At 62.3% G+C, this 57,671-nt stretch carries 49 protein-coding genes and 1 pseudogene (2 of these 50 cut by a window edge); 24 read left to right on the plus strand and 26 right to left on the minus strand.

The window, feature by feature from the left end; translation table 11 throughout:
- Positions 1-937 carry the 5' portion of a primosomal protein N' gene (locus tag ATN84_RS18150; protein ID WP_244491118.1) on the minus strand. 1,199 nt of this gene lie to the left of the window's left edge, so 937 of the gene's 2,136 nt are visible here — the first part of the coding sequence; it begins with the start codon at positions 935-937; its stop codon lies off the left edge, out of view.
- A 207-nt stretch (positions 938-1,144) separates the two neighbouring features.
- Between ATN84_RS18150 and fsa the strand changes: the two genes are divergently transcribed.
- Positions 1,145-1,798 carry a fructose-6-phosphate aldolase gene (gene fsa, locus ATN84_RS18155; RefSeq protein ID WP_068883242.1) on the plus strand — a complete coding sequence of 218 codons (654 nt, stop codon included), beginning with the start codon at positions 1,145-1,147 and terminating at the stop codon, positions 1,796-1,798.
- A gap of 494 nt (positions 1,799-2,292) precedes the next feature.
- Here fsa and ATN84_RS18160 read toward each other — a convergent pair.
- From ATN84_RS18160 to leuS, 3 genes and pseudogenes are all read right to left on the minus strand, one after another.
- Positions 2,293-3,418 (minus strand): annotated as a pseudogene (locus ATN84_RS18160) (AAA family ATPase).
- A gap of 83 nt (positions 3,419-3,501) precedes the next feature.
- Positions 3,502-4,086, minus strand: a complete 585-nt coding sequence (lptE, locus tag ATN84_RS18165) for an LPS assembly lipoprotein LptE (RefSeq protein ID WP_068883244.1) — start codon at positions 4,084-4,086, stop codon at positions 3,502-3,504.
- A complete protein-coding gene (leuS, locus tag ATN84_RS18170; protein ID WP_068883246.1) occupies positions 4,073-6,691 on the minus strand; it encodes a leucine--tRNA ligase in 2,619 nt (872 codons plus the stop codon). The genes lptE and leuS overlap by 14 nt, the downstream gene beginning before the upstream one ends.
- Before the next feature lie 127 nt (positions 6,692-6,818).
- On the opposite strand from leuS, the gene ATN84_RS18175 reads away from it, so the two are divergent.
- The gene (locus ATN84_RS18175) at positions 6,819-7,502 is read left to right on the plus strand and encodes a YggS family pyridoxal phosphate-dependent enzyme (RefSeq protein WP_068883248.1); all 684 of its coding nucleotides are present in this window, start codon (positions 6,819-6,821) and stop codon (positions 7,500-7,502) included.
- 1 nt (position 7,503) lies between these two features.
- On the opposite strand, the gene ATN84_RS18180 is transcribed toward ATN84_RS18175, so the two are convergent.
- Positions 7,504-8,019, minus strand: coding sequence for an FUSC family protein (locus ATN84_RS18180; RefSeq protein ID WP_068883250.1), 516 nt, complete (start codon positions 8,017-8,019; stop codon positions 7,504-7,506).
- 65 nt (positions 8,020-8,084) lie between these two features.
- Positions 8,085-8,354, minus strand: coding sequence for an usg protein (locus ATN84_RS18185; RefSeq protein ID WP_244491119.1), 270 nt, complete (start codon positions 8,352-8,354; stop codon positions 8,085-8,087).
- A 270-nt stretch (positions 8,355-8,624) separates the two neighbouring features.
- Between ATN84_RS18185 and acs the strand changes: the two genes are divergently transcribed.
- Positions 8,625-10,577 (plus strand): acetate--CoA ligase, encoded by a 1,953-nt coding sequence (acs, locus tag ATN84_RS18190; protein WP_068883252.1) that lies wholly within the window; start codon positions 8,625-8,627, stop codon positions 10,575-10,577.
- A 68-nt stretch (positions 10,578-10,645) separates the two neighbouring features.
- Here acs and ATN84_RS18195 read toward each other — a convergent pair whose 3' ends face one another.
- Positions 10,646-11,509 (minus strand): LysR family transcriptional regulator, encoded by an 864-nt coding sequence (locus tag ATN84_RS18195; RefSeq protein ID WP_068883254.1) that lies wholly within the window; start codon positions 11,507-11,509, stop codon positions 10,646-10,648.
- 94 nt (positions 11,510-11,603) lie between these two features.
- On the opposite strand from ATN84_RS18195, the gene ATN84_RS18200 reads away from it, so the two are divergent.
- Positions 11,604-12,173 carry a DUF4865 family protein gene (locus ATN84_RS18200; RefSeq protein ID WP_068883582.1) on the plus strand — a complete coding sequence of 190 codons (570 nt, stop codon included), beginning with the start codon at positions 11,604-11,606 and terminating at the stop codon, positions 12,171-12,173.
- A 291-nt stretch (positions 12,174-12,464) separates the two neighbouring features.
- Here ATN84_RS18200 and ATN84_RS18205 read toward each other — a convergent pair whose 3' ends face one another.
- Positions 12,465-12,686, minus strand: a complete 222-nt coding sequence (locus tag ATN84_RS18205; protein WP_153020298.1) for a DUF1674 domain-containing protein — start codon at positions 12,684-12,686, stop codon at positions 12,465-12,467.
- A gap of 149 nt (positions 12,687-12,835) precedes the next feature.
- Between ATN84_RS18205 and htpX the strand changes: the two genes are divergently transcribed.
- The 4 genes from htpX to purH all read left to right on the plus strand — a co-directional run bounded on the left by htpX (position 12,836) and on the right by purH (position 18,964).
- The gene (gene htpX, locus ATN84_RS18210) at positions 12,836-13,837 is read left to right on the plus strand and encodes a zinc metalloprotease HtpX (RefSeq protein ID WP_068883256.1); all 1,002 of its coding nucleotides are present in this window, start codon (positions 12,836-12,838) and stop codon (positions 13,835-13,837) included.
- The gene (locus ATN84_RS18215) at positions 13,834-15,210 is read left to right on the plus strand and encodes an RsmB/NOP family class I SAM-dependent RNA methyltransferase (protein WP_082766357.1); all 1,377 of its coding nucleotides are present in this window, start codon (positions 13,834-13,836) and stop codon (positions 15,208-15,210) included. The genes htpX and ATN84_RS18215 overlap by 4 nt, the downstream gene beginning before the upstream one ends.
- A 155-nt stretch (positions 15,211-15,365) precedes the next feature.
- Positions 15,366-17,081 carry a heparinase II/III family protein gene (locus ATN84_RS18220; protein ID WP_068883260.1) on the plus strand — a complete coding sequence of 572 codons (1,716 nt, stop codon included), beginning with the start codon at positions 15,366-15,368 and terminating at the stop codon, positions 17,079-17,081.
- A gap of 266 nt (positions 17,082-17,347) precedes the next feature.
- Positions 17,348-18,964 (plus strand): bifunctional phosphoribosylaminoimidazolecarboxamide formyltransferase/IMP cyclohydrolase, encoded by a 1,617-nt coding sequence (gene purH / locus ATN84_RS18225; RefSeq protein ID WP_068883262.1) that lies wholly within the window; start codon positions 17,348-17,350, stop codon positions 18,962-18,964.
- A gap of 98 nt (positions 18,965-19,062) precedes the next feature.
- Here purH and ATN84_RS18230 read toward each other — a convergent pair whose 3' ends face one another.
- From ATN84_RS18230 to ATN84_RS18250, 5 genes are all read right to left on the minus strand, one after another.
- Positions 19,063-20,427 (minus strand): MFS transporter, encoded by a 1,365-nt coding sequence (locus ATN84_RS18230; protein WP_068883265.1) that lies wholly within the window; start codon positions 20,425-20,427, stop codon positions 19,063-19,065.
- A gap of 98 nt (positions 20,428-20,525) precedes the next feature.
- The gene (locus ATN84_RS18235) at positions 20,526-25,331 is read right to left on the minus strand and encodes an NAD-glutamate dehydrogenase (RefSeq protein ID WP_068883586.1); all 4,806 of its coding nucleotides are present in this window, start codon (positions 25,329-25,331) and stop codon (positions 20,526-20,528) included.
- 204 nt (positions 25,332-25,535) lie between these two features.
- Entirely contained in the window at positions 25,536-26,171 is a 636-nt protein-coding gene (locus ATN84_RS18240) for a TPM domain-containing protein (protein ID WP_244491120.1), read from the minus strand.
- A gap of 15 nt (positions 26,172-26,186) precedes the next feature.
- On the minus strand, positions 26,187-26,987 hold the full coding sequence (locus ATN84_RS18245) for a TPM domain-containing protein (protein WP_068883588.1): 801 nt from the start codon (positions 26,985-26,987) through the stop codon (positions 26,187-26,189).
- An 89-nt stretch (positions 26,988-27,076) separates the two neighbouring features.
- The gene (locus ATN84_RS18250) at positions 27,077-27,700 is read right to left on the minus strand and encodes a LemA family protein (RefSeq protein ID WP_068883269.1); all 624 of its coding nucleotides are present in this window, start codon (positions 27,698-27,700) and stop codon (positions 27,077-27,079) included.
- 212 nt (positions 27,701-27,912) lie between these two features.
- Between ATN84_RS18250 and ATN84_RS18255 the strand changes: the two genes are divergently transcribed.
- From ATN84_RS18255 to ATN84_RS18265, 3 genes are read left to right on the plus strand one after another with little or no spacing between them, the layout of a single operon-like run.
- Positions 27,913-28,170, plus strand: coding sequence for a hypothetical protein (locus tag ATN84_RS18255; RefSeq protein WP_068883590.1), 258 nt, complete (start codon positions 27,913-27,915; stop codon positions 28,168-28,170).
- A 54-nt stretch (positions 28,171-28,224) separates the two neighbouring features.
- Positions 28,225-29,109: a pyridoxal kinase PdxY gene (gene pdxY, locus ATN84_RS18260; RefSeq protein ID WP_068883271.1), complete on the plus strand. Its 885-nt coding sequence runs from the start codon at positions 28,225-28,227 to the stop codon at positions 29,107-29,109.
- A gap of 52 nt (positions 29,110-29,161) precedes the next feature.
- Positions 29,162-29,821: a carbonic anhydrase gene (locus ATN84_RS18265; protein WP_068883273.1), complete on the plus strand. Its 660-nt coding sequence runs from the start codon at positions 29,162-29,164 to the stop codon at positions 29,819-29,821.
- 41 nt (positions 29,822-29,862) lie between these two features.
- On the opposite strand, the gene ATN84_RS18270 is transcribed toward ATN84_RS18265, so the two are convergent.
- Positions 29,863-30,693, minus strand: a complete 831-nt coding sequence (locus ATN84_RS18270) for a lytic murein transglycosylase (protein ID WP_068883275.1) — start codon at positions 30,691-30,693, stop codon at positions 29,863-29,865.
- A 225-nt stretch (positions 30,694-30,918) separates the two neighbouring features.
- On the opposite strand from ATN84_RS18270, the gene ATN84_RS18275 reads away from it, so the two are divergent.
- From ATN84_RS18275 to ATN84_RS27320, 5 genes are all read left to right on the plus strand, one after another.
- Complete coding sequence (locus ATN84_RS18275) at positions 30,919-32,622, plus strand: L-lactate permease (RefSeq protein WP_068883277.1); 1,704 nt, start codon at positions 30,919-30,921, stop codon at positions 32,620-32,622.
- Between the two features lie 289 nt (positions 32,623-32,911).
- Positions 32,912-34,486 (plus strand): signal recognition particle protein, encoded by a 1,575-nt coding sequence (gene ffh, locus ATN84_RS18280; RefSeq protein ID WP_068883279.1) that lies wholly within the window; start codon positions 32,912-32,914, stop codon positions 34,484-34,486.
- Between the two features lie 5 nt (positions 34,487-34,491).
- A complete protein-coding gene (locus ATN84_RS18285) occupies positions 34,492-34,797 on the plus strand; it encodes a chorismate mutase (protein ID WP_068883282.1) in 306 nt (101 codons plus the stop codon).
- An 84-nt stretch (positions 34,798-34,881) separates the two neighbouring features.
- Positions 34,882-35,295 (plus strand): 30S ribosomal protein S16, encoded by a 414-nt coding sequence (gene rpsP, locus ATN84_RS18290; RefSeq protein ID WP_068883284.1) that lies wholly within the window; start codon positions 34,882-34,884, stop codon positions 35,293-35,295.
- A gap of 25 nt (positions 35,296-35,320) precedes the next feature.
- Positions 35,321-35,479 (plus strand): hypothetical protein, encoded by a 159-nt coding sequence (locus ATN84_RS27320; protein ID WP_161939591.1) that lies wholly within the window; start codon positions 35,321-35,323, stop codon positions 35,477-35,479.
- Here the strand turns inward: ATN84_RS27320 and ATN84_RS18295 are convergent.
- Positions 35,476-36,972, minus strand: a complete 1,497-nt coding sequence (locus tag ATN84_RS18295) for a CoA-acylating methylmalonate-semialdehyde dehydrogenase (protein WP_068883286.1) — start codon at positions 36,970-36,972, stop codon at positions 35,476-35,478. The genes ATN84_RS27320 and ATN84_RS18295 overlap by 4 nt on opposite strands.
- A 115-nt stretch (positions 36,973-37,087) precedes the next feature.
- Between ATN84_RS18295 and ATN84_RS18300 the strand changes: the two genes are divergently transcribed.
- Entirely contained in the window at positions 37,088-37,969 is an 882-nt protein-coding gene (locus ATN84_RS18300; protein ID WP_068883289.1) for a LysR family transcriptional regulator, read from the plus strand.
- Here ATN84_RS18300 and rhaI read toward each other — a convergent pair.
- The gene (gene rhaI / locus ATN84_RS18305) at positions 37,966-39,258 is read right to left on the minus strand and encodes an L-rhamnose catabolism isomerase (RefSeq protein ID WP_068883291.1); all 1,293 of its coding nucleotides are present in this window, start codon (positions 39,256-39,258) and stop codon (positions 37,966-37,968) included. The genes ATN84_RS18300 and rhaI overlap by 4 nt on opposite strands.
- Before the next feature lie 197 nt (positions 39,259-39,455).
- Positions 39,456-41,552: a bifunctional rhamnulose-1-phosphate aldolase/short-chain dehydrogenase gene (locus ATN84_RS18310; RefSeq protein ID WP_068883293.1), complete on the minus strand. Its 2,097-nt coding sequence runs from the start codon at positions 41,550-41,552 to the stop codon at positions 39,456-39,458.
- 204 nt (positions 41,553-41,756) lie between these two features.
- On the opposite strand from ATN84_RS18310, the gene ATN84_RS18315 reads away from it, so the two are divergent.
- The 7 genes from ATN84_RS18315 (at position 41,757) to ATN84_RS18345 (ending at position 49,403) form a co-directional block, all read left to right on the plus strand.
- The gene (locus tag ATN84_RS18315; protein WP_068883295.1) at positions 41,757-42,572 is read left to right on the plus strand and encodes a DeoR/GlpR family DNA-binding transcription regulator; all 816 of its coding nucleotides are present in this window, start codon (positions 41,757-41,759) and stop codon (positions 42,570-42,572) included.
- An 80-nt stretch (positions 42,573-42,652) separates the two neighbouring features.
- Positions 42,653-43,648 (plus strand): rhamnose ABC transporter substrate-binding protein, encoded by a 996-nt coding sequence (rhaS, locus tag ATN84_RS18320; RefSeq protein WP_068883297.1) that lies wholly within the window; start codon positions 42,653-42,655, stop codon positions 43,646-43,648.
- A gap of 330 nt (positions 43,649-43,978) precedes the next feature.
- Positions 43,979-45,508, plus strand: coding sequence for a sugar ABC transporter ATP-binding protein (locus ATN84_RS18325; protein WP_068883300.1), 1,530 nt, complete (start codon positions 43,979-43,981; stop codon positions 45,506-45,508).
- Entirely contained in the window at positions 45,509-46,510 is a 1,002-nt protein-coding gene (locus tag ATN84_RS18330; RefSeq protein ID WP_068883302.1) for an ABC transporter permease, read from the plus strand.
- Positions 46,507-47,508 carry an ABC transporter permease gene (locus ATN84_RS18335; RefSeq protein ID WP_068883304.1) on the plus strand — a complete coding sequence of 334 codons (1,002 nt, stop codon included), beginning with the start codon at positions 46,507-46,509 and terminating at the stop codon, positions 47,506-47,508. The genes ATN84_RS18330 and ATN84_RS18335 overlap by 4 nt, the downstream gene beginning before the upstream one ends.
- Positions 47,505-47,825, plus strand: a complete 321-nt coding sequence (rhaM, locus tag ATN84_RS18340) for an L-rhamnose mutarotase (protein ID WP_068883306.1) — start codon at positions 47,505-47,507, stop codon at positions 47,823-47,825. The genes ATN84_RS18335 and rhaM overlap by 4 nt, the downstream gene beginning before the upstream one ends.
- A gap of 210 nt (positions 47,826-48,035) precedes the next feature.
- A complete protein-coding gene (locus ATN84_RS18345; protein ID WP_068883308.1) occupies positions 48,036-49,403 on the plus strand; it encodes an FGGY-family carbohydrate kinase in 1,368 nt (455 codons plus the stop codon).
- 10 nt (positions 49,404-49,413) lie between these two features.
- Here the strand turns inward: ATN84_RS18345 and ATN84_RS18350 are convergent, their stop codons facing one another.
- The 9 genes from ATN84_RS18350 to ATN84_RS18390 all read right to left on the minus strand — a co-directional run.
- A complete protein-coding gene (locus tag ATN84_RS18350) occupies positions 49,414-50,697 on the minus strand; it encodes an L-fuconate dehydratase (protein WP_068883310.1) in 1,284 nt (427 codons plus the stop codon).
- Positions 50,698-50,900: 203 nt separating this feature from the next.
- Positions 50,901-51,746, minus strand: a complete 846-nt coding sequence (locus tag ATN84_RS18355; RefSeq protein ID WP_068883312.1) for a fumarylacetoacetate hydrolase family protein — start codon at positions 51,744-51,746, stop codon at positions 50,901-50,903.
- A 78-nt stretch (positions 51,747-51,824) separates the two neighbouring features.
- Positions 51,825-52,559, minus strand: a complete 735-nt coding sequence (locus ATN84_RS18360) for an SDR family oxidoreductase (protein WP_068883314.1) — start codon at positions 52,557-52,559, stop codon at positions 51,825-51,827.
- 65 nt (positions 52,560-52,624) lie between these two features.
- A complete protein-coding gene (locus ATN84_RS18365) occupies positions 52,625-53,074 on the minus strand; it encodes a MaoC/PaaZ C-terminal domain-containing protein (RefSeq protein WP_068883317.1) in 450 nt (149 codons plus the stop codon).
- A 7-nt stretch (positions 53,075-53,081) separates the two neighbouring features.
- On the minus strand, positions 53,082-54,167 hold the full coding sequence (locus ATN84_RS18370; protein WP_068883319.1) for a Gfo/Idh/MocA family protein: 1,086 nt from the start codon (positions 54,165-54,167) through the stop codon (positions 53,082-53,084).
- Between the two features lie 107 nt (positions 54,168-54,274).
- A complete protein-coding gene (locus tag ATN84_RS18375) occupies positions 54,275-54,604 on the minus strand; it encodes an L-rhamnose mutarotase (RefSeq protein ID WP_068883321.1) in 330 nt (109 codons plus the stop codon).
- Positions 54,605-54,607: 3 nt separating this feature from the next.
- Positions 54,608-55,720: a mandelate racemase/muconate lactonizing enzyme family protein gene (locus ATN84_RS18380; RefSeq protein ID WP_068883323.1), complete on the minus strand. Its 1,113-nt coding sequence runs from the start codon at positions 55,718-55,720 to the stop codon at positions 54,608-54,610.
- A gap of 1 nt (position 55,721) precedes the next feature.
- Positions 55,722-56,819, minus strand: a complete 1,098-nt coding sequence (locus tag ATN84_RS18385; RefSeq protein ID WP_068883325.1) for an ABC transporter ATP-binding protein — start codon at positions 56,817-56,819, stop codon at positions 55,722-55,724.
- A gap of 7 nt (positions 56,820-56,826) precedes the next feature.
- On the minus strand, positions 56,827-57,671 hold the 3' portion of the coding sequence (locus ATN84_RS18390; RefSeq protein WP_068883327.1) for a carbohydrate ABC transporter permease. 25 nt of this gene lie beyond the right edge of the window; the window shows 845 of its 870 coding nt (coding positions 26-870); its start codon lies beyond the right edge, outside the window; the stop codon is at positions 56,827-56,829.

Below are 57,671 nucleotides of genomic sequence, written 5' to 3' on the forward strand. Positions count from 1 at the left end.
GGTCCTCCTGCTTGTAGGCCGGGTCATGCTCCTCATCGACCACGATCAGGCCAAGCTCGCGAAACGGCAGGAACAGGGCCGAGCGCGCGCCGGCCACCACCCGCACCTGGCCTTCCGCCACCTGACGCCAGACCCGCTCGCGCATCTTCGGCGCCAGATCGGAATGCCATTCGGCGGGTTTTGCGCCGAAGCGGTCATGGAAGCGATCGAGAAACTGCTGCGTCAGCGCGATTTCCGGCAGAAGGATCAGCACCTGCCGGCCATCCTCGATCGCTTTCGCCACCGCCTCGAAATAGACCTCCGTCTTGCCCGAGCCGGTGACGCCGTCGAGCAGCGAAACGGAGAATCCCTGTCTCCCGACATTCTCCACCAGCATGTCCGCCGCCGCCTGCTGGTCCGGCGATAGATCGGCGCGGGCATAATCGATATCAGGCGCGGCCACCACGGGACGCGGTGGGATCATCACCTCCTCGAAGACGCCTTGCGCCTTCAAGCCATCGACGACGGTGAGCGAGACACCGGCCGCATGCGCAAGGCCGGAACGCGTCCAGGCCATGCCGTCCTCGGCCAGTTCCATGATCCGGCTGCGCGCTTCGGTCAGCCGGTCCGGCTTGACGCCCGCATAGCGCAGGCCGGGAATAGGCGGCTCGGGATCAAAAGCCGTGGGGACCCGGAGCAACATCCTCGCGACCATGCCCGGCGGCGACAGCGTGTAATCCGCCGCCCATTGCACGAAACGCAGCATCTGCGGCTCGATCGGCGGGCAGTCGAAGACCTCCGAAATCGGCCGCAGCTTCTTCGCATCGACGGAATCGGTTTCTCCCGCCGTCACGATACCCGCCACCTCGCGCGGCCCCAGCGGCACGCGCACGATCGACCCTGGAACGACCATCATTCCGTCCGGTACAGCGTAGGAGTACGGGCGTTCCGCGGGCATGGGAACGAGCACCGGAACCGTCCTTAAAGCAAGTCCAGGAAAAGTGTGCCGCGGTTTTCCGTCCGGACTTGCGTGCTTTAGAGGAGCTTGCGAATCTTTCGACATGATGGCGTGACCTTGGCCCGGCTTTGGGCTAAAGAAAAGCCACCTTCCCGGGATTATCATCCCTCAAACGCCCAGCAAGCCCTGTTATGGAGGACAGCTGAAATGAAATTCTTTGTCGATACCGCCGATGTGAAGGAAATCCGTGAACTCAACGATCTCGGCCTCCTCGACGGTGTGACCACCAATCCCTCGCTGGTGGCGAAGTCCGGCCGCAGCATCCTCGAAGTGACCAAGGAAATCTGCGATATCGTATCAGGCCCCGTCTCTGCCGAAGTCACCGCCCTCGACTATGACGGCATGATGAAGGAAGCCGCGGTTCTCTCGAAGATCGCCGATAACATCTGCATCAAGGTGCCGCTGACGCTCGATGGCCTGAAGGCCTGCAAGGCGCTGACTTCGGATGGCCGCAAGGTCAATGTCACGCTCTGCTTCTCCGCTACCCAGGCGCTGCTCGCCGCCAAGGCCGGCGCGACCTTCATCTCGCCCTTCATTGGCCGTATCGACGATATGGGCGTCAACGGCATGGAGCTGATCGCCGAAATCCGCACGATCTATGACAATTACGATTTCAGGACCGAGATCCTGGCGGCCTCGATCCGCACCGTGAACCATGTCAAGGAAGCGGCCCTCATCGGCGCCGACGTCGCCACCGTCCCGCCGGCGACGCTGAAGGCACTCGTCAAGCATCCGCTGACCGACAAGGGCCTTGATGCATTCCTCGCCGATTGGGCGAAGACCGGACAGAAGATCGCCTGACGACGTATTTGATAAAGGGATCGGCATGCCGATCCCTGTGCGGCAAAAGCGGCCGCAACGGCCCTGCTCCCGGAAAACTTATCCCACAGTTCCCGCCCTGCCCTTATCCTTCCCCTCAGTTCTTCCCGCGGGAACGCGGCTCGCGACGGCGGGTCTCGCGGGGAAGAACCGGCGCTTCCGGTTGACCGCTGACGCAGTGGTGAACTGGGAGGCTTCGTCCAGGGTTTCCCTCACGGGAAGGGCCGAGACGGGACGTGGGTGAATGAAGCTCCCGCGACGATCCCTAGCTCTTCTCGAAGCGGAACGGACGGACATCGCCGACGGGCGGTCTTGCGGCCGCAATTGAATTTATAATGAGCGTTGGCAAGACCGCCCGTCTTCCCATTCCCGGTTCGGGGTGTTCTTCTCAATGACCAGACGCGGCAAGCGGGCGTGGTGACACCCCCCTCTGGCCCGCCGGTATTCTCTCTGCCGCCAGTGACGCAGCGGCCGAATTAAGACTGTGAGGAGCTTACGGACAACACCCTCACCGCCGTTTCGCCGCTCCTGCGCTCGACGGTCGCGGACCGTGCCCCGGTCTGATCCCGGATAGCCTCTGCCAGAACGCTGGAATGCGTGACGACCCAGACCTGGGCGCGCTCCGCCGCCTTGGCGATCATGCCGGCAAGCGCCGGCAGCATGGATGGATGGAGGCTCGCTTCCGGCTCGTTGAGTGCGATCAGCGGTGGCAGCCGATAGGAAAGCAGCGCGCCGGCGAGCGCCAGGAACCGGATCTGCCCGTCGGAAAGTTCCTCAGGTCCGAAGATGCGTTGCGGGAACTCTGGGACGACGAGGCCGAAGCTGGCGGTCCGGCCAGGCAACGGGATATCCAGCTTTGCTCCGCCCAGCGCATCCGCGACACAGCGGTCGAGATCGACCGTGTCTCCCCTGATATGGGCAAGCGTGGCGAAGACGGCGGCGAGATTGCCGCCATCCTCGTCGAGCATGGGTGACGTGATCGCGATCGACGGCTGGCGCGCGGGTGAGTCCCGGTCCGTCCGGAAACCGTGATAAAAGCGCCACCCTCTCAATGTCGTGCAGAGGTCGCCGATCTCGGGATAGCGTCCCGAGCCGGCGAGCAGGGAAAGTGCTGTTTCGGATTCCAGCATGCGCACGGGATGCTGCACACGCCTTCCGTCGCCATCGCGGGCAAAAACCGCCGGCCCCTTGCGGCTCATCAGTTCGACGGGCCGGCCGGCGCCCGGTATCGAGGCTCAGCTCCTCTTCCTTTATGTGCGGTTCGAACATGAAGCCCGCCGACACAGGCGGCGGAAGACTCGCCTCGATGCGATAGGAAAAGCGCGCCGCCGTCTCCTCATCCTCGAAATGGGTATCGAGGATAATCCGTACAGGTTTTCCGGCCTTCCGCACGCCGGTCCAAAGCGCCGACTGCATGCCGCCTTCCCCTGCGATCTCGGAAGCCAGCGTGCCTTCGGCCGACGCCTTCACCAGTTGCAGCGCACGATAGAGATTGGATTTGCCCGCCCCGTTTTCGCCGACGAAGAGCGAGACCTGTCCCGTTTCGAGATGGACGGAGCGGAGCGAGCGATAGCCGCTGGCGGAAAAGGAAGTCAGTCGCATGGCACAGGCAGAAGCGGTTCCCGGATTTCTCCCCCGCCTCTATCGTGCAAATCGGGCGCAACCATGGACGCTGGCTCCGAGACCTAGCGCTTCGACAAATCCTGCGCCACGGCCAGCATGATCTGCTCCGCCAGTTCCTGCGCCGCGCGATCCTGCGCATCGCGCTCGGCGCGCAGATTGGCGAACTCCTGGCGCGGGCGGTCGAAGGACGCGCTGACGACGCGCGTGCCCTTGGCGACCGGCTTCCCGGCCGCGTCACGCAGCACATACCGCGATGTCACGCGAACCGTGCCGGCCGAAGGGCGGCCGGTCCTGTCCGTGGTGTCGCCGACATTGATGCGAACCGCAGCGCTCGTTGCCGAGGCTACGCCGAGCGACAGGCGATAGGCGGGGGCCGCCGGTTCGCCGGCGCCACCGCTCAGGAGGAAGATCAGCTTGTTGCGCACTTCCTGCGCATAGCGCGTATCGGCCGGATCGATCGCGATGGAGGCGAGCTTCTCGCGCATGCCGGGGGTAACCGTTCCGCCGATGCTCGATGTCCCGTTCCCGCCGGAATAAAGCGGTTGCACGGTGCAGCCGGCAATAGCGATCAGAGCCCCGGTGAGGACAGCAAAAAGCGCACTGCGTTTCAGTTTCGGCATGGAAAAAGCGCGATCAGGCAACGACATTGACGATCCTCTGCGGCACCACGATGATCTTCTTCGGTGCGCTCCCGTTCAGGGCCGACTTGATGAAGTCAAGCTCGAGCACCGCCTTCTCGACGGCCAATTGATCCGCATCGCGGGCAATTGTCAAATCGCCTCTTTTCTTGCCGTTGACCTGGACAGGCAGCGTGATCTCGTTCTCCACGATCAGCGCCGGATCGAAGGTCGGCCAGGGCGCCATGGCGGCAAGGCCATCGGCTCCCAGCTCGGCACGGCAGGCTTCCGCCAGATGCGGCATCATCGGCGCGATCATGGCGATCAAGACATCGACCGCCTCGCGCGATGCGCCCTGCAAGACGGCATCCGCCTTGCCCGACGCCACGGCCTGCAGCGGCGCGGCGATCGTGTTAACCAGTTCGTAAAGGCGGGCAACAGCCTTGTTGAAGGACAGCTTCTCGATGTCCTCGCCTACGGCCTTCAGCGTCTTGTGGGTTGCCTTCGAGATTTGCCCCGCCTCGCCCTCGGACGCCGATTTCGGCGCAACCGATTTCAACACGGGCGCCGCTTCGGAAATCAGCCGCCAGACGCGCTGCACGAAGCGGTGCGCGCCCTCGACGCCGGCTTCGGTCCAGATCACGTCGCGATCGGGGGGCGAATCGGACAGCATGAACCAGCGCGCCGTGTCCGCGCCGTAGGAAGCGATAATGTCATCAGGGTCGACGACATTCTTCTTCGACTTCGACATTTTCTCGATGGAGCCGATCTCGACGGGCTCGCCAGTCGAAACAAGCACGGCCTTGCGTGTCCCCTCGCTCTCCTCGATGCGGACATCGGCGGGGGCGACCCAGCCGTCCGTGCCCCTGTAAGTCTCGTGCACCACCATGCCCTGGGTGAACAGCCCCTTGAACGGCTCGTCGACGCTCACATGGCCGGCCACCTTCATCGCGCGGGTGAAGAACCTGGAATAGAGCAGATGCAGGATCGCATGCTCGATGCCGCCGATATACTGATCGACCGGCAGCCATTCGTTCGCCGCCTTGAGATCGGTCGGCTCGTTCTCCCACGGCGCGGTGAAGCGGGTGTAGTACCAGGACGAATCGACGAACGTGTCCATCGTATCGGTCTCGCGCCGCGCCGCCTTGCCGCATTTCGGGCAGGGAACCTGCTTCCAGGCGGCATGCCGGTCGAGCGGATTGCCCGGCCGGTCGAAATCGACATCATCCGGCAGCTTCACCGGCAGATCCGCCTTCGGCACCGGCAGCACACCGCAATCGTCGCAATGGATCATCGGGATCGGGCAGCCCCAATAGCGCTGGCGCGAGATGCCCCAGTCGCGCAGGCGGAACTGCACCTTGCGCTCACCCTGCGGACGCCCGTTGATGGTGACCTTCTCCAGACGGTCGGCCACCTCTTTGAAGGCCACATCCGGCGTCATGCCGTCGAGGAAGCGGGAATTGATCATCGTCCCCTCCTCGACATGAGCCGTCTCGGTGATCTGAAACGTCGCCGCATCCTCGCCCTCCGGCAACACCACAGGCGTCACCGGCAGGCCGTATTTGTTGGCGAAATCGAGGTCGCGCTGGTCATGCGCCGGACAGCCGAAGATCGCGCCGGTGCCATACTCCATCAGCACGAAATTGGCGACATAGACCGGCAGGGTCCAATTATCGTCAAAGGGATGCTTGACCTTGAGACCGGTATCGAAGCCCTTCTTTTCAGCCGTTTCGACCGCCGCGACCGAGGTTCCCGTGTGCCGGCACCCCTCGGCGAAGGCCGCCAATGCCGGGTTCTCGTCCGCCAGCTTTTTCGCCAGCGGATGATCAGCGGCAATGGCGATGAAGGAAGCGCCGAACAGCGTGTCGGGCCGTGTCGTATAGACCTCGATCTCGCTTTCTCCCTCGGGCGCGCTCGCCTGATCAAGCGCCCAGCGGACCAGCAGGCCTTCCGAACGGCCGATCCAGTTGCGCTGCATCACGCGCACCTTCTCCGGCCAATGGTCGAGCGTATCCAGCCCGTTCAGCAGTTCCTCGTTGAAATCGGTGATCTTGAAGAACCACTGCGTCAGCTCGCGCTGCTCCACCAGCGCGCCGGAGCGCCAGCCGCGCCCGTCCACCACCTGCTCGTTGGCGAGCACGGTCTGGTCGACCGGATCCCAGTTGACCTTGGAAGTCTTGCGGGTCACCAAGCCCTTCTCGTAGAAATCGACGAACAGCATCTGCTGGCGGTGATAATAATCCACGTCGCAGGTGGCGAACTCGCGCGACCAGTCGAGCGACAGCCCCATCGATTTCAGCTGCCGCCGCATGGTGTCGATGTTCTGGTAGGTCCATTCCTTGGGATGCACCTTGTTCTGCATGGCGGCGTTTTCGGCAGGCATGCCGAACGCGTCCCAGCCCATGGGATGCAGGACGTTGAAGCCCTTCGCGCGCTTGTAGCGCGCCACCACATCGCCCATCGCATAGTTACGGACATGGCCCATATGGATGCGCCCCGACGGATAGGGGAACATTTCGAGGACGTAATATTTTTCCCGCGGGTCGTCATTCCCGGTCTCGAAGATCTTCGCCTCGTCCCAGACCTTCTGCCAATGAGGTTCCGCGGCGCGCGGATTATAGCGTTCGGTTGCCATGACCGTATTTCTCTTGCAAAGAGGATTTGAAATATGTGGGCGGACCTTCACCATGGATTGGCGGAGGCGTCAACCGTCACCCGATAGGTAGCGAGCCCAAACCGCATTAAAAAGAGGTGTTAATGCCATGACCGATGCCGTCATCAACGTCATTGGGCGCCTGGAAAACGTCCGCGGCGCCATCGCGGATGCGACGCGCGAGGCGGGACGGCCGCAGGGTTCGGTCGCGCTGGTCGCCGTTTCCAAGACGTTCGAAGCGCGAGACATCCGGCCCGTTCTGGAGGCCGGCCAGCGCGTCTTCGGCGAAAACCGCGTGCAGGAGGCGCAGGGTAAATGGCCCGAGCTCAGGCAGGACTATAATAGCATCGAGCTGCACCTGATCGGGCCGTTGCAGTCCAACAAGGCGGCCGACGCGGTGGCGTTGTTCGACGTGATCGAAACCGTCGATCGCGAGAAGATCGCCGCGACACTTGCCGCCGAAATGAAGAAGCAGAACCGTTTTCCCAAGCTTTACGTGCAGGTCAACACGGGGATGGAGCCGCAGAAGGCGGGCATCGCACCGACTGAGGCGGAAGCTTTCGTCAGGCGCTGCCGGGAAACGCATGGCCTCACCATAGAAGGGCTTATGTGCATCCCGCCGGCGGAGGAGAACCCCGGGCCGCATTTCGCGCTTCTCCAAAAGATCGCCCGTGCGGCCGGCGTCGAAAAGCTCTCCATGGGCATGTCCAGCGATTACGAGACCGCGATCGCCTTCGGCGCTACGTCGGTGCGCGTCGGCTCGGCCATTTTCGGCCACCGCGACTACAAATAGTTCAGGTCGCCTCCCGCCCCTGCTTCTTGCGCTTGGCAAAATAGGTATAGACACCGGCGAGCGCGATCGCCACGGCGCAGCCGACAGCAATCTCGATCAGACGCAGCAGCGCATAGGTGATCTCCTCGCGATGCGAAGTCGCCAGCCGACCCGCATCCATCAGGATAATCACGGTCGCCGGCGCCAGCCGCCAGTTCGCCGGATAGCGGTCGATCAGCATGATGACGAAGACGGTGAACGCGGCCGCATAAAGGCTAGCTTCCGGCGAATAGCCGAACAGAAACATGGTCGCGAGGCCAACGGCGCAGCCGACCGCCGTGTTGATGGCGCGGGCTTCGGCCAGGTTGAGCGTCGTGGTGACATCCGGATCGCTGACGATCAGCACCGTGATCACGGCCCAGATCGGATTGGGGACGCCCAGGAGCAGAAGGCCGTACCAGCAGATCAACGCGCCCAGAAGCGTCTTCGACGCATAGATGAGGGCTTTTCCGATACGGCCGGAGAGTTGCATCGTCATTCGGCCGTTTTACCGGAACGGCAGTGCAAACAAAAGCAGTGCCGCTCCGTTCGGTGAACTCTCCGTCAATGCAGGATGATTTCGCCGTTCACATTGCGCCATTCATTCGGTCCGATCAGGCGCTTGTGCGCATAGACGATCGAATGGATCGGGCCGTCGATCTCCTCCTTCCAGAAATCGATGAAGCGGAATAATACCGGGAAATCCGGCTCCAGATCATATTCCTGCCAGATGAAGGCTTGGAGCAGATGCGGATGATCCGGCAGATGATAAAGGATCTGTGCCGTCGTCAGCCCATAACCTTCAAGCTGAAGTTCGAATGCAGATTTCATCATTCCAACTCCCGTCCTGTTTACCCCATGTGATTTTCAACCCATTCAGGACTTACGTCCAGAGGGAAATGATTGCACCAATTCGTTTTTCAATCGTAAAAACAATATATTAGCATCACTCACCTTCGAGTGCTGACAGCCAGGTACAGATGCTGCGTCACTTTGATCTTCCGCCCCAGTCATTTGTCTAATTTACGAACCGCGCGTGCAGTTGCTAGAACAGCCCTACTGCAGCCGGTGCGGAGGCACGCCGGCCCAATTCGGAGGAGTTTCATGTCGGAGAAGATTTATCCCGTGCTGTCCAGCGCGAAAAAGAACGCGCTGATCGACGAGGAGACGTATCTCAAATGGTACAAGAAAAGCATCCGCGATCCGGAAGCTTTCTGGGACAAGCACGGCAAGCGTATCGACTGGTTCAAACCTTATACCAAGGTGAAGAACACCTCCTTCACCGGCAAGGTTTCGATCAAATGGTTCGAGGACGGGGTGACCAACGTCACCTATAATTGCATCGATCGTCACCTGAAGAAGCGTGGCGACCAGGTGGCGATCATCTGGGAAGGCGACAACCCCTATATCGATAAGAAGATCACATATAGCGAGCTTTACGAACAGGTCTGCCGCCTCGCCAACGTGCTGAAAAAGCGCGGCGTCAAGAAGGGCGACCGCGTCACCATCTACATGCCGATGATCCCGGAAGCCGCCTATGCGATGCTCGCCTGCGCGCGTATCGGCGCCATCCATTCGGTCGTTTTCGGCGGCTTTTCGCCTGAAGCGCTGGCCGGACGTCTCGTCGACTGCGAATCGACCTTCGTCATCACCGCCGATGAGGGCGTGCGTGGCGGCAAACCGATCCCGCTGAAGGAGAACACCGACACCGCGATCGACATCGCGGCCAGGCAGGGGCTTCTGGTCAAGAACGTGCTGGTCGTGCGCCGCACGGGCGGCAAGATCGCTTGGGCCTCGGGCCGCGATCTCTGGTATCATCAGGAAATCGCCTCCGTGGAAGCGGAATGCCCGCCGGCCAAGATGAAGGCGGAGGATCCGCTGTTCATCCTTTACACGTCAGGTTCGACCGGCAAGCCGAAAGGCGTGCTGCACACGACAGGCGGCTATCTCGTCTACGCCTCGATGACGCATCAATATGTCTTCGATTACCACGACGGCGACATCTACTGGTGCACCGCCGATGTCGGCTGGGTGACGGGCCACTCCTATATCGTCTATGGCCCGCTCGCCAACGGCGCGACGACGCTGATGTTCGAGGGCGTGCCGAACTTTCCCGATGCGGGCCGCTTCTGGGAGGTGGTCGACAAGCACAAGGTCAATATCTTCTACACGGCGCCGACCGCGATCCGCGCCCTGATGGGCGCCGGCGATGACTTCGTCAAGCGCTCTTCGCGCAAATCGCTGCGCCTGCTCGGCTCCGTCGGCGAGCCGATCAATCCGGAAGCCTGGGAATGGTATTATCACACCGTCGGCGACAATCGCTGCGCCATCGTCGATACCTGGTGGCAGACGGAGACCGGCGGCATCATGATCACCCCGCTGCCCGGTGCGACAAAGCTCAAGCCGGGTTCCGCGACGCGCCCCTTCTTCGGCGTCCAGCCGCAACTGTTCGATACCGAAGGCAAGGTGCTGGAGGGACCGGCGGACGGCAATCTCTGCATCGCAGACAGCTGGCCGGGCCAGATGCGTACCGTCTATGGTGATCACAAGCGCTTCGTCGAGACCTATTTCTCGACCTATAAGGGCAAATATTTCACCGGCGACGGCTGCCGCCGCGACGAGGACGGCTATTACTGGATCACCGGGCGCGTCGACGACGTCCTCAACGTGTCCGGCCATCGGCTCGGAACGGCGGAAGTGGAATCGGCGCTGGTCGCACATCATCTCGTCTCCGAGGCGGCCGTGGTCGGCTATCCCCACAACATCAAGGGACAGGGCATCTATTGCTATGTCACGCTGATGTCGGGGAGCGAGGAAAACGACGATCTGCGCAAGGAGCTTGTCGCCCATGTGCGCAAGGAGATCGGCCCCATCGCCACGCCTGACAAGATCCAGTTCGCGCCGGGCCTGCCAAAGACGCGCTCGGGCAAGATCATGCGCCGCATCCTGCGCAAGATCGCGGAGGATGATTTCGGCTCGCTCGGCGATACCTCGACGCTCGCCGATCCCGGCGTTGTCGACGGCCTGATCGCAAACCGGCAGAACAAGCAGGCGTAATTTCGAGGGGAGTAGGGGAATAAGGAAGTAAGTTTTGCTCCAACATATTCCCCTACTCACTTACTCCCCTATTCCCCTAATCCCTTCATCGCCGCAGCGAGCACCCTCAGCATCTCGCGCGAACGCTGGTCGGTTTCGCGTGAAAGAAGGACGATGTCCAGCGCCGGCAAGGGCGGCAGCCCGAAGCGCTCACCCACATCGATTGCACCGGCCGGCGCCACGCGCCGCGCCAGGGCGGCAACGGCAAGACCGGCATTGACCGCGGCGCCGAGCGCCAGCACGCCGCCGCCGACAAAGGCTTCCGTCCACGGAATGTTCGCCTGTTCGAGCGTATCAATCGCCACCGCGCGGATCCCGCATGGGGCCGCGAGGGTGGCAAGCTTAAGCGGCTCGCCCGCCCGGTATTGAAAGGACGGCGCGGCAAACCAGCAGAACTGCTCGGCGAACAGCCGTTTGCCGTCCACCTGCTCCTCGCCCCGCCGGATGATCACCGCGTCGAACTCGTTATGATCGAAGCGCTCCATGAGAAGGCGGGACGCCGCAATCCTGACCTCGATCACCAGAGAAGGGTCATAGGCATTGAGCCGACTGAGCAATTGCGGCAGTTCCGGCCCGGCCACATGGTCGCTGATACCGAGCGCCAGCCTTCGGCGGGGCAAGGCGCCGATGCCGGACAAGGCCAGTTCATGCGCCATCAGCAGATCGCGTGCCCCCGGCAGGAAGCGGTTGCCTTCTCCCGACAGCCGCACATGCCGCGGCGTCCGCTCGATGAGACGGCAGCCGAGCCTGTCTTCCAGACGTTTGAGCTTGAGGCTTATCGCCGCCTGCGAGGTCTCCATCACCTCAGCGGCGCGCGTGAAGCTGCCGAGATCGGCGATTAGGACAAAAGCCCGTACCGTGTCGAGATCAAGTGCTTTTACCGCTTCGTTCATTTTAATCTGTTATGACAGATATATCCATGCATATGTTTTCATGATCATGGAAATCTGGCAAGCCTCATCCGGTCAGAAATGGACGGAGATCGCCATGTTCATGAAGCAATACACCCACCGCCTGCCCGCCGATTACGACATGAACCGCATCAGGACGCGCGCCACCGCCCTCGGGCCGCAATGGGACGGAACGCCGGGACTGGGCTTCAAGGCCTTCATCGCGCAGGAGCGCGGCGCCAACGGGGCGAAGAACAACGCCTATTCCTCGCTCTATCTCTGGCTCGACGACGAGGCGGTCACCGACTTCATCACCGGCGACCGGTTCCGGGCCGTTATCGACGGCTTCGGCCGTCCCCGCATCGAGACCTGGATACCCCTGGACATCCATCTCGGGCAGGCTGAGACTGCCCGTTCCGTCTATCGCGAAGACCTCGATGTGGGCACCGATCTTAGCGAGCTCAAGCATCGCGAGACGGCCCGCAACAATATTCTCGCCCGGCATGCCGGCACGCTGGCGGCGGTAACCGCGCTCGACCTTTCGACATGGCGGCTGTCGCGTTTCCTGCTCAGCGCGGAGAAGGCGCAGACCCCGGAAATAGGCTCGGCCTATGAAGTCCTGCATCTCGCCAAGCCGGGCCTGCCGATGCTCCTCGCCGCTGCCTGATGGCGCGCCTGATAATTTTCCCCTTGCACAATGGGCAGAAAGCCCCCACCTTGTGCCGGTGTTCAACAAACGAAAGGAGGTGATCCGATGTCGAGTGATTTCGTTTTCCGTTGCGAGGCCCGAGCGGATTGCCTGATCGGAGAGCAGCCTCTCCGTTGATCGCATGACGCTGCAGCTTCAGCCGGCCTGTCCGGCAAGCAAAGGCTGCGTAACGGACGGAATTGCGGGGCCACTCCTTGAGGAGTGGCCCTTGCCTTTTGTACTCAGCGTGTTTCCAGCGTCGCGGCGGTTTTAAAAATCGATCGCCCTTCCCTTGATCTCCCAATCGCCGAAGCGCGCCGGATCCTTGCCGCCGCGTCCGCCGATCTCGCGCGGTTCGGACTTCTCCCGCGCTTCCGCCATCCGCCGCCGCTCTTCCGCCTCTTTCAGCGCCCGCTGAGCCACCGGCGGCAGCTCTTCAAAAGCCCGGCGGGAGGCCTCGTTTTCCACGTCGACCACCTTCTCTTCCGACATATCGGAACCTTTTTTCTCGCTCATTTCTGATCCTCGCCCAAACTGGGACTCATTGAAGCTTGGCGGCTTCGACACCATGATATAGGCAAGCACAGCCATTCGAGGCAAATCACGGCTCAAGGCCTTTTGCCCGCAACGGAGACTATACGATGAACATGATGCGTACTGCCATGCTGATCGCCTTCATGACGGCGATGTTCATGAGCATCGGTTATCTGATCGGTGGCGGCGGCGGCATGATGATCGCCCTCGTCATCGCCGCTGCAATGAACGTCTTCAGCTACTGGAATTCCGACAAGATGGTGCTGCGCATGTATAACGCCCACGAGGCGAACGAGCGCACCGCCCCCGAATATTACCGCATCGTGCGTGAGCTCGCGCAGCGCGCCGGCCTGCCGATGCCCAAAATCTATGTGATCGACAATCCGCAGCCCAATGCCTTTGCCACCGGGCGCAACCCGGAAAACGCCGCCGTGGCCGCCACGACCGGGCTGCTTGACCGCCTGACGCCGCAGGAGATCGCCGGCGTGATGGCCCACGAGCTCGCCCACGTCCAGAACCGCGACACACTGACCATGACGATCACCGCGACGCTCGCCGGCGCGATCTCCATGCTCGGCAATTTCGCCTTCTTCTTCGGTGGCAACCGCGACAACAACAATCCCTTCGGTTTCATCGGCGTGCTGATCGCCATGCTGGTCGCGCCCTTTGCGGCTATGCTCGTGCAGATGGCCATCAGCCGCACGCGGGAATATTCGGCCGACCGGCGCGGCGCGGAGATCTGCGGCAATCCGCTCTGGCTCGCCTCGGCGTTGCGCAAGATCGCCAGCGGCGCCCATAATATCCCCAACGAGGAGGCGGAGCACAATCCCGCTACCGCCCATATGTTCATCATCAATCCCTTGAGCGGCCGCGGCGCGGACAATCTGTTCTCCACCCACCCCGACACGGAGAACCGCATCGCCGCCCTGCAGGCAATGGCCGTCGAGATGGGCCAGGCCGGTTCGGACTTTGGTTCCGTTCCGGGCGGCGCGCCCACGTCCCCAACCTCCCGCTCGCCTCTCAGGACCGGTGGCCCCTCGCCGCTCCAGCCCTGGGGAAGCCCTGACGACGATCACGATGCCCGGCCGCCGAAAGGCCCCTGGTCGTGAGCGGCGGAAAGGCTGCTTTCCGCGCGAAGAAGCATGCAGGAAAACGAAATCCGCCTGAAGCCGCCGAGAGGCCGGGCCTCGCCGCGCGCCAGTGCGCCGTAAGGCTCCTCGGCGCCGTCATCGAGAAGAAGACCTCGCTCGACGGACTAACCGACAATCAGCACGGCCATCCGCACTATCTGGCGCTTGACGATCGCGACCGCGCGCTGGTGCGCGCGATCCTTGGAGCGGCCTTGCGCAACCGCGGCACCATCGACGCGCTTCTGGCGCAATTGCTCGACCGGCCTTTGCCGGAGAACGCGGTGGCACTGAAGGCGCTGCTGCATGTCGCCGCCGCACAGATCCTCTATCTCGATATTCCCGACCATTCCGCGGTCGATCTGGCCGTGACTGCCGCCAATGACGATCCGCGCAACCGCCGCTATGCCGGACTGGTCAATGCGGTGCTGCGCCGCCTCTCGCGTGACAAGGACAAGCTCTCCACCTCCACCCCCAACGCGCCCGCATGGTTCGCCGAAACGCTCGTGGAGGCTTACGGCGCGGAAAAGGCTGCCGCCATCCTGGCGATGCATGCGGTCGAGCCACCGGTCGATCTCACGGTCAAAAGCGATCCACAGGGCTGGGCGGAGCGCCTCGGCGGCATCGTGCTGCCGAACGGAACGGTGCGGCTTGCCAGGCTGGAAGGTCCCCTGACCGAACTTCCCGGCTTTGCCGAAGGCGAATGGTGGGTGCAGGATGCCGCCGCCAGCCTGCCGGCCCGCCTCTTCGGCGACATCGCCGGCAAGCGCGTTGCCGATCTCTGCGCGGCACCGGGCGGCAAGACGGCGCAGCTCGCGCTGGCTGGAGCGGACGTCACCGCGGTCGAGATTTCCGCCAATCGCCTCGCCCGTCTCAACGCCAATCTCGAGCGGCTGAAGCTCAAGGCCCATACGGTCGAGGCCAATCTGATGCAGTACCAGCCGGAAGAGAAATTCGATGCCGTGCTGCTCGATGCGCCATGCTCCTCGACCGGCACGGTGCGCCGCCATCCCGACGTGCCATGGACGAAATCGCCCGAGGACATCGCCAAGCTTGCCGCCCTTCAGGCGCAGTTCCTGGCGCGCACGGTGGAGCTGGTGAGGCCTGGCGGCATCATCGTTTTTTCCAATTGCTCGCTTGATCCCTCGGAAGGCGAAGCCGTCGCACGATCGGCTCTTGCAAATCCCGCGCTTCAGGCGTTTCCTGTTGCCGAGGAGGAGTTTCCAGGCTTGCACGGCTTGATCACGCCGGAAGGCTTCCTGCGGTCGACGCCCCAGGACTTTCCGAATCCTGATCCCCGGCTGGCGGGCATGGATGGTTTCTTCGCGGCAAGATTTCGCCGTACTTCTGCATAAGTGCTGGATTAATTTGTATTTTTCAATTCCGCCTTCTTTCGGCGAACATGGTTAACGCAAGCTTTACTATTAGCGAACCATAATTTGCCGCAAGAACCGGAATATTTGCCAAATCGAACGGAAACACCCTGCGGCGGGACAAGGAGAAAAAACGCGTGACGGTCGCGCTGAGCGAAACGCCGCATCTGTGGGGACTGGCCGCCGCGCAAATGTGGCGGCGGATGCGCCGACGTCTGCGCATGGGCCCGCTTTTTCGCTGGCGCTTCACCGGCTTCACGCCCGACCGCGTGCTGATTGCGCCGCCTGATCTGCGCGTCGCCGATCCACAGCTTGCCCAGGAATTCTATCACGGCCGCTTTTCACTGGCCGGCCGCACGGTTGAGACGGGCGGACGCTCCCCCTTCGCCGTCGAGCCGCCGAGCGAGGCATGGGAAGCAGCGCTTCACAATTTCAGCTGGCTGCGCCATCTGCGCGCCGCCGGCAGCGAGCTTGCCACGGCCAACGCCCGCGCCCTAGTCGAGGATTGGATCACGCTGCACGGAAGGCGCATGGGCGGCCCCGCCTGGGCGCCCGACGTCACGGCACAGCGCATCATCGCCTGGCTGCAGCATTCGAACCTCATCCTCGCCGGCGCCGAACTCTCCGCCTACCGCAAATTCATGCGTTCACTTGCTTTTCAGGTGCGCTATCTCAGAACCGTGGCGGCGGTCATGGACGATGGCGAGGAGAAGCTCAGGGCGCGCATCGCGCTTGCCTTCGCCTCGCTGGCGCTTCCCGTTTCGCCCACCACCGCCCGCGCGGCGCGGCGTCATCTGGAGCATGAGCTGATCCGTCAGATCTTGGCCGACGGCGGCCATATCTCGCGCAACCCGATGACCATTCTGGAGTTGCTGGCCGATCTCTTGCCGCTGCGCCAGACCTATGCCAATGGTGCGGAAGCCCCGCCCAAGGCGCTGATCGAAGCCGTTGAGCGCATGCTGCCGGCGCTACGCTTTTTCCGCCACCACGACGGGAGTCTCGCGCTTTTCAACGGCGTCGGCCCGACATTGCCCGAACGCATCATCGCCGTCTTGCGCCATGACGAGACGGCGGGTTCGCCGCTAACTCACGCGCCGCATTCGGGCTATGAGCGGCTCTCCATGGGCTCGACCACCATCATCGCCGATACCGGCCTGCCGCCGCCGGTCACCGCCTCGCGCGATGCCCATGCCGGATGTCTCGCCTTCGAGATGTCGTCGGGCAGGCAGCGTTATATCGTCAACGCCGGCATCGACCGCTATGGCCCGCCCGAGTTCCGCCCGCTTGGGCGCTCCACAGCCGCCCATTCCACGGCAACGGTCAACGACACCTCCTCATGCCGGTTCAGCCTCAGCACCGGTCTTTCCAACATGCTCGGTACGCCGATCATTGCCGGACCGACCAAGGTGCAGATCAAGCGCATCGAGGGCATGGACGAACAGGGCTTCGTCGCCCGCCATGACGGTTATGCCAGGCTGTTCGGCATCCATCACGAGCGTTCCATCGTGCTTTCGCACAATGGCAGCGTCATCGAGGGCCGGGACCGTTTCCTGGCGGCCAATGGCAAGGCGCCACGCGCCAACGGGCGCGACAACATCACCATCCGGTTCCACATTCATCCCGCCGTGGACATCGCCTTCGACGAGGACGGTCTTCTGGTGCTGCGCGCCGAACGTGACGACACATGGGCCTTCTCCTGCGTCGAGGCACCGCCGCAGCTGGAGGATTCGATCTTCTTCGCGGGCTTCCACGGCCCGGTGAAGACGAAGCAGATCGTGCTCTCCTTCCCGGCATCCGAGCTGCCGGAGGTTAACTGGCGCCTCACCCGCATCGCGCTGGGAAGTTACGTTTAGACACTCATGCTTAGATGGAAACGATGACGTTTCATTTTGCTGGAGAGTGGCTGCGGCACAGTTGAGGCATGGATCCCGGTGACAAGCACTGGGATCCATGCCTCGACCTTTCCATTATCACAACGGTGCAAAATAAGGTTCGGTTAAGGCGATTTCATCAAACGGGCATTGCTCTAATTAGCCGGAAATCTTCCATCCACGGTAGGATTCCGCGCAAGCCTATGCTAACCCGCGCTCAATCCTCCCATCCGACGAAGAGACTTTCCATGGCTGTCACCTCCAAGCACATTCCCGCTCCCGATCTCACCCGTGTGCGCCGGGCGCTCCTGTCCGTATCCGACAAGACCGGTCTGACCGATTTCGCGAAAGCGCTGGCAAGCCATGGCGTCGAGCTCGTCTCCACCGGCGGCACGGCAAAGGCGATCGCCGCCGAGGGCATCCCCGTGCGCGACGTCTCCGACATCACCGGCTTTCCCGAGATCATGGATGGCCGGGTCAAGACCCTGCATCCCGCCGTCCATGGCGGCCTGCTTGCCGTGCGTGACGACCCCGAACATGCGCAGGCGATGGAGGCCCATGGCATCGAGGGCATCGATCTGGTCGTCATCAATCTCTACCCCTTCGAGGAGGTGCGCTATCAGGGCGCGGATTATGCGACGACGGTCGAGAATATCGATATCGGCGGTCCAGCGATGATCCGTGCCTCGGCCAAGAACCACGCCTATGTCGCGATCGTCACCGACCCGGACGATTACAACGAAGTGCTGAGCGAGCTCGACGGGCATGACGGCGCCCTGCCCTATGCGTTCCGCCAGAAGCTTGCCGCCAAGGCCTTTGCCCGCACTGCCGCCTATGACGCTGCGATTTCAGGCTGGTTCGCCGAGACCACGAAGACGGAAGCGCCCACCTGGCGCGCCGTTGCCGGAAAGCTCCATTCGGTGATGCGCTATGGCGAGAACCCGCACCAGTCGGCGGGCTTCTACTTGACCGGCGAGAAGCGGCCGGGGGTTGCCACTGCGACGCAGCTTCAGGGCAAGCAGCTTTCCTATAACAACATCAACGACACCGACGCCGCCTTCGAGTTGGTTGCCGAGTTCGACCCGGCGCGCACCGCCGCCGTCGCCATCATCAAGCATGCCAATCCCTGCGGCGTGGCGGAAGGCGTGACGCTGAAGGACGCCTATCTGAAGGCGCTCGCCTGCGACCCCGTCTCCGCCTTTGGCGGCATCGTCGCGCTGAACCGCACGCTCGATGCGGGAGCAGCCGAAGAGATCGTCAAGATCTTCACCGAGGTCATCATCGCGCCCGATGCGACCGAGGAGGCCCAGGCCATCATCGCCGCCAAGAAGAATTTGCGACTGCTCGTTACCGGCGGCCTGCCCGATCCGCGGGCACCCGGCATCGCCGCCAAGACGGTGGCAGGCGGGCTTCTGGTGCAGTCGCGCGACAATGGCGTCGTCGACGATCTCGACCTCAAGGTAGTGACGAAGCGCGCGCCGACGGAAAAGGAGATGGCCGATCTGAAATTCGCCTTCCGCGTTGCCAAGCACGTGAAGTCGAACGCCATTGTCTATGTCAAGGATAGCGCCACCGCCGGCATTGGCGCGGGCCAGATGAGCCGGGTAGACTCCTCCCGCATCGCCGCGCGCAAGGCACTGGATGCGGCCGAGGCCGCCAGCAATGCCGAGCCGCTGACCAAGGGCTCGGTCGTCGCCTCCGACGCCTTCTTTCCCTTCGCCGATGGGCTTCTGTCAGCCATCGAAGCCGGCGCTACCGCCGTCATCCAGCCGGGCGGTTCTATGCGCGACGATGCGGTGATCGCCGCAGCCGACGAGCATGGCATCGCCATGGTCTTCACCGGCATGCGGCATTTCCGGCATTAAGATTATTCAGCGGAAAACTCGGCGGGACAATACCCCCTCTGCCCTGCCGGGCAGAGGGGGTGTTTTCTGGCTCCCTCAGAACCAGAACTGGCCCATTATCACGTCTCCCTCTCCACCGCCGGATAGGGCGTTCCCGCAAGGATCGCCAGTCCGGCGAGGAAGAAGGCGATCAGCACCGCCATGCCGAGGCGCGGCGAACCGCTCAATGCCGTCACGCTCGCCACCAGGAAGGGCGCGACGAAGCTCGTCGCCCTCCCGGCGAGCGCATAGATGCCGAAATAGCGCCCCGCCTCCTCGGCGCTGACGCTGCGCGCCAGATAGGAGCGCGACGAGGCCTGCACCGGGCCGAAGGCGATGCCGATCAGGATGCCGAAGACCAGATAGGCTTTCTCGGCTGATGTGGCGAACAATCCGCCGTTGTCCTCGCTGGAAAAGCGCAAAGCACCGAACAATGTATAGTCCGTCCCGGTGGAGACGATGCCGACGGTCGCGATGAAGAGCAGCACCAGCGACAGGATCACCACCGCCTTCGAGCCGAAAAGCGTGTCCATTCGGCTTGCCGCCAGGCATCCGAAGATCGCCACGACATTGAGGATGATCCCGAAAAGCCCGATCTCGGTGATCGACCAGCCGAACATCGCGGCGGCAAACCCGCCGCCCAGCGCCAAGAGCGCATTGACGCCATCCTGATAGATCATCCGGGCGATGAGAAACCGAAAAATGCCGGCCCGCTGCCGCACTTCCCCGAGCGTCGCCTTGAGCTCGCTCAAGCCCCGCCTCACGGCTGCACGGAGCGGCAACCCCTTCTCGCCATCCGGCGTGAACAGGAACATCGGCAGGATGAAGACGAAATACCAGAGCGCGGAGATCGGCCCTGCCACCCGCGCATCCTCTCCCTTCGCCGGATCGAGGCCGAACAGCGGATCGAGGCCGAACAGCGTCTTTCCCGTCTGTGGCGAGGCGGCAAGGAAAGCCACGATGAAGATCAGCACGATCATGCCGCCGAGATAGCCGAGCCCCCAGGCGATGTTGGAGATGCGGCCGATCTCATCCTTCGAGACGAGCCGCGGCATCATGGAATCGTTGAAGACGATGGAAAACTCCGCCGCCACGGAAGCCATGGAAAAGGCGGCCAGAACCCAGAAGAGGCTGGAGCCGGGCGCGGCGAACCACAGAAGCGACAGACTGACGATCTTGATCACCGCGAAGAAGCCGATCCACGGCTTGCGAACGCCGGTCTGATCAGCGATGGAGCCTAGAACGGGCGAAAGAAGGGCGATGACGAAACCCGCTGCCGCAACGGCATATCCCCATGCGGCTTGGCCCACCGCCGGATCGGCAGCCATCCGCGAGATGAAATAGGGCCCGAAGATGAATGTGGTGACGACGGTGAAGAAGGGTTGGGCTGCCCAGTCGAACAGCATCCAGCCCCATATGCCGCGCCTTGTCGCCGGCGCGTGCATTGTTTCGGTGATAGCCACGGCTCCCCTTCCCTCTTGCGAGTACGTTGACGGGACAGAGGGGCGCGCCTCGTGATTCCGTTAAACAGGAACCTGCCAAATTACCCCGCCAGATCAGACATCAATCCAGCCGCCACCGCAAGCCGCGAAACGGTGAGGTCGCCGCCTTCCGCCAGCACGGTCATGCGCTGGCGTATCGCCTCGACCTGCATGCTGCCGCTGTCGAGCCAAATCGCCGCCGGGTTCTTTTCTTCGCCGAAGCGCGTCAGCGCCGCGATGGTGATCGCCCGCGTCGCCTGGGCGATCGTGTCGTTGGCCCGGGCCAGCGCCATCCCGTCATAATAGTCGGTGATGGGAATGGCACGCGCCGCCTCCTCGATCCGGGCGATGCGGAAGGCTTCGGTGATGGTGAAATAGGCCTTCGCCGCCGCGATGAGATCCGACTTCGAGCGATAGGCGATGAGCGCGATATCCGGCACGACGGACGCGATCTGCAGCCGCGCAAGCCGGGCGGCGAGATCGGCAGGCGCTCCCTTTTCCGTAAAGCGCGCCGTATCGTCGGCGATGACGCCCGCCATGAACTCCGGCATCAGCTTGCCGAGACGCGGCTCGAGCACGCGGCGGGCATTGCAGATCGCCTCGACGAATTCAGCGAGCGTGGCATTGGAGGTGTCATTGCGCAGCACCCAGGCGGTCGTCCAGTGCAGCATGCGCGAGACCTCGGCATAGAACTCGTTCTGCACCGAACCTGGCACCTTGTTGTCGAGCTTGTCGATGGCGTCGAACAGGCTGTCCAGCTCGAAGCCGTCGCGCACCGCCACATAGGCGCGCAGGATTTCCGCCGGCGCCTTGCCCGTCATGTCCTGCAGCCGGTTGACGAAGGTCGGCCCGCCGCGGTTGATCGCATCATTGCCGAGAAGCGTGGCGATGATCTCGCGCCGCAGCCGGTGGCCCTCTATCTCCGGCGCATAGGTCTTGGTCATACGCTTCGGGAAATAACCGAAGAGTTCCGGCTGGAAATAGGAATCATCCGGCAGATCGCTTTTGACGATCTGGTCTACCAGCACCAGTTTGGCATAGGCGAGCAGGACGGCGAGCTCCGGACGGGTGAGCGCCAGCCCGCGCGCTTCCCTCTCGCCCAGCGCCTGGTCGTCGGGCAGGGTCTCGACCTTGCGGTCGAGCAGCTTCTGCCTTTCGAGATCCGCCATGAACCGCGCCTGATAGGGCAGGTCGGCAAGCCCGCGCCGCTCCACCAGCGAGATCGCCAGCGTCTGCAGGTAATTGTTGCGCAGCACCAGCGCCGCAACCTCGTCGGTCATCGCCGCAAGCAGCTTGTTGCGCGCCGGACGCTGCAATTTGCCCGAGCGCATCGCCGCGGCAAGCGCGATCTTGATATTGACCTCGACGTCGGAAGTGTTGACGCCTGCCGAATTGTCGATCGCATCGGAGTTGCACCGGCCGCCGGCCAGGCTGAACTCGATGCGGCCGCGCTGGGTGACGCCGAGATTGGCGCCCTCGCCGATCACCTTGGCCCGCACCTCGCTTCCCGTGATGCGGATTGCGTCATTGGCGCGGTCGCCCACCTGCGCGTCGCTTTCGGTGCTGGCGCGCACATAGGTGCCGATGCCGCCGAACCACAGGAGATCGACCGGCGCCTTCAGGATCGCATTGATGAGCTCCAGCGGCGTCATTGTCGTTTTGCCGGCAAGGCCGAGCGCCTGCGCGGCCTGCGGCGATAGCGTGATCGTCTTCTGCGAGCGCGAATAGACGCCGCCGCCCGCCGACAGCTTCGAGCGGTCATAATCCTGCCAGCTCGAGCGCGGCAGATCGAACAGACGCTGCCGCTCGGCGATGGCGACCGCCGGGTCGGGATCCGGATCGATGAAGATGTCGCGATGGTCGAAGGCGGCGATGAGCTTCGTCTGGCTGGAAAGCAGCATGCCGTTGCCGAAGACGTCGCCCGACATGTCGCCCACGCCGACGACCGTGAACGGCGTCGTCTGGATATCTGTGTCCATCTCGCGGAAATGCCGCTTCACCGCCTCCCACGCGCCGCGCGCGGTGATGCCCATCTTCTTGTGGTCGTAACCCGCCGAACCGCCGGAGGCGAAGGCATCGTCGAGCCAGAAATCATGGGACTGGCTGATGGCGTTCGCCGTGTCGGAGAATGTCGCGGTGCCTTTGTCGGCGGCAACGACGAAATAAGGATCGTCCGTATCATGCCGTATCACGTTCTGCGGCGGCACCACATGATCGCCATGGATATTGTCGGTGACGGAAAGAAGCGTCGAGATGAAAATGATATAGGCTTGGCGCCCTGCCTCGAAGAAGGCGTTGCGGTCGCCGCCCGTCGGCAGGTGCTTCGGATAGAAGCCGCCCTTCGCGCCGACCGGCACGATCACCGCGTTCTTGACCTGCTGTGCCTTGACGAGACCCAGCACTTCCGTGCGGTAATCCTGCGCGCGATCCGACCAGCGAATACCGCCGCGCGCCACCGGACCAAAGCGCAGATGCACGCCCTCGACCTCCGGCCCGTAAACGAATATCTCGCGATAGGGGCGCGGCTCCGGCAAACCCTCCACCACACGCGGATTGAGCTTAAAGGCAAAAGTCACCCGCGGCGAGCCGTCCGCCTCGGGCGCAAAGACATTGGTGCGCAGCGTCGCCTCGATCAGATTGAGGAAGCGGCGCACGATCTGATCGTCGTCGAGGCTCGGGACCGATTGCAGCTCCTTGTCGATGGCGTCGCGGATACTCTTTTCCGCACCGGCCTTGACGTCCTCGCCAGCGCGCGCCGGGTTGAACCTGAGATCGAACAGGCTGTGGAGATTGCGCGCGATATCGGGATAACGATTGAGCGCGGCGGCGATGAAGCCCTGCGAATAGGCGATCCCCGCCTGCTGCAGATAACGGCCATAGGCGCGCAGGATCATGATCTCGCGTGCCGAAAGCCGCGCCGTCTGCACCAGCGCGTTGTAGCCGTCATTGTCGGATGCACCGTCCCATACCGAGCGGAACGCCTCCTCGAGCAGCGCGCCGTCATCGCCCAGATCCACGGGGACGCCGAAGGCATTGACGAGCTGCATGTCGTGCACATGCACCTTCGTCCCGTCGGCGCCCGGAAGCTCGAAGGTCTGCTCGCTGATGACCCGGAAGCCCATATTCTCAAGCAGCGGCACGCGCCGCGACAGCGCTACCGCCGCACCGTAGTGATAGATTTTCAGCGATGCCGCGTCCGGCCCATCGGCATGATGCTTGTAGAAATCGACATAAAGCGGATTTTCCGTCGAGAGCGCTGCAATGCGCTCGGCATCGACCAGCGCTTCATCAGGAGTGAAACTCTCGCGATAGGAATCGGGAAAGCCCGACGCCAGCGCAGCGATATTGACATCGCCGACGATAGGCAGACCGGCGAAGCTTTCCGCCGCCTCCTGGACCGCATCCTCCCAGGTGCGCACAATGGCGCGGATTTCCGCCTCCAACGTTTCGCGCGGAACCTCCGGCACGGCGCCCTCGTCGCGGCGGATGATGAAATGAACACGCGTCAGCGTTCCCTCGGGGAAAGAGGGCTGGAAATCGATGCTCTGCCCGTTATAGACGCGCATCAGATATTGGCTGATCTTCTCGCGGACGATCGAATCATAGCGGTCGCGCGGCACATAGACCAGGACGGAAACGAAGCGCCCGAACGGATCGACGCGCGGCAAGGCACGCACGCGCGGACGCTCGCCCAGCGCAAGGATGTTTTCCGCATTGGCCCCCAGCGTGTTGACATCGACCTGAAAGAGTTCATCGCGGGGATAGTCTTCCAGCACATTGATCAGCGCCTTGCCGGAATGGTCCTGCGGGTTGAACCCCAGCCGCTTGATGACCGCGTCCACCTTCGGGCGCAGGAAAGGGATCTTGAGGACGGAGCGCGTATAGGCGGTAGAGGTAAAGAGGCCGACGAACCGCAATTCGCCCACGACCTCGCCCTTATCATTGAACTGCTTGATCCCGACATAGTCGAGATAACCGCGCCGGTGCACCCTTGAGCGGGTATTCGCCTTGGTGACGATCAGCGCCTCCGGTCCCTCGAGGAAGGCTAGCGTCTCGCTCGTCGCCGTCGTGCCGGTCTCGCCGCGGCGCAGCACGCGCACCGCGGGATCGCTCAGTATGCCCAATTGCGGCTTGTCGGCATGGACGAGCTCGCGCTTCTTGCCCTTGCGCCTGTAGTCATATTCCCGCATGCCGAGGAATGTGAAATTGTCGTCGCGCAGCCATTCGAGGAATTCAATGGCTTCCGCTACATTCTTCTTCTTTCCGGGCGGGGGATTGGTCTTATAGGCCTCGATCGCCTCGTCGAGACGCGCCAGCATCGGCTTCCAGTCCCGAACGGCCGCACGCACCTGGCCGAGCACCGTCTTCAGGGACGAAGCCAGCTCCTCGCGCGCCGCCTTGTCGAGCATCGGCAGGTGGATCTGCATGACGCTGACCCGGTTTGTCCCCGCAGGTTCGTGGCCGGCGGACGCCTCGCCATGAACGACGACGCCGTTTTCGCCATGCATCACGTCGAGCACGGGATGCAGCACCAGATAGATGGTGCTGGTCCGCTGATTGATTTCGCCCAATACCGAATCGAGCAGGAAGGGCATGTTGTCGTTGATCAGCGTAACGATCGTCACCGGCCGTCCGGCGCGAAGCACATCGTTCTTGCCGTTGACGGAAACGACGCTCTTCCCGTCGCGGTGCCTGGAGAGTTCCACCAAGGCCAACCGGGCCGATTCCTCCAGGGCTGCGGTGTCATATTCGGCCAGATCTTCCGGCGGGGCCCATTCGAAAAGCAGGGCTGCGAAATCCTTCAATCCCTCCTTTTTGCTCGATTTGGTCCTGACTGCCCCGACTTCCCGTTCCTGCCTGGCTGACACTTCCATACTCCCGTGGGAAAGAAATTTTCGGCAACCTATCAGATAGGCTTCCATTTGCGACCACAAACTGCCTTCGCAGAGTGAATTTGCCATGACAAAGCGATAAAATGCGGCAAAAAACATCCGCCAAGGGAGAAAATTACGTGCGGAACAGGCGAATTATCGCATTCGAGCTGCAATTTCGTCATTTCGGGCGATCCGCCCTCACAATTCGACCAGATGATCGCTGAGCTCGTTGGGCTTGCCGTCCGTGGGCGGGAAATGCCGGGCCAGCAGCTCGCCGGCCTTGCCGATCGCGGCCACGTATCCGTCGGCCACCGCCTGGCGCGAGGCGTGGTCGGTGAGGGTGGCGACGATGCCGTTCCACTCCTCCTGCTCGACCTTGGCATTGATGCCCGCATCGGCCACCACCTCGGCATAGTGTTCGGCAAGCGAGACGAACAGGAGAACGCCGGTGCGCTCCGAGGTGATGTGGACGTTGCGTGCCAGAAACTGCTGGACCGCATTGAGATGAGCGCGGCGGTAGCGGATGCGGTGCGGCACCAGCATGATACGGACCGACGGCGCCAGCCAGAGCACGAGCACGACGGAAATGAAGCCTGCCAGAATGGCGAGGCCGAAGACCGGCAGGGAAATGTCGAACCAGTACCAATGCGCCAGGAGAGCCGCGATGATTGCCGCGATGATCACGCCGCAGGCGGCGACGAAACCGGCTGCGAAGAAATAATCATCGCTGCGGCGCGCCAGGACGGCATAGATCTCTCCATCCGTCTTTTCCTCCGCGATGCGGATAGCTTCCGCGATGCGGGCGTGATCGTCGGCACCAAGAAATTGCTGCACGAAAATTCCCCTCTCCTACCAGCTTCCCGAAGCGCCGCCGCCGCCCGACGAGCCACCGCCGCCGGAAAATCCACCGCCGCCTGACCAGCCGCCACCACCACCGAAGCCACCGCCGCCGATCCAGATGCCGCCACCGCCCAATCCGCCCATCGAGCCGCCCGAACGAGGGCCGCTCTGCATGCCAAGCCATTCGTATCGTCCCGGCCCGATCTTGCGGCCGAAGATCGGCGCCAGCAGCGCAAAGCCGAAACCACCGAAGAAGATGATGCCCCAGAAGGTGAGGAAGATCACCGAAATCCAGTCGATCCCCGAGCCGGAAGACTGCGCCTGCGCATTGCGCTGCGCCCGCGCTTCGAAATCCGCCGCGTCGCCAGCCAGGACGGCCAATATGCCGTCGACGCCCTTGGAGATGCCGCCGGCATAGTCGCCCTGCCGGAAGGCCGGAATGACTGCCGTCCTGATGATGACGCTGGAGAGTGCGTCGGTCAGCGTGCCCTCGAGGCCGTAGCCGACCTCGATGCGCACCTTGCGGTCGTTCGGCGCGACCACGAGGAGGACACCGTTATTCTCTTTCTTCTGGCCAAGGGCCCAGCTGCGGAACAGCCTGTTCGAATAGGATTCGATGTCCTCGCCGCCAAGGCTCGGCACCGTGACGACCACCACCTGATCCGACGATTTCGCCTCGAAGGCGGCGAGCTTGTCATCGAGTGCGGCCCGCGTCTGCGGATCGATGATGTTCGCGTCATCGACGACGCGTCCGGTCAGCGCAGGCAGCGGCGCATCCGCCGCCGCGACGGCGATGAAGGCGACGAGCATCATCACGATGCCCGTCGCCAGGCGGAGCCATTGGGCGGCGCCCCGGCCGATCGGCATCCCTGGGGTCAATGTCACGGCAGCGATACCCGTCAGTTGTTGAAGTTTACCTTCGGCGCCTCTTGGGCCTGTTCACTGATGGTGAAGGTCGGCATCGGCTGCTTGTCGCGGAACCAGATGAGCCGCCACAGCATCGTCGGCAGGGTCTGCAGCGAGGTGTTGTAGACGCGGACCGCCTCGATATAGTCGCGCCGCGCGATCGCGATGCGGTTTTCCGTGCCCTCGAGCTGCGACTGAAGCGCCAGGAAATTCTGATTCGCCTTCAGATCGGGATAATTCTCGACCACCGCGAGCAGCCGCGACAGGGCGCCACTCAGATTGGCCTGATTCTGCTGGAACTGCTTGAACAGCTCCGGATTGTTGAGCATATCGGGCGTCACCTGCACCTGCGTCGCCTTGGCGCGCGCCTCGACCACGTCAGTCAGCGTATCCTTCTCATGCGCTGCATAGCCCTTGACCGTTTCCACCAAATTGGGAATGAGGTCCGTGCGGCGCTGATACTGGTTGAGCACCTCGCTCCAGGCGGCCTTGACCTGCTCCTCCTGAGTTGGGATGGTGTTGAAGCCGCATCCTGAGAGAAGCGGCGCCAGCATGGCGAGAAAAAGCGCAGCAAAGAGACGGCGGCCGGAAAGCCGCAGATTGGTAACAGCGGTCATGCATATCTCCCGATAACGGCCCCCTGATATGGCCCATTGAGACAACTGGCAGTGCCATCCCCAGCACAGTAGTGCGAGAGTAATCATATTCGCGGATAAAGAAAACAGCCAAGAACTTGCCCTGCCATTTGCTCTGTGAATGGAAAAGCCGCATGATGAAATCAATCAAAGCATTAAACGAGAATCAGAATCCTGTGGGAGAAAATACGGCAATGGTGGGAAACCGGAAGAGCGACAACAGGGAAACGGAATCCCGGCGCATCCTGGACAGGGTCGGCCGCGAATCGACAGCCGATCACGGCATGGTTGCGCGCGGCGTCGAGCGGACGAAGAAGCATTTGTCCGCTGCCGATGCCGATCACGCCGACAGCATCGAATTATGGGGCACCCGCATAGGACGCGCCCTCGCCCTGCTTCTGATGGCGGCTGCAATCATCTGGCTTCTGGTCTATATTGCTGGAACGGCTTGAGATGCCGCACCCTATCTTCCAAGACGCCCTGATACCTCCTGCGAGCACCAGTTGATGAACCATTCCGAAGCGTCAGACGCAAACGCCGTCATCGTGATCTCCAGCCATGTCGTGCGCGGTTCGGTGGGCAACCGCGCCGCCGTTTTCGCGCTGGAAACGCTCGGCCATCCCGTATGGGCGGTGCCGACGGTGATCCTGCCATGGCACCCGGGCCACGGTCCTGCCAAGCGCATCATTCCCGAGGAACAGCAATTCGACGATCTCATCGCCGATCTGGAGCGGGCGCCCTGGCTGGGCGAAGTCGGCGCGGTGCTATCAGGCTATCTCGGCCAAGCTTTGCAGGCCGCAAGCATTGCGAGGCTCGTCAAGGCCGTCAAGGCAAGGAACCCGCGCGCCTGTTATCTCTGCGATCCCGTCATCGGCGACGAAAAGGGGCTTTATGTCCCCGAAGCGACGGCAATCGCCATCCGCGACCAGTTGATGCCGCTTGCCGATATCGCCGCGCCTAATCGCTTCGAGCTCTCCTGGCTGACCGGCGTACCGCTGGAAGACAACAGGGCGATCATGGAAGCAGCCCTTGAAGCCGGCCCCGCCACCATGCTCGTCACATCGGCCGTCCCGATGATGGCCGGCAGCACCGGCAATATCCTGTTGACGCCGACATTGGCGATAATGGCCGAACACCGCCACGTCGACGGACCGACGAACGGCCTGGGCGATCTGACCTCCGCGATCTTTCTTGCCCGCACCATGGCTGGCCAACCGCCGGAAAAGATCTTGCAGGGAACGACTGCGGCGGTTTTCGAGATCATGGCCCGCGCCGCCAAGCGCGGCGCCGACGAACTGATGCTGGAAGCTGATGCATCGAGCCTGTCGACACCGATGGCCATGGTGCAGATCCGCAGGCTCATGCATCCGACCAAGGGGCTGAGGGTGTGATAGCTGTTTCTAGACGATTGATCTTCTTCTTGAGCGGAGCTATGCCACGAGCATGAGCGATCTTCCTGATAAGAATCTTCCCGATGCGCTTCTCGCCGGTTACCGCAACTTCATGTCCGGTCGTTTCACCAACGAGTCCCTACGCTACAGGGAGTTGGCCGAACGGGGACAGACGCCGGAAACCATGGTCATCGCCTGCTGCGATTCGCGTGCGGCGCCGGAAATCATCTTCGACACCCATCCCGGCGAGATCTTCGTCGTGCGCAATGTCGCCAATCTGGTGCCGCCCTATGAGCCGGACGGTGAATATCACTCCACTTCGGCGGCGCTCGAATTCGCGGTGCAGAGCCTGAAGGTCAAGCATATCGTCGTTCTGGGCCATGGCCGCTGCGGCGGCATCAAGGCGGCGCTTGATCTCGAAAGCGCCCCGCTCTCGCCCGGCGATTTCATCGGCAAATGGATGAGCCTTGTCGCTCCCGCGGCCGAGACCGTCGTCACCAACAGCCTGATGACGTCTGGCGAACGGCAGACAGCGCTGGAGCGCATCTCCATCCGCTACTCGATCGCCAATCTGCGCAGTTTTCCCTGCGTCGACATTCTGGAGAAGAAGGGTCGCCTCAGCCTGCATGGCGCGTGGTTCGACATTTCCACGGGCGAATTGTGGGTGATGGACCGCAAGACGGGCGATTTCATCCGCCCGCCTGCCGAATAGGAATGGGCGCCACGCCGTTCACGCGCAGCGCCCGGTAAAACTCAGCCATCGATCTCCTTGCCGATGATGGCGATCGCCTGCTGATAGACGCCGGCGGCGTTCCAGCCCTGAAGAGCGCCGAAATTGCCCTGTCCGGGCTGATAGCCGCCACCCGGCTGCCAGCCATGGCCACGCAGGAAATTCGCCGTCGAAGCAAGGGCGTCCGCCTTGGAGCGAGCCATGTCGATATGTCCGTTGCCATCGCCGTCGACGCCGTATCTCAGCACGTTGAGCGGCAGGAACTGCGTCTGGCCGATCTCGCCATGGGCGGCGCCGATCGCATCGGGGCTCAGATCGCCCCTGTCGATGAGCTTGAGCGCGGCGTAGAGCTGATCGGTGAAATAGGCCGAGCGACGGCAGTCATAGGCAAGCGTCGCAACGGCGGAAAGCGTGTGCTGATTGCCCATATAGGCGCCGAAGCCCGTCTCCATGCCCCAGATCGCGATCAGCGGTCCGGCCGGCACGCCGTAGCGCCTCTCCAGATTGGCGAAAAGCTTGGCATTCTGCTTTTTCAATGATTTGCCGCGGCTGATGATCGTCTGTCCACCGCGCTTCTTCATGAACTGATCAAGCGAAAGCTTGAAGCTCTTCTGGTTGCGGTCGGCATAGATCGTCTTGGTGGCGTACTGGGTCTTGTCGAGGGCGCTCAAAGCCCGTCGGCCGACGCCCCGCGCCGCAGCCTCCTGCTTGAACTGCTGCAGCCATGCGTTGTAGCCGGCGGCATTGTTGCCGCATGAGGCGGCCTGGGCGCTGCCGGCACCGGCCAATATGCCCGCTGCGAGGAATATGGTTGCTGCGGCCATTTTCGACCGACTTTTGGCAAGCAATGCCATCCTATTCTCCTTTGGAGTGATTCGACCTCGACGCGAATTTGCCATTCATCCCGGGAATTGTCACCGGTGCCGAACCAGGTTGTAGGCCCTGACGCGATGAGCCGCAAACCCTCCGCCTGAAGAAAATCTCTTAGACCTATTGCTTATTGCATACTGGTCAATTTTATTTACCAGCGTGTTAACAGCCTATGCCGATGAGGGGGCGGGGGCGACAAGGGAGGAACCATGTCGAACGGATTTCTTGCGCTATTTGCATTTCTGCCAATTCTTGTGGCCGGCGTGATGCTGGTCGGTTTTCGTATCCAGGCGCGGATCGCGATGCCAATCACCTATATTCTGACCGTCATCATCGCCATCACGATATGGGGCATGAGCGGCAATCGCGTGATCGCATCCACGCTGCAGGGGCTTATCCAGACCGCGGGTCTGCTCTGGATCATTTTCGGAGCGATCCTGCTCCTCAATACGCTCAAGCATTCCGGCGGCATCTCGGCGATCCGCTCCGGCTTCGCGCAGATCAGCCCGGACCGGCGCATCCAGGTCTTCCTGATCGCCTGGCTGTTCGGCTCCTTCATCGAAGGCGCATCGGGTTTCGGCACGCCGGCCGCCGTGGTGGCGCCGCTGATGGTCGCCATCGGCTTCCCGGCCCTTGCCGCCGTCACCTTCGGCCTGATGATCCAGTCCACGCCGGTTTCCTTCGGCGCGGTCGGAACGCCGCTCATCGTCGGCGTCCAATCGGGCCTCAATCGCGAGGCGTTGACGGCGCAGTTGCAGGGTGCCGGATCGAGCTGGGAACAGTTCTTCCACATCATCACCTCGGAAGTGGCGATCCTGCACGCGATCTGCGGCACCTTCATGCCGTTGTTCCTGGTCGTCATCATGACGCGCTTCTTCGGGCGCAACCGCTCCTGGACAGAGGGGCTAGCAATCCTGCCTTTCGCGCTCTTCGCGGCTTTCGCCTTCACCATCCCCTATGTGCTGAGCGCGGTTTTCCTCGGCGCCGAGTTTCCGTCCATGATCGGCGGCCTCGTCGGCCTGACGCTTGCAACGCTCGCGGCACGGGCCGGCTTCCTGATGCCGAAGGACAAATGGGATTTCGCCCCGCCGTCGCAATGGCCTTCAAGCTGGATGGGCAGCATCGAGATCAAGCTTGATGAACTGACATCGAAGAAGATCCCGCTGTTCCTCGCATGGACGCCCTACGTGCTTCTGGCGATCTTCCTCGTCGTGAGCCGCACGGTGCCGTCCGTCGGCAATGCGCTGAAATCGGTGACCTTCGCCGCCAAGGACATCATGGGCGAAGCCAACATAAGTGGCGATTTTGCGCCGCTTTTCCTGCCCGGCGGCCTTCTGGTCATCGTCTGCCTGATCACCTTCTTCCTGCACCGCATGAATGCCGGACAATTCGCCAGGGCATTTGGTGAAAGCACCAAGACGCTGCTCGGCGCAGGTTTCGTGCTGCTCTTCACCGTGCCGATGGTGCGCGTGATGATCAACTCCGGCGTGAACGGCAATGATCTGGTCAGCATGCCGCTCATGGTGGCCGATTGGGTGGCGACGGAAGTGGGCAATGTCTATCCGTTCTTCGCGCCCTCGGTCGGTGCGCTGGGCGCATTCCTCGCCGGGTCCAATACGGTGTCCAACCTGATGCTCAGCCAGTTCCAGTATGGCGTGGCGGAGGGGCTGGGCGTCTCCGGGGCGCTCATGGTGGCCGGTCAGTCGGTAGGCGCCGCGGCGGGCAACATGATCGCGATCCACAATGTCGTGGCCGCCTCGGCAACTGTCGGCCTCCTCGGGCGCGAGGGCACGACGCTGCGCATGACCATCATCCCGACCATCTATTATGTGACGTTGGCGGGCACCGTACTTATGATCGCGCTCTATATGTTCGGCATCGGTGATCCGCTCGTCGGCACGGGTGCGCGGTAAACATTGAAATTGGCTCCGGCGCCAATGCCGGGGCCAATTCATGGGCGCAATTGCCCCCTTTGCTTGACTTTGCCGCGCTTTTCCTGTTTAAGCGCCCTATCAATCCGCGACGAGCAGAGACTCCGAGCAGCCGACCGGGACCCATTTTGGTATAAACAGATCCCGGAGGCCCACACCCGACAGCGCGATGCGTCCTCGGGTGTCGTTATGCTTTGGACTATTGGGCTTCGGCGCGGAATGACCTACCTCTTGCGAAGAACTGTCCTCGCACGGGTAAAAAGGAAAACGGATGTTTGAAACGCTACAGGAACGCCTCGGCGCGATATTGAACGGCCTGACCGGCCGCGGTGCCCTGTCCGAACAGGACGTGGCGGCGGCGCTGCGCGAAGTGCGCCGTGCGCTGATCGAAGCCGACGTCGCGCTCGATGTGGTGCGCTCCTTCACCGACCGTGTCCGCCAGAAGGCCGTCGGCGCGGAAATCCTGAAGTCCATCAAGCCCGGCCAGATGGTCGTCAAGATCGTCCATGACGAGCTGGTCGAGATGCTGGGCGCCGAGGGCGTCACCGTCGATTTGAATGCGCCCGCCCCTGTCGTCATCATGATGGTCGGCCTGCAGGGCTCCGGCAAGACGACGACAACCGGCAAGATCGCCAAGCGCCTGGCCGAGCGGCAGAAGAAGAAGATCCTGATGGCGTCGCTCGACACGCGCAGGCCTGCCGCACAGGAGCAGCTTCGCCAGCTCGGCATCCAGACCGGCGTCGATACGCTGCCGATTATTGCCGGCCAGTCGCCGGTGGAGATCGCGGCGCGCGCCGTGCAGGCGGCGAAGCTCGGCGGGCATGACATCGTCATCCTCGACACCGCCGGCCGCACCCATATCGACGAGCCCCTGATGGTCGAGATGGCCGACATCAGGAAGAAGTCCGATCCACACGAGATCCTCCTCGTCGCCGATGCGCTGACCGGCCAGGACGCCGTCAACCTCGCCCGCTCCTTCGACGAGCGTGTCGGCATCACCGGCATCGTGCTCACCCGCATGGACGGCGACGGGCGCGGCGGCGCGGCCCTTTCCATGCGCGCCGTCACCGGCAAGCCGATCAAGCTGATCGGCACCGGCGAAAAGATGGATGCACTCGAGGAGTTCTACCCCCGCCGCATCGCCGACCGCATCCTCGGCATGGGTGATATCGTCTCCCTCGTCGAGAAGGCCGCCGAAAACATCGACGCCGAAAAGGCGGCGGCGATGGCCAAGAAGATGCAGTCGGGCAAGTTCGACCTGAACGACCTTGCCGATCAATTGCGCCAGATGCAGAAGCTCGGCGGCATGGGCGGCATCATGGGCATGATGCCCGGCATGGCCAAGATGAAAGACCAGGTTGCCGCGGCCGGACTTGACGATTCCGTCTTCAAACGCCAGCTCGCCATCATCGGCTCGATGACGCCGGCGGAGCGCAGCAATCCTGATATGCTGAAGCACAGCCGCAAGCAGCGCATCGCCAAGGGCTCCGGCACCAATGCCGCCGATATCAACAAGCTTTTGAAGATGCACCGCCAGATGGCCGACATGATGAAAGCCATGGGCGGCAAGGGCAAGGGCGGCGGCATGATGCAGAAGATGATGGGCGGCATGGCGTCGAAGATGGGGCTTGGCGGCATGGGAGGCCTTGGCGGCATGGGCGGCATGCCTGACCTCTCCAAGCTCGATCCCAAGCAGCTTGAAGCCCTGCAGAAGCAGGCGGAAGCGTCTGGCCTTGGCAAGGGCGGGATGCCTGGCCTTGGCACCGGAGGCTTGCCTGGCCTGCCGGGCGGGCCGCGCCTTCCCGGCCTTGGCGGTGGTCTCCCCGGTTTGCCGAAGAAGAAGTGACTGACATGAACGACAAGAGCCTGCCCGATGAGCTTTCCGGCCTGCGCGCCTCGATCGACAATATCGATGCCGCGCTCATCCATATGCTGGCCGAGCGCTTCCGCTGCACCAAGGCGGTAGGCGTCCTGAAAGCCGAATATGGCCTCGCCCCCGCCGATCCGATCCGCGAGAAGCAGCAGGTCGAGCGGCTGCGCCGCCTGGCGCAGGAGGCAAGCCTGGACCCCGATTTTGCCGAGAAGTTCCTGAACTTCATCGTCAAGGAAGTGATCCGTCATCACGAGAATACCGCTGCCGAACGCAGCGCTAGTTAACCCTAAACAAAAACACCGTCGCGTTGCGGCGCCAACCTACCACCGCCGTCAGGCGGTATGGAAACAGACCAACAGGAGAATGAAATGTCGTTGAAAATCCGTCTGGCCCGCGCGGGCTCGAAGAAGCGTCCTTATTACCACATCGTCGTCGCCGACGTCCGCGCGCCGCGCGACGGCCGCTTCATCGAGAAGATCGGCGCCTGGAACCCGACCCTGCCGAAGGACGCAGAGCGCGTTACGCTGGACGCCGACCGCGTGAAGCATTGGATCGGCCATGGCGCGCAGCCGACCGACCGGGTGCTTCGCTTCCTCGATCAGGCCGGCCTCGCCAAGCGCCCTGCCCGCAACAACCCGGCCAAGGCCGTTCCGGGCAAGAAGGCCCAGGAGCGCATCGCTCTCGCCAAGCAGGCCGAGGAAGAAGCCGCGGCCAAGGCTGCCGAAGCTGCTCAGGCCCCCGCAGAGGCCGAAGCGCCCGCAGCGGAAGCCGCCAGCGAGTAACTCGCCTTTCGGCATAGCCAGCCAAATGAAAACGGCAGCCTTTCGGCTGCCGTTTTTGTTTCTGGATGATTTTTCGGATCAGTTCATCGCCGAGATAACGAACTCGGCACCTTCCTTGATGCCCGCCGCGCGCCCGCAGCCGCATTGCGGCGAGGACGCGCAAACGGAAAACCGTCCGGCTTAGTTCATCGTCGGGATGACGAATTCCGCGCCTTCCTTCACGCCGGACGGCCAGCGCGAGGTGATGGTCTTCGTCTTGGTATAGAAGCGGAAGGCATCGAGGCCGTGCTGGTTGAGATCGCCGAAGCCGGAAGCCTTCCAGCCGCCGAAGGTGTAATAGGCGATCGGCACCGGGATCGGCACATTGATGCCGACCATGCCGACCTGAACACGGCTTGCGAAATCGCGTGCCGCGTCGCCGTCGCGGGTGAAGATCGCGACGCCATTGCCATATTCATGGTCGTTCGGCAGGGCCAGCGCCTCTTCATAGTTCTTCGCCCGCACCACGGAGAGGACCGGGCCGAAGATCTCCTCCTTGTAGATACGCATGTCAGGCGTCACGTGATCGAACAGGCAGCCGCCCATATAATAGCCGTTCTCATAGCCCTGCATCTTGAAGCCGCGCCCGTCGACGACGAGCTTCGCACCTTCCTGCACGCCGAGATCGACATAGCCGCGCACCCGGTCGAGCGCCTGCTTGGTCACCAGCGGGCCGTAATCGGCGCTGGCATCGGTTGACGGGCCTACTTTCAGGCTTTCCACGCGCGGAATGAGCCTCTCGACCAGGCGATCGGCCGTCTCCTGGCCGACGGGCACGGCGACCGAAATCGCCATGCAGCGCTCGCCCGCCGAGCCGTAGCCGGCGCCGATCAGCGCATCGACCGTCTGGTCCATGTCGGCATCCGGCATGATGATCATGTGGTTCTTGGCGCCGCCGAAGCACTGGACGCGCTTGCCGTTGGCGCAGCCGCGCGCATAGATATATTGCGCGATTGGCGTCGAACCGACGAAACCGATGGCCTTGACGTCGGGATCGTCGAGCAGCGCATCGACCGCATCCTTGTCGCCATTGACGACGTTGAAAATCCCTGCGGGAAGCCCGGCTTCCATGAAAAGCTCGGCGAGGCGCATCGGCACGCCGGGATCGCGCTCCGACGGCTTGAGGACGAAGGCATTGCCGCAAGCGATTGCCGGGCCCGCCTTCCACAGCGGGATCATCGCCGGGAAGTTGAACGGCGTGATACCTGCGACGACGCCAAGCGGCTGGCGAAGTGAATAGACATCGATGCCCGTGCCGGCGCTGTCGGTGAACTCGCCCTTCATCATATGCGGCGAGCCAAGGCAAACCTCGACCACTTCGAGCCCGCGCTGGATGTCGCCCTTGGCATCGGGAATGGTCTTGCCGTGCTCGCGGGCGAGAAGCTCGGCGAGCGAATCCATTTCCGCCTCGACCAGCGAAAGGAACTTGCGCAACACGCGCACCCGGCGCTGCGGATTGGTGGCGGCCCACTGCGGCTGCGCCGCCTTGGCGTTCTCGACCGCCGCGCGCACCTCGTCCTTTGTCGCCAAGGCGACCTTGCCCTGGACCGTGCCGTCGAGCGGCTGGAAGACGTCTGATGTCCGCCCGCTCTTGCCCTCCACATGCTTGCCGCCGATGAAATGACCGATATCGCGCATTGCGCCTTCTCCCTTGTTATCCGGATTTATGCGGTCATCATCGCTCTGCAAAATTCATATTGCAAGGCGCGCAAAGGCGTATCCGTTGTGCAAAAATCATAGTAATCATAGGCCCATGAACTGGGACGACATCCGCATATTCCTGGCGGTCGCGCGCGCCGGCCAGATCCTGGGCGCAGCACGCAGGCTCGGGCTCAACCACACCACCGTGGCCCGCCGGCTCACCGCACTTGAAACCGCGCTCAACACGACCCTGCTGACCAGGCGGACCAACGGATCGGAACTGACGCAGGCCGGCGAGGAATTCCTGCTGTCGGCCGAGCGCATCGAGGCGGAGATGCTTGCCGCCCGCTCGCATGTCGGCGATGCCGATGTAGCGATTTCAGGCACGGTCAGGATCGGTGCTCCCGACGGCTTCGGCGTGACCTTCCTCGCCCCGCGGCTTGCATCGCTCACCGCGCGCTATCCCGATCTCACCATCCAGCTCGTGCCGGTGCCCCGCTCGTTTTCGCTCTCGCGGCGCGAGGCCGATATCGCGATTACCGTCGACAGGCCGGACCAGGGCCGGCTCATCGCGCGCAAGCTGGTCGACTATACATTGGGTCTCTATGCGCATTCCCGTTACCTGCAGGAGCATGGCGTTCCCCAATCAGTGGAGGAACTCGCTTCACACCGGCTCGTCGGCTATGTCGAGGATCTCGTCATCAGCCCTTCCCTCAATTATGCATCCGAGATCAGCCGCGACTGGAACCCGGCCTTCGAGGTATCGAGCGCGCTCGGCCAGGTCGAGGCGGTGAAGGCCGGCGCGGGCATCGGCATTCTTCACGCCTTCATTGCGCGCGAACATGCCGATCTCGTGCCCGTCCTGCCGGAGCGTGTCATCCCCCGTTCCTACTGGCTCGCCTATCATGAATCGGCGCGCACGCTGCGCCGCGTCACCGCCGTATCCGGGTTCATCTCCGACCTGGTCGAGAGAGAGCGCAGCCGGTTCGTTTAAACGATACCGCCGCTGCCGCCCTTCACCGCCGGGCGCTCCTTGCCCACCTGCTGCCGATAACCACTGGCGCGATAAGCCGCGATCGGATCGATAGCCCCGCCTGCACGACGTCGTGCTTCGGCGAGAATCGGCTCCACATCGATGCGATAAGCCCGCTTCAGCGTCTCGGAGGCCATCAGCGCGTCGTTCTCGTCCTGATAGCCGGAGAGTGCCGCACGATCCACCAGCAGCGCCTGCGCATAGGCGCGGCGGATTTCGTTGGCGCTGGAGATCAGGCTTTCGATCGGATCGGTGACATTGTGCGACTGGTCGATCATGTGGGCAGGGTGGAAGCCCTTCACACCACGATGCTCCGCGTCCACCAGCTCGTTGAAGACAAGGAACAGCCGGTAGGGCTCGATGGCCCCGGCATCGAGATCGTCATCGCCATATTTGGAATCGTTGAAATGGAAGCCGCCCAGCTTGCCGAACTGGATGAGCCGCGCGACGATCATCTCGATATTGGTGTTGGGCGCGTGATGGCCGAGATCAACGAGGCAGAACGCCTTCTCGCCCAGTGTCGAGGCGATGAGATAGTTCGTGCCCCAATCCTGCACGACTGTCGAATAGAAGGCGGGCTCATACATCTTGTGCTCGGAGAAGATGCGCCAGTCCTCAGGCAGCTTTTGGTAGATCTTCCCCATCGCCGCAAGATAACGCTCGAACGCTTTCGTGAAATTCGACTGCCCCGGAAAATTCGACCCATCGCCGATCCACACCGTCAGCGCCTTGGAGCCGATGGCCTTACCGATCTCGATGCACTCGATATTGTGCTCGACCGCCTGCGCCCGCACGGCTGCGTCGACATGAGAAAGCGAGCCATATTTATAGGAATGCGGCTGGTCCGGCGCGTCGGAGAAGGTATTGGAATTCATCGCGTCGAAGCCGAGCCCCAGCGCATCCGCCTTGGCCTTCAACTCCTTCGGGTCCGCCTTGTCCCACGGGATATGCAGCGAGACCGTGGGCGTCGCCCGCGTCAGCTGCTGGATAACGGCGCAATCATCAAGCTTGTCGAAGATGTTGCGCGGCTCGCCGATGCCGGGAAAGCGGGAAAAGCGGGTGCCGCCGGTGCCGACGCCCCATGAGGGGACCGCGACGAAGAACTCGGCCACCTTGGCCGTAATAGCTTCGATATCGACGCCGCGGCGCGCCAGGTTCGCCCCCAGCGCTTCGTAGTCGCTTGTTAGCGCGTTCTCCCGCTTGGCGTTCTCATCGGTGATGATATCCGCCGCTATTCTTGGCTCAGACATATATTCCTCCCTCATTGCCCACTGGAACACCCCCCTCTGCCCTGCCGGCCATCTCCCCCTCAAGGGGGAAGATTGGCTGCGTCAAACGTCTCGCCCATTCTGCGACCTCAGCGATTGAGGCCACCATTTATGAAAGCGTAATCTCCACCTTGAGGGGGAGATGGCCGGCAGGGCAGAGGAGGGTGATTCACACGCGACTACCGCGTAAAACTCTGCGCGTTCCCCGCATCGACATTGACGATATTCCCCGTCGACTTCGCCGAAGCATCCGACGCGAGGAAATAGATCGCTTCCGCGATATCCTCCGGAAACACATTCAGTTTCAAGAGCGAGCGGTTGCGGTAATGCTCTTCCAGATCGCTGACCTCGATCTTCGATGACGCCGCACGCTGTTCGCGCCACTCGCCGTTCCAGATCTTCGAGCCGCGCAGCACCGCATCCGGATTGACAGTATTGACCCGAATGCCCGCATCCGCGCCTTCCAGCGCCAGGCAGCGCGCCAGATGGATTTCCGCCGCCTTGGCCGTACAATAGGCGGAAGCGCCGGGTGACGCGGCAAGACCGTTCTTGGACGCGACGAACACCACATTGCCGCCGAGCTTCTGGCGGCGGAACAGCCGGAACGCCTCGCGCGAGACGAGGAAATAGCCGGTCGCCAGGATGTCGATATTGCGGTTCCACATCGAAAGCTCTGTCGCCTCGACCGGCGCTGAGGATGCAATGCCCGCATTCGACACGAGGATATCGAGCCCGCCGAATTCCACCGCCGCATCAGCGAACGCGGAAATCACACCCGCTTCATCGGTGACATTTAGAGCCACGCTGCGCACCACATCGCCGCCAAACCGCTTGGCAAAATCCTCATGCGCGCTTGCGAGCGAATCTGCATCGATATCGGCAAGCACGACGCACGCGCCCTCGCCTGCCAGCCGCTCCGCCGTGGCACGGCCGATACCGCCCGCCCCGCCGGTGACAAGCGCGATGCGCCCCGCAAGGCTCTTCGGCTTCGGCATGCGCTGAAGCTTCGCTTCCTCCAGCAGCCAATATTCGATGTCGAAGGCTTCCTGCTCCGGCAGGCCCTGATATTCGGACACCGTGGATGCTCCGCGCATGACATTGATGGCGTTGACATAGAACTCCCCGGCAATGCGCGCCGTCGCCTTGTCGCGGGCAAACGACAGCATGCCGACGCCGGGAACGAGGAAGATCACCGGGTTGGGGTCGCGCATCGCTGGCGAATTGTCGTGCTTGCACGTCTCGTAATAGCGCGTGTAGTCGGCGCGATAATCCTCCAGCGCCTTTTCCAGCCCTGCTAGCACTGCGTCCACATCCGGCTTCGCCGGGTCGAAATCCAGCACCAGTGGGCGGATCTTGGTGCGCAGGAAATGGTCGGGGCAGCTTGTGCCAAGCGCCGCCAACGGGCGCAAATCCCTAGAATTGACGAATTCGAGAACGGCGTCCTGATCGTCGAAATGCCCCAGCTTGCGCTCCGCCTTGCCGATCATGCCGCGGATGACGGGCATCAGACGCGCGGCGACAGCGCGGCGCTCGGAAGGTTCAAGGCTTTGGGTTACAGCACCGCCAAACGCCGCCTTGCCCTCCATCCGCTCCGCCAGCCAGCGGATTGCCTTGTTGATCACATCCAGCGTCAACTCATAGCAGACCTTGGCATCGTCAGCCCATGTGAACAGGCCATGGCTTTCCAGCACCACGCCCTTCGCCTGCGGGTTCGCCTTGACGAAGGCTTCGAGGTCGAGACCCAGTTGGAATCCCGGCCGCCGCCATGCCAGCCAGCCGATCTCGTCGCCGAAGATTTCCTTGGTCAATTCCCGCGAATTCTTCGAGGCCGCAATGGCGATAATCGCGTCCGGGTGCATATGGTCCACATGCTTGTACGGCACGAAGCCGTGCAGCGGCGTATCGATGGAGGCGGCGCGGGGATTCAAATTGAAAGTGCAGTGCGGCAGGAAGCCGACCATGCGGTCCTCGTCCTCGACGCCTTTGTAAATGCCTTTCAGCGCATTGAGCTTGTCCTGATAAAGAGTCGCGAAGCCGTCCAGCTTGATCGTGCCGACATCGCCACCCGAGCCCTTGACCCAAAGCACCTGAACCGGCTCCCCGGTCAGCGGGTCCGTTTCTGTCACCTTGGCGGAGGTATTGCCGCCACCATAATTGGTGATGCGCTTGTCGGCCCCCAGCAGATTGGAGCGGTAGAGCAGCTTGCCTGGTTCGTCCAAAGCTGCCGCCTTTGCGTCATCCCAACGGTTTTCCAGAAGCCGCACCTGAGCCGCCATGTCATCCTCCCGATCGCAGATTGTTCAAACTGGCGGAAGCTTGATCCGCCCGTCTCGTTGGGCGCAGATATGGCGCAAGCCACCTTTCACTGTCAATCGAAAACAATCAGAAATGATCATGCTGCATCGCGATATGAAAATTCATGATCGAATGTGATTGACAAGCTCGGGCCAATTGCGGGATAGAAAAGACAGGAGGACAAGATGCACGAACGCGAACGCCACCGCATTATCCTGAGCGCCGTTCAGGAAAAGCCTGTTGTCACCATTCAGGATATCGTCGAGCTGACCGAGGCATCGGAAGCGACGATCCGCCGTGACATCGCCGCGTTGCATGTGCAGGGACGCCTTCGCCGGGTGCGTGGCGGCGCGGAGGCCGTGCATCCGCCTCAATTGGCAGGCCTCGCCGGCCGCCCTTTCCGCGTTTCGGAATCCGAGAACATCGACAAGAAGCGGGCGATCGCGCGTGAAGCCGTGGCGCTATGCGAGGAAGGCGATGCCGTCATCATCAATGGCGGCACGACGACCTTCCAGATGGTGCATTATCTGGCCGCACGCCGCCTGCAGGTGCTGACCAATTCCTTCGCCATCGCCGAGCATCTGGTCAAGCATTCCAAGAGCACGGTCATCGTGCCGGGCGGCGCGATCTACCGCGAGCAGAGCCTGATCCTCTCCCCCTTCGACAATGATGTGACGCGCAATTTCTATGCGCGCCGGATGTTCATGGGGTCGCAGGGCATCGGGCCGCTCGGGGTCATGGAATCCGACGCGCTGATCATCCAGAGCGAGCAGAAGCTGATCAACCAGGCGGATGAGCTGGTGCTGATGGTGGATTCGACCAAGTTCACGCGCCGGTCGAGCCTGATCCTATGTCCGCTCACGCGGGTGACGACTGTTATCACCGACGATGGTGTAACGGACGCCGCGCGGCGCATGGTGGAGGATGCAGGCATTCAGTTGATCGTGGCGCAGACCGCCACTGCGACGGCGAAGAAGGAGGATTCCTCTTCGGTTGCATAGAGCATGATCCCGAAAAGATCATGCGGCTAAAACTAGGCGACCGAGAGGTGGGTAGAAACAACCAAGGGAGGATTAGAGACATGAATTTGTTTAAGAAACTGGCGCTTGGTGCGGCATTCGCCGTGTCCATAGTTGCCGCGCAGGCTCAAGCCGAACCTATGAAGATCGCGCTCGTCGTCAAATCGCTCGGCAACGGCTTCTTCGAGGCCGCCAACAAGGGCGCGCAGGAAGCGGCGAAGGAATTGGGTGACGTCGAGGTCATCTATACCGGCCCGACCACCACGACGGCGGAAGGCCAGATCGAGGTCATCAACTCGCTGATCGCGCAGGGCGTCGACGCCATCGCCATCTCCGCCAACGATCCCGATGCAGTCGTGCCTGCTCTGAAGAAGGCAGCGCAACGCGGCATCAAGGTCATCTCGTGGGATTCTGGCGTTGCGCCGGAAGGCCGCATCATGCACCTGAACCCCTCGTCGAACGAGCTGATCGGCAAAATGTGCCTGAAGCTCGCCGCCGATCATCTGCCTGACGGCAAGGGCGACTTCGCCATTCTATCGGCCACCACCACCTCGACCAACCAGAACATCTGGATTGACGAGATGAAGAAGCAGCTCAAGGACTTTCCGGGCCTCAACCTCGTCACGACGGTCTATGGCGACGACCTGGCCGACAAGAGCTATCGCGAAGCTCAGGGTCTCCTGACCTCGCAGCCGAACGTCAAGGTCATCGTCGCCCCGACGACAGTGGGCGTGCTCGCCGCCTCGCAAGCGGTGAAGGATGCCGGCAAGATCGGCGATGTCTATGTCACCGGCCTTGGCCTTCCCTCGGAAATGGCGGGCGCGATCAAATCAGGCGCGACCAAGGAATTCGCCATCTGGAACCCGATCGACCTCGGCTATTCCGCGACGCAAATCGCCTATCACCTCGTCAAGGGCGACGCCGACGGAAAGCCGAACACCGAGATCGACGCCGGTCGCATGGGCAAGATCAAGATCGGTGACAACGGCGAAGCAGCCATGTCCGATCCGTTCGTCTATGACGCTTCGAACATCGACGAGTTCTCGAAGGTCTTCTGATCGCGGTGGGAGCAGCGACCGCCCGGCAGTTTCGGCTGCCGGGTATGGCTCCCCTCTCTATCACCGTCATCCTCGGGCTTGCCCCGAGGATCCACGGCAAGGGAGCGCAAACAGCACTATCGCCCGCGACGGGACCATAAGACCAATCAAGGCTTATCGATCGAATACTGTTCCAATCTGGAACGCGTCGGCAGGTGGAGCGGTCGGTGCCCATCAGCCGTGGATCCTCGGGTCAAGCTTGAGGATGACGATGGGAAGGGCGGGAGGCGCCCGGCAAGTAACGGGCGCTGTCCCTCAGCGTCGAACGAAGAGAATATTCAGGTCCACACAATGAACGCAGCCGTCCAGACGCCCATTCAAGAAACGGCCCGTCCGGTCCCGCTTCTCGAAATGCGTGGCATCTCGAAATCATTCCCCGGCGTCCGCGCGCTCGATCAGGTCGATATCGCCCTCTATCCCGGCACGGTGACGGCGCTGATCGGTGAAAACGGCGCGGGCAAATCGACGCTGGTGAAAATCCTCACCGGTATCTACCAGCCGGATGAGGGTGAAATCCTCGTAGGCGGCAAGCCGGTCGCCTTCGTCACCGCGCAGGACGCAACGAACCACGGCGTCACCGCGATTCATCAGGAAACCGTGCTTTTCGATGAACTGTCGGTGGCTGAAAACATCTATCTCGGCCACGCGCCGAAAACGAAGCTCGGCCTCGTCGATTGGAAAGCGCTCAATGCCCGCTCGCTGGCGCTGCTCCACTCGCTGGAAACGACGGTCGATGTGCGCGCCAAGCTGAAAGAGCTTTCCATCGCGCAGCGCCACCTCGTCGCCATTGCCCGCGCGCTGTCCGTCGACGCCCGCATCGTCATCATGGATGAACCCACCGCCGCCCTGTCGCGAAAAGAAGTGGACGACCTCTTCCAGATCATCGAGCGGCTGAAATCCCAGGGCAAGGCCATCCTCTTCATCAGCCACAAATTCGATGAGGTCTACGAGATCGCGCAGAATTATGCCGTTTTCCGCGACGGCCGCGCCGTCGGTCATGGTGCGTTGAAGGATACCAGCCAAAACGAGATCGTGCGGCTGATGGTCGGCCGCTCGGTCGACCAGGTCTTTCCCAAGATCGACGTGACGCCGGGCGAGACCGCGCTGAAGGTCGAGAATTATTCGCATCCGACCGAATTCCGCGGCATCTCCTTCGAGCTGCGGCGCGGCGAAATCCTCGGGCTCTATGGCCTCGTCGGCGCGGGCCGGTCGGAGTTCTGCCAGTCGCTGTTCGGCGTGACCCGTCCCTCCGGCGGCAGGCTGACGCTTGAAGGCCGCGAGATCACCATCCGCTCGCCGCGCGACGCCATCGCGCATGGCGTCGTCTACGTGCCGGAGGAGCGCGGACGCCATGGCGCCGTGCTGCAGATGCCGATCTTCCAGAACATGTCGCTCCCCTCGCTCACCCGCACCTCACGCGCGGGCTTCCTGCGCTCCGCGGAAGAATTCGCGCTGGCGCGCCGCTATGCCGAACGCTTTGACCTTCGCGCCGCCGCCCTTTCCGTACCGGTCGGTACGCTCTCAGGCGGCAACCAGCAGAAGGTCGTCATCGGCAAATGGCTCGCCACGCAGCCCAAGGTCATCATTCTCGACGAACCGACCAAGGGTATCGACATCGGCTCCAAGGCCGCCGTCCACGCCTTCATCAGTGAGCTCGCCGCAGAAGGACTGAGCATCATCATGGTTTCATCCGAACTGCCTGAAATCATGGGCATGTCCGACCGCGTCCTCGTCATGCGCGAAGGATTATCGGCAGGGCTCTTCGACAGGCAATCGCTTGATGCCGAGACTCTGGTGCGGGCAGCGACGGGGAATGCATAAATGAACCGGATCCTCAAACACCGCGAAATCCTGCTCTTCGGCATCATCGCCATCCTCGTGGCAGGCTTTTCTGCCCGAGCGCCGGGCTTCGCCTCGCCAAAGAACCTTGCCGGTATCTTCAACGACACCTCGATCCTCATCATCCTGGCGCTCGGCCAGATGGCGGTGATCCTGACCAAATCCATCGACCTCTCCGTTGCCGCCAATCTGGCCTTTACCGGCATGGCCGTGGCGATGCTGAACGCCGCCCATCCGGAACTACCGCTCGCCCTGCTCATCGTGGTCGCGCTTGGCATCGGCGCCTTCCTCGGCGCAATCAACGGCCTCTTCGTCTGGAAGCTCGGCATCCCTCCCATCGTCGTAACGCTGGGTACGCTCACCATCTATCGCGGCATGGCCTTTGTCCTGTCAGGCGGCGGCTGGGTCAACGCCCACCAGATGACCCCGGTCTTCCTCAACACGCCGCGCCAGGTCTTCCTCGGCCTTCCCATTCTCGGCTGGACGGCAATTGCGATCGTCATTCTCGTCACCATCATGATGACGCGAACCTTCTTCGGCCGCGCACTCTATGCCTCCGGCGGCAATCCCACCGCCGCCGTCTATGCCGGCATCGATGTCGGGCGCACCCGCTTCTTCGCTTTCGTGCTGTCGGGCGCGCTGGCGGGGCTCTGCGGCTATCTCTGGGTCTCGCGCTATGCCGTCGCCTACGTCGATATCGCCGCCGGTTTCGAGCTTGACAGCGTGGCGGCCTGCGTCATCGGCGGCATCTCGACGCTGGGCGGCATCGGCACGGTCGCGGGCACCGTGCTCGGCGCGCTGTTCCTCGGCGTCATCAAGAACGCCCTGCCGGTCATCAACATCTCGCCCTTCTGGCAGATGGCGATTTCGGGCGCGGTCATCATCCTCGCCGTCATCTTCAATGCCCGCCAGGAGAAGCGGCGCGGCCGCATCATCCTGCGCGACAAGGCGGCCAAGACTTATCAGGAGGCCCCCGCAGCATGAGCGCCGTTCCAGAAAAGCGCCGTATTCCTGACCGGCTCGGCACATCCTTCACCCGGCTGTTCTCAAGCTGGGAGATGCTCCTGCTGGGGGTGGCGATTGTGATCTTCATCGCCAATTCCTTTGCCTCGCCCTATTTCCTCAATGTCTGGAATCTCTCCGACGCCACCTTCAACTTCACCGAAAAGGCGATGATCGCCTTTGCCATGGCATTGCTGATCATCTCGGGGGAGATCGATCTGTCAGTCGCCGCCATCATCGCACTCGCCTCCACCGCGATGGGCGCCGCGGCGCAAATGGGCGTCGGCACACCGGGGCTGGTTGCAATCGGTGTCAGTGTCGGGCTTCTCGCCGGGGCGTTCAACGGCTTGCTGGTGGCGGGGCTTGGACTTCCCTCCATCGTCGTCACCATCGGCACAATGAGCCTCTTCCGCGGCATCTCCTATATCGTGCTGGGCGATCAGGCCTATGGCGGATATCCCGAGAGCTTCGCCTATTTCGGACAGGGCTATGTCTTCTGGGTATTCTCGTTTGAATTCGTGCTCTTTGCGCTTTGCGCAGTTCTCTTCGCCGTTCTGCTGCATGCCACCAGCTTCGGTCGCAGGGTCTATGCCATCGGCAACAATGCCTTCGCGGCGCGTTTTTCCGGTATTCCAGTGGAGCGGGTCAAATTCATCCTGTTCCTGCTGACCGGCCTGATGAGCGGCATCGCCGCCGTCTGCCTGACCTCGCGGCTGGGCTCCACCCGTCCGTCGATCGCCCAAGGCTGGGAGCTTGAAATCGTTACCATGGTGGTGCTCGGCGGCGTCTCGATCCTCGGCGGCTCAGGCACCATCGGCGGCGTCGTCATCGCCGCCTTCGTCATGGGCCTCGTCACCTTCGGCCTGGGACTTCTCAACGTGCCCGGCATCGTCATGTCGATCTTCATCGGCCTGCTATTGATCGTCACCATTTCGCTGCCGATCATCATTCGCCGTCTCAAATCCGGAAAAGTCGCATGAATACCGAGAAATACGCTTTCAAGATGCGGCTCAATCCCGGCATGGAAGCCGAATACAAGCGCCGCCATGACGCGATATGGCCGGAGCTGGTGGAACTGCTGCACGAGGCGGGCGTTTCCGACTATTCCATCCATCTCGACCCCGAGACCAACACGCTTTTCGGCGTCCTGACGCGTACGGCGGACCATCGTATGGCTGACCTCCCCAACCATCCGGTGATGAAGAAATGGTGGGCGCATATGGCCGACATCATGGAAACGAATCCGGACAATTCGCCGGTACAGTCTGAACTCGTGACTGTGTTTCATCTGGCTTAGGGAGAAATTCGTTTGATCGAAACGCGAGGCGCCCCCCTCTGTCCTGCCGGACATCTCCCCCGCATGGGGAGAGATTACGCCGTCATCAACATGCAGCATCAATCGCCAACGTTGCAGGATGAAAGCGGTGAGCCGTATCGGCCAATCTCCCCCCTTGTGGGGGAGATGCCCGGCAGGGCAGAGGGGGGTACTCCCGCCAGCGTTTCCATCATGACCGCCCCCTCCCGCATCGCCGTTCTCGACATCGGCAAAACCAATGCCAAGGCCGTCATCGTCGACGCGGAAACGGCTCGCGAAATCGCCGCGCGCACCATGCCGAACCGCGTGCTGGCCGGGCCGCCCTACCCGCACTACGATATGGACGGCCTCTGGCGTTTCTTCCTGGCCGCACTCGCCGAATTTGCCCGCGATCCCGGTTTCGACGCCATCTCGATCACCACGCATGGCGCATCGGCGGCACTCCTTGGCGAAGACGGCCTCGCCATGCCGGTACTGGACTACGAGCACACCTATCCGGACCATATCCGCGAAAGCTATGCCGCGCTGCGCCCCAATTTCGGCGAAACCTCCTCACCGCTTCTCTCCGGCGGCCTCAATCTCGGCGCGCAGCTTCATTACCAGAAAACCGCGTTCCCCGATCTTTTCGCGCGAGTGAAGACCATCCTCACCTACCCGCAATATTGGGCATGGCGGCTGACCGGCATTGCCGCCTGCGAAGCAACCTCGCTCGGCTGTCATACAGATCTCTGGAACCCGCGAGCAGGTTCGTTCTCATCGCTCGTGGACAGGCTGGAGATAGGATCGCTATTGGCCCCGGTACGCTCCGCTTTCGACGCGCTCGGAACCGTCCTGCCCGAAATCGCCGACCCAATCGGCCTCGACAAGCCGGTCCCTGTCCATTGCGGCATTCACGATTCCAACGCCTCCCTGCTCCCGCATCTGCTCAGGCGCGAGCCACCGTTCGCCGTCGTCTCGACCGGCACATGGGTCGTCATCTTCGGCGTCGGCGGCCATGCGGAACATCTCGACCCTCGGCGCGATACGCTCGTCAATGTCGATGCCTATCGCCGCCCCGTCCCCTCCGCCCGCTTCATGGGCGGAAGGGAGTTCGAACTGCTGATGAAGGATGCCCCCGCGAGCCATCCGAATGAAGCCGCCGCGGTATTGCCTGATGTCCTGATCCATCAGACCATGGTGCTCCCCAGCATCGTTAAAGGCACCGGCCCTTTCCCGTCACGCGAGATGGCTTGGCTCAATGCGGAAAACCTCACACCGCCAAAACGCCACGCCGCCGCCTCGCTCTATGCCGCGCTGATGACCGATGTGAGCCTCGGGCTTGTCGGCGCGAATGGCCCGATCATCGTCGAAGGTCCTTTCGCGAAAAACAAAATCTACATCGCCACCCTTTCAGGCCTCATCGGGCGCGAGGTGCTGGCGCTTCCCGGCTCGACCGGCACCAGCCTCGGTGCGGCGATGCTCGCCGGCATGCAGCCGGGCGCGAGCGAACCCGAGTCCAATGATCTGGCTCTCCCTGAAACCTTCGCACCCTATGCGGAGACGTGGCGGAGCCTGCTTTGACGGACGAGCCTTATTTGGCTCCACGCCACTGATATTGCTCGATCGATGCAGGCTTCATCTCGATCGAGAAGCCCGGCAGCGAAGGCGGCATATAGGCCGCGTCACGAATCACGCACGGCTCGACGAAATGCTCGTGCAGATGGTCGACATATTCGATGACCCGGCCATCCTTGGTGCCCGAAACGGCGATGTAATCGATCATCGAGAGATGCTGCACATATTCGCATAGTCCAACGCCGCCCGCATGCGGCCAGACCGGCAGGCCATATTTTGCGGCGATCAACAACACCGCCAGCACCTCGTTCAAGCCGCCCATGCGGCATGAATCGATCTGCACGATATCGATCGCGCCTTCGGCGATGAACTGCTTGAACATGATGCGGTTCTGGCACATCTCGCCGGTCGCCACCTTCACCGGGGCGATGGCCTCGCGGATTTTGCGATGGCCGGCGATATCGTCGGGGCTGGTCGGCTCCTCGATGAAATAGGGATTGCAGAAGGAGAGCTTCTTCACCCAATCGATCGCCTGATCGACTTCCCAGACCTGATTGGCGTCGATCATCAGGAAGCGGTCCGGCCCGATCGTTTCGCGGGCGATGGTGAGCCGGCGGATATCGTCCTCCAGATCGCGCCCGACCTTCATCTTCACATGGTTGAACCCGGCATCGATCGCTTCCTGGCAGAGCCGCTTCAGCTTCTCGTCGGAATAGCCGAGCCAGCCGGCTGAAGTCGTATAGCAGGGATAGCCCTCGCGCTCGAGCGTGGCGATTCGGTCCGTCTTCCCCACCTCCGCCTTCTTGAGGATCGCCAGCGCCTCCTCCGGCGTCAGCACGTCGGTCAGATAACGGAAATCGACGATACGGACGATCTCCTCCGGCGTCATCTCGCCGACCAGCCGCCAGACGGGCTTGCCCCCCTGCTTGGCGAGCAGATCCCAGACGGCATTCACCACCGCGCCGGTCGCCAGATGTATCGCACCCTTGTCCGGCCCGATCCAGCGCAACTGGCTGTCACTCGTCAGATGCCGCCAGAACGCACCGGGATTTTCACGGATGGCCTCCAATTCCTGCCCGACGACGAGATGCTTCATCGCCTCTATGGCGAGGCAGCAGATATCGTTACCGCGCCCGATGGTGAAGGTAAGTCCGTGGCCCGCCAGCCCGTCCCGGTCAGTATCCAGAATGACATAGGCGGCGGAATAATCCGGATCCGGATTCATCGCGTCCGACCCGTCGAGACTTTGCGACGTCGGAAAACGTAAGTCGAAAACACGAAGATCGGTAATACGGGCCACGGGGAACCTCTTATGTTGGTATGTGCGGTATTCACCCCCCTCTGGCCTGCCGGCCATCTCCCGCACAAGGAGGGAGATTACGCCTTCATAGATGTGCGGCACCAATCGCAACCGTCACAGGAAGAGAGCGGTTAGCCATGCCAGCCAATCTCCCCTTGTGGGGGAGATGCCCGGCAGGGCAGAGGGGGGTTATCGATAAGCGCCTAAATATCAGCCTTCACATTCTGCTTCTGTGTACCCAACCCCTCGATCCCGAGCTCGACCACGTCGCCGGCCTTGAGATAGCGCGGCGGCTTCATGCCCATGCCCACGCCGGGCGGCGTGCCGGTGGAGATGATATCGCCCGGCTGCAGCGACATGAACTGGCTGAGATAGGAGACCAGATACCGCACGCCATAGACCATGGTCTTCGACGAACCGTCCTGCATCGTCTCGCCATTGACCTTGAGCCACATGGAAAGATTCTGCGGGTCGGCCACCTCGTCCTTGGTGACGAGCCAGGGACCGGTCGGGCCGAACGTGTCGCAGGATTTGCCCTTGGTCCACTGGCCGGCGCGCTCCGCCTGGAAGGCGCGTTCGCTGACATCATGCGCGGTGCAATAACCGGCGACGTAATCCAGCGCATCCTCTTCACTCACATATTTGGCCGTCTTGCCGATGACGACGCCGAGCTCGACTTCCCAGTCGGTCTTTTCAGAGCCGCGCGGAATGAGGATATCGTCATTCGGGCCGACGATCGCCGAGGTCGCCTTCATGAAGATAACCGGCTCCGGCGGCACCGCCAATCCGGATTCGGCGGCATGGTCGGCATAGTTCAAACCGATGCAGATGAACTTGCCGGTCCCGGCGACGCAGGGGCCAAGGCGCGGGCTGCCGGAGACGAGCGGAAGGCTCTCGGCATCGATCTCGCCAAGTTTGGCCAGGGCATCAGGCGCGAGCACCGCGCCGGCAATATCGTTCACATGGCCGGAAAGGTCGCGAATATTGCCGTTTTTGTCGAGAAGGCCCGGCTTTTCGTTTCCTGCCTCGCCATATCGCAGCAGCTTCATGTCTGTCTCCTTGTATGAATTGAGGGAGTAGGTGAGTAGGGAAAACATATTCCCCTATTCCCTTACTCCCATACTCCCTTAATTAGTCCACCCGCCGTCGATGACATATGCCTGCCCCGTCGTATAGGTGGCGCCGGCGAGATAAACGGCGAGATCGGCAATTTCTTCCGGTGTTCCCAGGCGTCCCATCGGCTGGCGCGAGATAAATGCCGCGCGCGCGGCATCGTAGTCGCCCTGCGCGCGCATACGCTCTTCCAAAGACGGGCTCTCCACCGTGCCGGGGCAGATCGCCATGCAGCGTATGCCCTGCCCGACATAATCCGCTGCCACCGATTTCGTCAGCCCGATCACCGCCGCCTTGGTGACGCTATAGGCGAAGCGGTTCGGCACGCCCTTGATGCTGCTCGCCACCGAAGCCATGTTGATGATTGCGCCGCCGCCATTCGCGATCATGCCAGGCAGGACCGCGCGGATGGTGCGCACCATCGAGCGGAGATTGAGATCGAAGGCGAAATCGAGATCCTCGTCCTTCATATCCAGGATCGAGCCGGAATGGACGAAGCCGGCGCAGTTGAAGAGCACATCGACAGTGCCGATCTCGGCTGCGGCCTGCGTCACGGCGGCGGTATCCAGCACGTCCAGCCTGCGCACGGAAATGCCGGACTCGTTCGCAAGCGTGGCAAGCGCTTTCTCGTTGATATCCGTGGCATGCACCGTTGCGCCCGCACGCGCGAAGGCGAGCGCCGTCGCCTTGCCGATACCCTGTCCCGCCGCCGTCACCAGAACCGTCTTGTCCCTGAATTTCTCACTCATCTCAATTCTCCGGATTTTGAGCATGATCCCGAAAAGTTGCAGACTTTTCGGATAAGATCATGTGGCTAAATACCTCGCCGCTCGGCGATCAGGATATGGTCCGCGGCAAGCACCACCTCGCCGCGCTGGTTGATCACCTCGCACCGCTCGACAACGCGGCCATGGCCGGGACGCTTGGGATCATCTTCCTTGGCCGCGATGGTGACGCGCGTGTGGATCGTGTCGCCGATGAACACCGGCCGCACGAAGCGCAGGCGATCATATCCATAGGAGAAAGCGACGGGATTGATAAGGCTCGCGGTCAGCCCAACGCCGATCGAGAACACCATCGTCCCATGCGCGACGCGTTGGCCGAACGGCGTGGTCTTGGCGAATTCAGCATCCATGTGATGTGGGAAGAAATCGCCGGTGTGCCCGGCATGGACGACGAAATCCGTCTCCGTGATGGTGCGCCCCGTGGTAGCGCGCACATGGCCGAGCTCATAGTCTTCGAAATAGATGGTTTGTTCAGCCATATCTGCCTCAGGGTCTTGGATCGAGCGGCGTTGCGGGAGCCGCGCTCGACCGGTATGCGCTTTCGACCAGCGCCATCGTGCTCCATGCGTCCTCCACGGAACTGACGAGCTCCTTGTCCTCGCCCGCCGCAAAGCGCTGCAGGTTCGCCATGCGCCCGACGAACGCATCCGGGAACCATGCACCCTCAAGCGGCACCGTCACCCAACCATCCCCGCCCCTGGGATAAATCTCCAGCACATCCGGCTCACCGCGCGGATAATCGAGATTGACGCCGAGCTTCACATAGGCCGCTCCTGAAGTGCCGCAGATGCGGAACTCGCAGGCCTGGTATTTGCGTCCGAACTTATGGTCGTGATTGATCGAGAGCGCGCAGCGCACCCTCTCGCCATAGTCGAGGATGGCGCTCGTCCGCGTCTGCGCCACCTTGTGGTTCGGATGTCCCATCGTCTTGGCGTGAACGCCTTGTGGATCGCCCAGCACCTGCCGGATGAGATCGAGATAATGGATCGAATGCATGGCGATCTCGACCCGCGGCAGACCGTTGAGGAACGGCCAGAGCTGCCAGGGCGTATCGAGCGCCAGCCAGGCGTCGAAATCGACCACCTCGCCAAGCCAGCCCTGGTGAATGGCATCCTTCAAAGCCAGCATCATCGGCGCAAAGCGGAGCTGGAAATTGATCGCCGCGATAAGCTTTTTTTCACGGCAGACGCCCAAGATTTCCCGCGCCTCGGTGAGCGTATTGCCCATCGGCTTCTGGATAAGCACCGTCGCGCCATCCGGCAGCACTTTCAGCACTTCGGCATGACGGCCCGGCGGAGTCGCCAGATCGAACACCGCATTCTCGACCGCCGCCGCCTCTGCAATGGAAGAAAACGCCTTCACGCCCCAGTCATCCGCAAGCTTCTGCGCCTTCGCCTGATCGGGATCGAAAAGCCCGGCAATCGGAAACCCGCCCTTGCGATACGCCGGATAATGTGCGTCCCCGACGATGGACCCCGCGCCGAAGGTGACGATGGGGCGAGGATTGGCCGGCAGCGGCCAGGATTGGTTGAGAATTGTGGGATCGAAGGTCACGGGGCTACCCTTCCCCATTGGAGATTTTAATAGAAGCGCTGGCAGGGCAGAGGGGGGTGAACAACGCTTCCGTTAAAACAGAACCCACTCTGGAAACCGCGAGAAACGGAATATCCTCGACCACGTCAATCAAGATGAAACACCTCGTCCATCATCGCCCACCACTCGCCTTCCTTGCGGGTCGAGAGCGGAACCTGGCAGGGCATGCAGACCGACCACCATTCCTGGTTTTTCTTGTCAGTGGCCATTTTCGCCATATCGGCCTCGAAATCACTTCCGTGATATTCCCAATAGCCGAAGAGCAGATTCTCCGGCTCGCGCAGGAAGATGGAATAATTACGGATGTTGCAGGCCGATATCAGCGCCAGGATTTCCGGCCACACCGCCGCATGAAGGCGTTTGTACTCCGCGACTTTCTCCGGATTTAGCCCGATGACCATTCCCATTCGCTGCATGGCTCAGGTCCTTATCTCGGTGGTGAATTCGGGGATGCTGCGGGCGGTGAGCGCCTCCCAGTCCCAATCGATGCCGATACCCGGCGCATCCGGCGCGATCGCATGACCGTTCTCGATGCGCATCGAACTCTGCGTCAGATCATCAAGCTGCGGAATGTATTCGACGTATTTGCCGTTCGGCACGGCGCAGACGAGGCTCACATGCAGCTCCATCAGGAAATGCGGGCAGATCGGCATGTCGAAGCTCTCCGCCAGATGCGCCACCTTCAGCCATGGCGTGATGCCGCCGATGCGCGCCACATCCACCTGCACGATGGAGCAGGCACCCTTCTGCATATATTCGCGGAAATGCCGGATCGAGTAGAGCGATTCCCCCACCGCGACAGGCGTGTTCGTTGCTCTCGACAGCCGGACATGCCCGTCGATGTCGTCGGCGGGAAGCGGTTCCTCCAGCCAGGCAAGATCGATATCCCGCAGCACATGCGAACGGCGGATTGCCTCATCGAGCGTGAAGCCCTGATTGGCGTCGGTCATGATCTCGAAGCCGGACCCGAGCGCATCACGCATGGCCGAGAGCCGGTCGAGATCTTCCGAACCATGCGGACGCCCGATCTTCACCTTCGAGCCGCGAAAGCCCTTTTCCTTCGCCGCCAGCGCATCCTCGACAAGCGCTTGCTTCTCGATATGCAGCCAGCCGCCCTCGGTCGTATAGAGCGGGCAGCGGTTCTTCGCCCCGCCCGCGAGCTTCCACAGCGGCAGGTTCTGTTTCTTGGCCCGCAAATCCCACAGCGCCGTGTCGATGGCCGCCAGCGCCAGCGCAGTGATCGCCCCCACGGTCGTGGCATGGGTGGCGAATTCCAGCTTGCGCCAGATCGCCTCGATGCAGTCAGCATCGTCGCCGAGAATGCGCGACGCAAGGTGATCCGACAGGAGCCGCATGACAGACGAGCCACCCGTGCCGATCGTATAACTGTAGCCTGTTCCGGTCGCGCCATCGGAATCGGTGATGGTGACGATGGGCGTCTCCTGGCTGACAAAGCTCTGGATCGCGTCCGTCCGCAAGGTTTTGGGCGGCAGGTCGACCATCCGCAGGTCTATTTTCTCGATTCTCGCCATGTCAGCCCCGCAAGGTCCGGCCGGTTTCGGCGGAAAAGAGATGCGCCTGCGACAGATCAAGGCTCATCGCGATCTTCTCGCCCGCCGCCAGCGGTTTCGGATTGAGCATCCGCGACACCCAATCGCGCTTGTTGAAGCCGACGAACACCAGCGTCTCGTTGCCGAGTGGTTCGGTGATCGACACCGGAAGGTCGAGTTGATGGATATCCGTCGTATCCGCCGAGGATAGGCCGTGCCCGGTCGGATAGATATCATCTGGCCTGAGACCGAACACGACCTTCTGCCCCACCGTCACCCGCTCATGAAACTGAGCCGGCAGCGGCAGACTGTCACCCGATGCGAAGACCAGCTTTCCGTCATCGACAACAGCCTCATCGAGGTTCATCGGCGGCGAGCCGATAAAGCCCGCGACGAAGCGCGTCGCCGGAAAGCGGAACACCTCGTCCGGCATGCCCACCTGCTCGATATGGCCGTCGCGCATGATGACGATGCGGTCGGAGAGCGTCATAGCCTCCACCTGATCGTGCGTCACATAGATGATGGTGGATTGCACCTTGGAATGCAGCTTCTTGATCTCGGTGCGCATCTGCGTCCTGAGCTTCGCGTCGAGATTGGAAAGCGGCTCGTCGAATAGGAACACCTCCGGCTGGCGCACGATGGCGCGGCCCATGGCGACGCGCTGGCGCTGCCCACCGGAAAGCTGCGACGGGCGGCGCTCCAGGAGCGGCTTCAGTTCCAGAATGTCCGCCGCCGCCTCGACCCGCTCGTCGATCTCCTTCTGCGGCCGCTTGGCGATTTTCAGCGAGAAGCCCATGTTCTCGCGCACCGTCATATGCGGGTAAAGCGCGTAGGACTGGAACACCATCGAGATGTTCCGCGCCCGGGGCGGCAGGTCGTTGACCACCTTGCCGCCGATCTCCAGCGCGCCGTCGCTGATGTCCTCCAGCCCCGCGATCATGCGCAGCGTGGTCGATTTCCCACAGCCGGACGGACCGACCAGCGCCACGAACTCGCGATCCCTAACGTCGAGGTCGATGCCATGCACCACTTCGACCGTGCCGTAGCGTTTGACGAGTTTCTTGAGCGAAACGGTAGCCATGAAAGCGTTACCCCTTTACCGCGCCGAAGGTGAGGCCGGAGACCAGATGTTTCTGGATTATGAAGGTGAGGATGAGCGCCGGCACGATCATGACGACGGCGAGCGCGCACATGCCGCGCCAGTCGATGGTGAACTCTGCGGTGTAGTCGAGAAGCCCGACCGGCAGCGTCTTGGAATTGACCGAGCGGGTGAGCTGCGAGGCGAGCGCATATTCGTTCCACGAGGTTAGGAAGGCGAAGATGCCGGCGGACGCGATGCCGGGACCGGCCAGCGGAAACTCCACCTGCCAGAAGGCCTGCCAGCGGGTGCAGCCGTCGATCTGCGCCGCCTCCGCCAGATCACGCGGCACCTGCCGGAAAAAGCCATCGATCAGCCAGATCGTGAACGGCACGTTGAGCGCCACATAGGTCAGGATCAGCCCGAAATGCGTGTCGATGATGCCGAGGCGCGCATAGATCATGAACAGCGGCAGCGACAGCGCGATGCCCGGCACCGCACGGGTCAGCATGAAACCGAGGAAGATCGCCGACTTTCCCTTGAAGCGGAAGCGCGCGAAGGCATAGCCGCCGGCCATCCCGATAGCGAGCGCGATCAGCGTCGAGGTGACGGAGACGATGATGGAGTTGCGGAAATAATCCCACACCGGCACGCCGCCCGCGCCGATGCCGCTGAACATAGCGCGATAGGCGTCGAGCGACAGTTGCGTCGGGATCCACACCGGTGGCTTCGCCATGATCTCGACGGTCGGCCGCAGCGAACTCAGGATGATCCACACACCCGGCAGGCAGATGACGAACATCGCCAGGAAGAGGCCGATGAAATGCGCGATCTTCAGGAGGCGGCGCTGGACGC

Source organism: Paramesorhizobium deserti (assembly GCF_001558695.1).
Lineage (GTDB): Bacteria > Pseudomonadota > Alphaproteobacteria > Rhizobiales > Rhizobiaceae > Paramesorhizobium > Paramesorhizobium deserti.

Bases quoted from the DNA above. Each gene is read 5' to 3' on its own strand.
- rhaS (WP_068883297.1), top strand. From the start codon at position 42,653: ATGAATTTGTTTAAGAAACTGGCGCTTGGTGCGGCATTCGCCGTGTCC.
- acs (WP_068883252.1), top strand. From the start codon at position 8,625: ATGTCGGAGAAGATTTATCCCGTGCTGTCCAGCGCGAAAAAGAACGCG.
- ATN84_RS18295 (WP_068883286.1), bottom strand. From the start codon at position 36,972: ATGCGCGATATCGGTCATTTCATCGGCGGCAAGCATGTGGAGGGCAAG.
- ATN84_RS18325 (WP_068883300.1), top strand. From the start codon at position 43,979: ATGAACGCAGCCGTCCAGACGCCCATTCAAGAAACGGCCCGTCCGGTC.
- ATN84_RS18315 (WP_068883295.1), top strand. From the start codon at position 41,757: ATGCACGAACGCGAACGCCACCGCATTATCCTGAGCGCCGTTCAGGAA.
- ATN84_RS18365 (WP_068883317.1), bottom strand. From the start codon at position 53,074: ATGGCTGAACAAACCATCTATTTCGAAGACTATGAGCTCGGCCATGTG.
- ATN84_RS18185 (WP_244491119.1), bottom strand. From the start codon at position 8,354: ATGATGAAATCTGCATTCGAACTTCAGCTTGAAGGTTATGGGCTGACG.
- ATN84_RS18355 (WP_068883312.1), bottom strand. From the start codon at position 51,746: ATGAAGCTGCTGCGATATGGCGAGGCAGGAAACGAAAAGCCGGGCCTT.
- leuS (WP_068883246.1), bottom strand. From the start codon at position 6,691: ATGGCAACCGAACGCTATAATCCGCGCGCCGCGGAACCTCATTGGCAG.
- ATN84_RS18230 (WP_068883265.1), bottom strand. From the start codon at position 20,427: ATGCACGCGCCGGCGACAAGGCGCGGCATATGGGGCTGGATGCTGTTC.
- ATN84_RS18360 (WP_068883314.1), bottom strand. From the start codon at position 52,559: ATGAGTGAGAAATTCAGGGACAAGACGGTTCTGGTGACGGCGGCGGGA.
- lptE (WP_068883244.1), bottom strand. From the start codon at position 4,086: ATGTCGTTGCCTGATCGCGCTTTTTCCATGCCGAAACTGAAACGCAGT.
- ATN84_RS18380 (WP_068883323.1), bottom strand. From the start codon at position 55,720: ATGGCGAGAATCGAGAAAATAGACCTGCGGATGGTCGACCTGCCGCCC.
- ATN84_RS18330 (WP_068883302.1), top strand. From the start codon at position 45,509: ATGAACCGGATCCTCAAACACCGCGAAATCCTGCTCTTCGGCATCATC.
- ATN84_RS18275 (WP_068883277.1), top strand. From the start codon at position 30,919: ATGTCGAACGGATTTCTTGCGCTATTTGCATTTCTGCCAATTCTTGTG.
- ATN84_RS18245 (WP_068883588.1), bottom strand. From the start codon at position 26,987: ATGCTCGTCGCCTTCATCGCCGTCGCGGCGGCGGATGCGCCGCTGCCT.
- purH (WP_068883262.1), top strand. From the start codon at position 17,348: ATGGCTGTCACCTCCAAGCACATTCCCGCTCCCGATCTCACCCGTGTG.
- fsa (WP_068883242.1), top strand. From the start codon at position 1,145: ATGAAATTCTTTGTCGATACCGCCGATGTGAAGGAAATCCGTGAACTC.
- ATN84_RS18250 (WP_068883269.1), bottom strand. From the start codon at position 27,700: ATGACCGCTGTTACCAATCTGCGGCTTTCCGGCCGCCGTCTCTTTGCT.
- ATN84_RS18285 (WP_068883282.1), top strand. From the start codon at position 34,492: ATGAACGACAAGAGCCTGCCCGATGAGCTTTCCGGCCTGCGCGCCTCG.
- ATN84_RS18310 (WP_068883293.1), bottom strand. From the start codon at position 41,552: ATGGCGGCTCAGGTGCGGCTTCTGGAAAACCGTTGGGATGACGCAAAG.
- ATN84_RS18175 (WP_068883248.1), top strand. From the start codon at position 6,819: ATGACCGATGCCGTCATCAACGTCATTGGGCGCCTGGAAAACGTCCGC.
- ATN84_RS18335 (WP_068883304.1), top strand. From the start codon at position 46,507: ATGAGCGCCGTTCCAGAAAAGCGCCGTATTCCTGACCGGCTCGGCACA.
- ATN84_RS18255 (WP_068883590.1), top strand. From the start codon at position 27,913: ATGGTGGGAAACCGGAAGAGCGACAACAGGGAAACGGAATCCCGGCGC.
- ATN84_RS18300 (WP_068883289.1), top strand. From the start codon at position 37,088: ATGAACTGGGACGACATCCGCATATTCCTGGCGGTCGCGCGCGCCGGC.
- ATN84_RS18205 (WP_153020298.1), bottom strand. From the start codon at position 12,686: ATGTCGGAAGAGAAGGTGGTCGACGTGGAAAACGAGGCCTCCCGCCGG.
- ATN84_RS27320 (WP_161939591.1), top strand. From the start codon at position 35,321: ATGAAAACGGCAGCCTTTCGGCTGCCGTTTTTGTTTCTGGATGATTTT.
- ATN84_RS18195 (WP_068883254.1), bottom strand. From the start codon at position 11,509: ATGAACGAAGCGGTAAAAGCACTTGATCTCGACACGGTACGGGCTTTT.
- ATN84_RS18265 (WP_068883273.1), top strand. From the start codon at position 29,162: ATGAGCGATCTTCCTGATAAGAATCTTCCCGATGCGCTTCTCGCCGGT.
- rhaI (WP_068883291.1), bottom strand. From the start codon at position 39,258: ATGTCTGAGCCAAGAATAGCGGCGGATATCATCACCGATGAGAACGCC.
- ATN84_RS18270 (WP_068883275.1), bottom strand. From the start codon at position 30,693: ATGGCATTGCTTGCCAAAAGTCGGTCGAAAATGGCCGCAGCAACCATA.
- rhaM (WP_068883306.1), top strand. From the start codon at position 47,505: ATGAATACCGAGAAATACGCTTTCAAGATGCGGCTCAATCCCGGCATG.
- ATN84_RS18345 (WP_068883308.1), top strand. From the start codon at position 48,036: ATGACCGCCCCCTCCCGCATCGCCGTTCTCGACATCGGCAAAACCAAT.
- ATN84_RS18375 (WP_068883321.1), bottom strand. From the start codon at position 54,604: ATGCAGCGAATGGGAATGGTCATCGGGCTAAATCCGGAGAAAGTCGCG.
- ffh (WP_068883279.1), top strand. From the start codon at position 32,912: ATGTTTGAAACGCTACAGGAACGCCTCGGCGCGATATTGAACGGCCTG.
- ATN84_RS18385 (WP_068883325.1), bottom strand. From the start codon at position 56,819: ATGGCTACCGTTTCGCTCAAGAAACTCGTCAAACGCTACGGCACGGTC.
- rpsP (WP_068883284.1), top strand. From the start codon at position 34,882: ATGTCGTTGAAAATCCGTCTGGCCCGCGCGGGCTCGAAGAAGCGTCCT.
- ATN84_RS18200 (WP_068883582.1), top strand. From the start codon at position 11,604: ATGTTCATGAAGCAATACACCCACCGCCTGCCCGCCGATTACGACATG.
- pdxY (WP_068883271.1), top strand. From the start codon at position 28,225: ATGAACCATTCCGAAGCGTCAGACGCAAACGCCGTCATCGTGATCTCC.
- ATN84_RS18370 (WP_068883319.1), bottom strand. From the start codon at position 54,167: ATGGGGAAGGGTAGCCCCGTGACCTTCGATCCCACAATTCTCAACCAA.
- htpX (WP_068883256.1), top strand. From the start codon at position 12,836: ATGAACATGATGCGTACTGCCATGCTGATCGCCTTCATGACGGCGATG.
- ATN84_RS18180 (WP_068883250.1), bottom strand. From the start codon at position 8,019: ATGACGATGCAACTCTCCGGCCGTATCGGAAAAGCCCTCATCTATGCG.